This is a genomic window from Nocardia pseudovaccinii NBRC 100343 (genome assembly GCF_001613225.1).
Classification (GTDB): Bacteria; Actinomycetota; Actinomycetes; order Mycobacteriales; family Mycobacteriaceae; genus Nocardia; species Nocardia pseudovaccinii.
On sequence record NZ_BDBY01000338.1, the window covers coordinates 1 to 50,311 of the forward strand.

Genomic DNA, 50,311 nt, shown 5'->3' on the forward strand with positions numbered 1-50,311 from the left:
GGCCGCCGCTCGGCTAGCACCACCGCCACCCCCACGCAGGAGGCAAAGCCCGAGCCTGCCCGCGCGGCCGTGTGCGACCAGTGCTTCATCCAGCTGCCTGCCAGCGGGACCTGCCAGTATTGCGTATAGGCGTCATGGCGAAACGGCCTTCCGGACGCTCAGTGCGCCATCCATATTCGCGTGATATCGGCAGTAGAAGGGGTGCGAGCCGATTTCGTCGGGTGCGGTGAAGGTGATGGTCTGGCCCGGGCCGATCTCGTGATCGAAGAGGCCGGGGCGTTTGCTGGTGATGCTGTGCTTCACCGAATCGAGGTTGACCACCGTGAGCGCCGCGCCGGGCGTGATCGGGGGCGTCCCGGTGTAGTTCTGATGGTCGATGGTGATGGTGACGGCGGGTATCGGGGCCGGGCCCGATGACGTGGGCGGGGCGATTTTCTCCGACGTGCCGCACCCTCCCGCCCACGCGACGGTGAGCAAACCGATCGCGATCCGATGGCGCCATGGGGCGGTTCGAGAGCTGTTCACCTAGACCGGCTGCCCACAATTCGAGCGGTCATGCTCAAAAGCTATAACAAGTTGGTGAGTCGCTGAGGCATGCTCGACGGTGTTCAGGCCACGGCCGAAACATGGTGGGGGTGCCGCACACTGGTTCGTAGGCTGCTGAACAGTGCGGATTCAGGAGTCGGCGATGATGGACGAAGTGGTGGCGCGGCCCGTGTGGCCGGTGCTGGGACGGCTGAGCGTTGGCGCGGTGGTGGCCGGGCGGAAACGATGGTGGCCGAACGGGCTGCGCTGGACGGCGACGTCGGCGGCCGCGGATCAGTTGCTGCGCGTGGATCCGGTCCTCGCGGTGATGGTGCGAGGTCCGCGGTGATCGCGGGTAGCGTGAGGTGCCTGAGCGCGACGATGCGGGGCAGCGTATGAAGCGGATCTACTGCACATCAGACGATCTGACGCGGATCCGGATCGGGGCACCACTGGGCGCGATGGGCGAAACCGTGCTGGCCACCCGGGTGGTGCAGCGCACCGACGCGCCGTTGTACGACGGCTGGCGCGGGCAGGTGCGGCGCGCGATGCCGGACAACTTCGGCATGCTCGCGGATATCTTCCCCGGCGTGCACCACTTCGTCGACCTGATCACACCGACCCGTGGAGCGAGGTCGATGTCGGCTGGAATCGAGGCATTGCATCTGGCCTCCCGAGACGAACTCCGTCGCGAGGTGGAGCATGCCGATCGTCAGCGCGCGCTGACCGACCACCCGCTCCCCGCGTGGGCGCGGAATCTGTACGACCGCGACAACGCTGCTCGCCGCGATGTCGGGCTCGCCGTCGAGGCATTCCATGCGGTGGCATTCGCCGGTCGGTGGGCGCACATGCAGTCGTATCTCGAGGTGGCGGCCGAGCGGATGGCTCGCACCATTGCCACCGAGGGCGTCGAACGGCTCTTCGCCGGGCTGGCGCCCTTCGCGCGGTGGCGGGCGCCCGCGCTGGAGGTGCTCACCCCGATCGAATGCCATGACGAACATCTCGACGGACGCGGCCTCATTATCATTCCCTCGCTGTTCGTCTGGCCCGGACCGAAGTTGCTGAAATCAACTATCGACAAGGACGCGCCGATGACGCTGGTGGTCCCGGTGCTGCGCGATTTCGCCGATTTCGCCACGGCATGGGGTCCGCGTGCGACCAACGAAGCGTTGACCGCACTGCTCGGCCGGACGCGCGCGGCCGCACTGCAGGAGATCGCCGAAGGCTGCACGACGACCGAACTCGCACGCCGACTGGGTGTTTCACTCGCGACGGCCAGTGAACACGCGTCGATACTGCGTGCGGCCGGGCTCATCGAAAGCTGGCGGCATCGCAATTCGATGCGGCATCAGGCGACGACATTGGGTATCGCATTGCTCGACGGTGATCTCGACGGTGGTGTGCGCATCGCTTAGTCCCGCGCCAGTATCGTCAGGCGGATGCAGCTCATAACCGACCGCAAGACCGTGCGCCGGGTGGGTGCCGGTCTGGTCGCCGGATCGGCGCTGGTCGTCGCGGGTGCCAATATCCGATTGTGGCTGGTATCGGCCGGATATCGGTCCGGACCCGCGGCCGCGCCGACGGTTCCGGTGGTGATCGTGCCGGGCGCGAAGGTCGGGCCCGATGGTGCGCCGATGGCCTATATGCGCGGACGGCTCGATGTCGCGATCGAACTGCTGCGGGCCGGAAAGGTACGTGAGATTCTCGTATCCGGTGCTGCGGCTGGTAGTTCCGGCGACGAAATCGCTTCGATGACAAAGTATCTCGCGGACCACGGCATCGATCCGGCGGTGGTGCGCTGCGATGGCGAAGGCCTGTCGACCCGGGCGACGTGCGAACGAGCCAAGGATTTGTTCGGCATCGACCGCGCCATCATCGTCACGCAATACCAGCATCTGCCGCGGGCGGTCGCATTGTGCCGCGGCGCGGGCATCGATGGCTACGGTGTTGTCGCATACTGTGAGTGCAGGCGAAAAACCCTTGTGCGCAACACTATTCGTGAGTGGTTGGCCGCGCCCAAGGCGGTCGCCGCACTGATCTGACGCTGATCCGAGCCCTACCGGGGGTCTGGAAGCCCGGGATCCATCGGATCGACCGGACCGCCGGGATTCGGGATCGGTGGCGGTCGCATCGGATCCGGCTGTGGCCGAGGATCGGGGATCGGTGGCTCCGGTGTCGGACCGGGCTGCGGTGGTATCGGGTCCGGCGAGGGCCCGGGTACCGGCTCGGGACCGGGCTCCGGCGGTCTCGGATCCGGCGAAGGCCCAGGAACCGGCTCGGGACCGGGCACCGGCGGTCTCGGATCCGGCGAGGGGCCAGGCACCGGCTCAGGGCCGGGCACCGGCTCGGGACCGGGCCTCGGCGGAATCGGCTGCGGCGCCGGGCCAGGGACCGGCTCCGGTTCCGGATATGGTTCGGGCCCCGGCACCGGTTCGGGCATGGGTTTCGGCGGCACCGGATCCGGGATCGGTGTCGGTGGTACCGGGTCCGGAATCGGCGTCGGCGGGATCGGGCTCGGATTCGGTGGCACGGGACGAGTCATGCGCAAACCTCCTCAGCACAGCGGTACCCATCCGATTGCGGGTGAATCAGCCCACGGATCCCAGGCGCGGTGCCAACCCGTGTACCGAAGTGTTCCGGCGGACGACTCCGCTCGTTCGGAAGATCGAAACCGCTTGATGGGCTGCGGGTTCGAGGCACCAGCCCAACGGGCTGGAGGGGTATCTCGTGCAGCGGGTTCGTCCGCGCAGCGCGCAGCCGATCGTTATCGACCCGATGGTCGGTGATCGCGCGGGCGAGACCGGTCGGCGGCGCGCGGCCGGTCCGCTCGCGCGAATCGATCTACTGGGCGTGCCTGCCCGGACCGTCACCGAGTACGCCACCGCCAGGCAGTTGCTCAACGACTCCCGGCTGGTCGAGGACATCAATTCGTGGGCGCTGTCGACCTCGGGGACGGTGACGCGGAAATGGCCGCTCATCGGCATGATCGATACCGGACGGTCAATGTTCACCGTGGACGGTGCCGAGCATCGGCGGCTGGGCAAGTAGACGGTCAAGCCGACCGACGACCTCACCACCGCGCTTATCTTCGCCGCCGACGGCGGTGCGCCGCTGACCGAGAAGGAGATGGTCGGCAATCTTCTGCTCAACACCGTCCGCGCCCTGCCCGCGCTGTTCGAGCGTTTTCCCGAGCTGCGATTCGCGGTGCCGGTCGAGGAGATCCGCAATCTGCCGGTGCTCACCCAGAACGAGCTCGCCGTCTTCCCGGTGTACCTCGCCCGACGCGCTCAGTTGGTTCGTGCGGCGTATCCGAGCGGCAGCTTGTGCGGCGGACAGTTGATCACCGTATCGTCGTCGAGATCCCGGGTTTCCAGGAAGGTGATGCGACCCGACGAGGCGACCAGGGTCAGCGGATAGGTCGGTCCCTTCTCACGGTCGGCGATGATCGCGTCGAGATTGTCCTCGCATCGGGTGAGGGTGCTTTCGGGATAGTCGAGCATCCATTGCGGGTAGGAGATCGTGGTGTGCACCCGACGATCACCGAGCCAGATGATGAGCACGGTGGTGGTTCCGGTCGGCTCCACCCAGGCGATCTTGTACAGATCGTCGTTGAGCTGGACCAGCTTCGCCGCCTGATTCTTGGACCAGCGCCCGAACATCGGTCCCATCAGACATCGCGATTCGATCGTCTGCGGACCCCGCACGTACAACTCGAATTTCCAGCCGTTCTCATAGGCGTAGATGAGATGTTTGCCGACAATTCCGGAGAGATCGCCGGTTAGTGCCGAGACCGTGATCGCTGACTGCTGCGCGCTCATCGGTTACTCCTCTCGGTCGACCAACGCGGTCGGGACCTGCGTCTATGTCGTCAGCCTAATCACCAGCGCGAGCATTGCGAACGGTTTGCCGGGAACGGCGCAGTCAGGTCCGCGCGGCCGCGTAGAGAATTTCGCGCATTCCGGGCAATGATTCTTGATCCGCGCGCCACACCAACCGCAGACTCAGATCGGGCACCGGGAAGTCCAAGCGGACAAGTGTGCCGTGCGCGAGGCCGTCGGCGACCGCGAACTCCGGCAGCAGGGATATGCCGAGTCCGTGTTCGGCCCAGGCCCGCATGACCGGAACCGCACCGGCCTTCACTCGCCGCGGACCCGAGCCGAGCACCTTTTCACCCGCCATCCAGAACGAGCATTCGGGCACATTGACCAGCAGCCGTTCATCGATGAGGTCGGCGGGCGTCAAGCTGGACCGTGCCGTCAGCGGGTGCGTCGGCGCGGCGACCAGGGCAAGCGGCACCGGATCCAGGTCGAGGAAGGCCAGCGGTTCGGCGGGGGCCGGGAAACCCAGATCACCAACGGCGCCACCGGAATCCAGTAGCAGTGCCGCATCGAGATCGCCGCATGCCACATCGGCGAGCAGGCCGTCGCGGGCGCGATCCGAGCGCACCTCGACCTCGATATCGGGCCGTCGCTCGGCCAGTCGGGCCAGTACCTGCGGGACATACGCGCCCGCGAGGGTTTCCAGCGCCCCGAGTCGCAGGACCGGTCGTTCGTCCCGCACGTCGCGCACCGCCTGTTCGGCCTGTTCGAGCAGCCGCCGCGCCCAGCCGGTGAGCCGCTGACCGGCCGGTGTGAGCCGCATGCCCTTGGGGTCGCGCACGAAAAGTGCCACCCCGAGCGCGGTTTCGAGGGTGCGGATCTGCTGGGACACCGATGACGGCGCGAGCTCGAGCGCGATCGCGGCCTCGGTGACCGTGCGGTGGCGGACCACGGCCTCGAAGGTCCGCAGCTGACGTAACTCCATGGCCTGGCCAACAGCGACGCCACATTCGGATATTCCGAATGCGGGATGCGCCGCAGCCGGTGGAGCCGCCGTGCCCGTCCGGCGAGAGTCGATCGGGTCATCGAATGAGCCGAGGAGCTGTTGGATCGGATGAGCATTCTGCAATCGCGGGCGAATAGGTCCGCCGCGTCGACCAGGGCACTGCTGGGGATATCCCTCGGGTACTTCATGGTGCTGTTGGACATGACCGTGCTTTCGGTCGCCGAGCCGGATCTGGCGGCGTCCCTGCACACCTCGGTCGCCGGACTGCAATGGGCGACCACCGGCTATACCGTCGCCTTCGCCGCGCTGCTGCTCTCGGCGGGCGCGGTCGCCGATCGCCATGGCGCGCATCGGGTATTCCGTTTCGGCACAGCGGCTTTCGGCTCGGTCTCGCTGCTGAGCGCCTGCGCGCCGAACCTGTGGGCGCTGGTCGCGCTGCGGGTGCTGTTGGGTGTCGCGGCAGCGGCGTGTGTGCCCGCATCGATGGCGATGATCACCCAGCTCTATCCGGATCCGGGCCGCCGCGCCCGTGCGATTTCGACGTGGGCGGCGATCAGTGGCGCGGCGGTCGCGGCGGGGCCGATCGTGGGCGGCGCGCTGGTCGGGCTGGCCGGGTGGCGGTCGATATTCGTCGTCAATGTTCCCGTCGCGGTGGTCGTATTGGCGCTGAGCATGGGATCCGCGGTGACCTGCGCGCGCGGTGATCGCCGCATCGACTGGGCGGCGCAATCGACCGCGGCCGTCGCCCTGGCGCTGTGCACCGATGCGCTGATCGCGGCGGGTGCGCAGTCGTTCGGGCACGCGGCATGGTCGCTGGGCGGTGCGGTGCTGGCGGCGATCGTCTTCGTCTATCTCGAACGACGCAGTGCCACACCGGTATTGAATCGGGAACTGTTGCGCGCGGGCCGAGTGCGGGCCGGGCTGCTGGTGGGTGCGGCGGTGAATTTCGCGCTCACCGGGGCACTGTTCGTCCTGCCGTTGCTGCTGCAGCGACACCTGAATCCGCTGCAGACCGGGCTCGCCTTCCTGCCGCTCACCGTGCCGTTCGCCGTCATCCCGCCGTTCGCGGGCAAACTCGTGGCCCGCGTCGGACCGCGGCGACCGATCCTGACCGGCCTCGCCCTGCTCGCGGCGGGCGGTGTGGTGCTGGCCGCGGCGGTGTTCGCGAACCTCGGTTATCCGGTGCTGGCGGTCGGGCTGCTGTTGTCGGGATTCGGCGTCGCCTTCGCCCTTCCTTCGCTCGTCGCCGCCATTGTCAACGCGGCGCCCCCGGGAACCGCGGGCGCGGTGGGCGGTCTGCTCAACGCCGTCCGACAAGTCGGCGCGACCTTCGGTGTCGCGATCATGGGTGCGCTCGTCACCACTGGCATCGGCTGGTCCTTGTTGACCTCCGCAGCGGTCTGTGCACTCGCCTGCATCGTCTTCGGTTACCACCGCGCCGCCGAATCCTGACGTCGGCGAACCGGTAACGTGTCGAATGGACGCTGAGGTCCGAACGTGTTCAAGGGGGGTGCATGGGAAGCAAGGGCCTATGGCGGGCTGGCGTACTGGCGCTGACAGCAGTGCTGGTCACAGCCTGTGGGGGTGCATCGACACCGACCGATCCGTACCTCTGGTTGGAGGAACTCGACAGTCCGCGCGTGCAACAGTGGGTCGCCACCGAAAATGCCCGCACACTAGGGATATTGGAGCAGGACCCGCGTTTCGCGGGAAATCTGGCCGCGGCGACCGAACTCGGTAAATCACCCGACCGCCTGCCCACTCCGACACTGCGCGATGGCGGCGTCGACAACTTCTGGCAGGACGGCGACCACACTCGCGGCATCTGGCGCACCACATCCGTCGCGGATTATGAATCGCCGCAACCGAATTGGAGCACAATTCTGGATCTCGACGCCCTCGCGGCGGCAGAATCCAAGAACTGGGTGTGGAAAGGCATCGACTGCGATCCGGTCACCCATAAGCGCTGCCTCGTCAGCCTGTCCGAGGGCGGCGAGGATGCGGTGACCGTACGCGAATTCGACCGTACTACAAACCGATTCGTGCCGGACGGTTTCGTGCTGCCGCGCAGTAAACAGTATGCATCCTGGGTCGACGAGAACACGCTGCTGGTCTCGCGGGAATGGCAGCCGGGTGAGACCACCACCTCCGGCTATCCGTACATCGTCAAACAGTGGCACCGTAGTCAATCTCTCACCGACGCAGCAGAACTCACGCGCGGCGATAAGGCCGATGGTCTGGCTACTGCACCGCTGTTGCTGGACAATGGCGTCGGTCGGAGGTTGAGTTTGGTGCTCCGCCGCGTGTCGTTCTGGGAGAACGAGGTAAGCCTGGTCGGCGCAACCGGGCTGGTGCGCGCGGCATTGCCGCCTAAATCGGATCTGCAGGGCTTCGTCGGCAATCGAATTCTGGTGTCGCTGCGACAGGATTGGACGACGGATGGTGCGACATTCACCGCCGGATCACTGATCTCGCTCGATGCGGATGAGCTCATCGCGGACCCCACGCGGCTGCGCGCGAGGCCCGTCTATGTTCCGAATGCGTCGCAAACACTGGAAGCCGTGCTGACAACACGTGATCGGATCGTCGTGACCTCGCTCGACGATGTGAAAGGGCGTGCCACCGTCTAGACGCCGCAACCGGACGGTTCCTGGTCGGCAGCGCCGGTTTCCTTGCCGGACAACGCAACCGTCCATGCGGTCGATGCCGATTCGGCCGGTTCGCTCGCCTATCTGACGGTCACCTCCTTTCTCGACCCCGCAACGCTGTGGCGGCTCGACACTGCTACCGGAGCCGTCGCACCGGTGAAAACCAGTCCGCGGCAATTCGATTCGTCCCGCTACGTGGTCGAACAGCAGAAGGCCACCTCGCCCGACGGCACCAAGGTGCCCTATTTCGTCGTCCACAGCGCCGATATGAAGTTCGACGGCACCAATCCCACGATCATGTACGCCTACGGCGGTTTCGGCTCGTCCATGACGCCGAACTACAACGGCCTGATGGGCAGGCTGTGGCTGGATCGCGGGGGTGCGTTCGTGCTGGCGAACATTCGCGGCGGCGGTGAATTCGGACCGGCTTGGCACGAGGCCGCACTGACCATCAATCGCCAGCGCGCCTTCGACGATTTCGCCGCCGTCGGCCGTGATGTGATCGACCGGAAGATCACCGCCCCGAGCCGTCTCGGCATCCAGGGCGGTTCGAACGGCGGGCTGCTGATGGGGGTCGAGCTGGTCCAGCATCCGGAGCTGTGGCAAGCGGTGGACATCGAGATACCGCTGCTCGATATGGTCCGCTACGAGCAGATCGCCGCGGGTGCATCGTGGGTGGGCGAATACGGCAGTGTCGCCGATCCGGAGCAACGCGCCTTCCTCGAATCCATATCGCCCTACCAGAATTTGCGCCCTGGCGTGCGGTATCCGGAGCCCTTCGTCTGGACCACCACCAAGGACGATCGGGTCGGCCCGCAGCACGCCCGCAAATTCGCCGCCCGGCTCGCCGAATTCGGCGACCCGTACCTGTTCTACGAGGCCACCGAGGGCGGGCACGGCGGCGGCACCAATATCGACGAGACGGCCCGCACCAGCGCACTCGAATTCACCTACTTCATGCGCAAGCTCATGTAGGGATGGTTGACCGTGCGCGGTTCGGCGGTGCATGGTTGGCCGATGACCGGCGAAGAGGTCCGTGCGGGTGTGAAGCTGACCAATCTCGACGCACCACTGTTCGACGGTGCCGACGCGACCAAGCGCGATCTGATCGACTATCTCGAGTTCGTCGGTGATCGGCTGGTCGGACAACTGCGCGACCGTCCGCTCTCGGTGGTGCGCATCCGGCCTGGCCAGGAACCGTTCATGCAGAAGAACCTGCCGAAGTACACCCCGGACTGGGTGCGTCGGGTGACGGTGTGGGCCGAGACCTCCAAACGCGAAGTGACCTACGCCCTCTGCGATGACGTGCCCACATTGCTGTGGTTCGGCAATCAGCGCGCGGTCGAATATCACCCGACCCTGCTGCTGGCCGATCACACCGCGGGCCCGACCCACCTGATCCTGGATCTCGATCCCCCCGAGGGCGGCCCCTTCCGGCAGGTCGTACTCGCCGCCGAACTGATCAGGCAGGCGCTCGCCGATGACGGACTCGCGGGAGCGGTGAAAACCAGCGGTGCAAAGGGTGTGCACGTCTTCGTGCCGATCCAGCCGCGCATCCCGATCGAGGATGTCGCCGCCGCCACCCGGGCGGTCGCGGCCAGGGCCGAACGCATCGATCCGGATCTGGCCACCACCGCATTCATCCGCGAGGACCGCGCGGGCAAGGTCTTTCTGGATTCGACGCGCGCGGGCGGCGCGACCGTCGTCGCGGCCTACAGCCCGCGCGTGCGTCCGGGTGTGCCGGTGTCCTTCCCGATCGAATGGGCTCAGCTCGCAGATATCAGCCCGGGCGACTTCACCGTGCGCACCGCGCCGAAGCAACTGGGCGATCGGGATCCGTGGGCGCGGGAAATGCCCGCGCCGCAGGCCTTGCCCGCCGATCTCGTCGAGGAGGGGCACACCATCCCGGTGGCCCGGGTCCAAGCGATGCACGAGGGCAAGCGCCGAGCCCGGGCCCGCAGGCAGAGTTAGCCTGTCAGTGCTCGATGACGGTGCGGAAGTGCGCCGCCCCGTCGGTGATCGCGTCGACGGTGACCAGAGCCCGGAATTCGACGCCGTCATCGGTGACCGTGCAGACCTCCGTCGCGCCGATATCGGCGTCGAGGAAGTTGGGGCAATGCACGTCCTGCGGGGTGTGCCCGGTCTGGTCGGTGAAGTCGATGGCGACCCGCCGGGCGAGCTGTGAACCGGAGATCGCATCCATGTCGTCGTCGTCATTGCCCCAGCCGACGGAGGTTTGGGCGAAGCTGCCGAGAATGCCGACGATGAGCATGACGATCAGCAGCGTCCGGCCGCCGCTGGAGAGCACCAGCGGGCGGGTCGGCGACTGAGCAGGTTCGGGCCCACCCGTCACCCGAGCACCACCCGCCATCGAATCGCCGGTATATATCGGACCGGTAGGGGCTGCCTGCTTGTCGCCGAAAACACCCGTCAGGTACGTCGGGGTCAGCAGGTACGCATAGGCGGACACCCGCATTTCGATGCGCAGCACCGCCGAGGTGGCCTCGAAGATCGCGCGCGGCATCCGCCCGGTGATCAGCACGATCAGCCACAGAATGAACGAGATGATCCCCCATCCGGTGGTGAACCAGCCTGACAGCACCAGGATCGGGAAGGCCAGGATGAGCCGGAACAGCACGGCCAGCCGGTTCAACGGCGTGGGCGCGGGGAACAGCAGACGGACCGGATAGTCCGGCGCGGTCCAGGCGAACGGTGGGTAGTCGTCGACCAGCAACATGGCGTAGCCGTGCACCCGCACGGTGTATCCGTAATACCCGCGCAGGAACTCACCGCACCAGTCGGGCAAGCGGCCGAGCACCAGCGCACCGAACCAGCCGCAGACGATCACCACGAAAGCGGCGATGCTCAGGAACCAGAGCACGATCAGCTGGGGTATGGCCAGCAACAGTCGCAGCAGAACGGTCCAGCGGCGGTGCTGCTCCGGCGGAAAGACATCCAGTTCGACCAATGCTTCGTCACCGGTCGGTGATCCTTCTCTCATTACCACGGCGACCCACTCACTTCCTTCGTCCAGCGGAATTGTCCAGAACTCGGATGAGTGAGATCGAATGTAGCCCGTGGATTGCCGATCGATCGGTAACCGCGCCGACCGAGCCGGACCGGGGTGCGGCGAGCTCTCTGTTAAGGGATCTTAAATAGCCGTCTCCGGACAGGCGCCGCCGATGGGCGCGGCGCACAATTCCGTTGTCGGAGAGAACGATCCACTCCCGACGGTACGGGTCCTCAGTGGATCTAGTCGGACAGTTGTCAGCGGAGGAACCAGTGCCCCCACATGTGACCGTGATTCATAGAGTGCGCGGTGTCGACGTCCCCTACCTAGAGCGTATCGACCACAATGCCGATGTCGTCACCTACATTTGCGCGAAGGATCTGATCGACGGAATTCCGCGGCATGCGGCCGCCGCCGTCGAATTACTCGAAGATATGGCGAACGCGCCGGATGCCGTGCGCGCGCTCGCGGCTCGATTCGGAACGCCGGACCGCATTGTCGCGCTGCACGAATTCGATTTGCTGACCGCGGCGCAGTTGCGGAGAGAATTCGGTATCGCGGGTGATAGTCCGGACTATGTGCTCCCGTTTCGCGACAAACTGGTGATGGGTGCGACGGTCGCCACCGCGGGTGTGCCGACTCCCGCCTTCACCCACGTCGGCGATGTCGAATCGATCATGGACTTCGCCGCGGTGCACGGCTTTCCGCTCATCGTCAAACCCCGTCTCGGTGCCGGGAGCAAGGACGTCATCCGGCTGAATTCCATCGATGATTGCGCGGCATTGCCCGATCTGAGCGCGGAACCTTTTCTCGTACAACGTTTCTGCCCGGACGAGGTCGGTGCGGTCGACGGCGTGTGGACCGGCAGCGAGCTCGGTCCGTGGCGGGCTTCCCAGTATCTCGGCAACTGTCTCGAATTCGCCAATGGTGGTACAACTCTCGGTTACGTCGAGCTCGACGATCCGGAATTGCTCGAGCCGCTGGCGGGGTTCGCCGCAGCTGTGCTCACCGCGCTCAGCGCCGACGTGCCGACGGTTTTCCACCTCGAATTCTTCCTCGGTCGCGACGGTGCCGCGCCGCGCATTCAGTTCCTCGAAGTGGCCGCGCGGGCCACGGGCGGCGAAACCACACATATGTGGCGGGAGGTGCACGACTACGACCTGCTCGGTGCGGCGGTCGATATCCAACTGGGCCGGATTCCCGACGCCGATCCGCTCAGTGATGAATCGGTTGTCGGTGAGTTGCTGATCCACCCGCTGGTGACCCCACCATGCACCGTGGTGGACGTCCAGCTCCACGTACCGCAGCAGCATGCGCCGTACCATGTCTCGGTCCCACAGCCGGGGACGACCATCACCCAGACATTCGGCTATGCCGATATCGGCGCCGCATTCCGTTTCCGGGGCAATTCGACGGTGGAGGTCATCGACTCACTGCGACGCACCGCGGCGGGATTCCGGATGGATTGCGTGGCATACGATCCGGCCGCCGACCCGGCCATCGCCTGAGTCGCGGGAACGGATCGTGTCACGGTTCTCTGTCGCCCTGCCGCCGGTCGGCCCGCAGCGTGTGCTGACGCTTATCGCGGGCGCATCCGCCGTCTTCAGTGGAATCTATCTGTCCACTGTCGTCCTCTACTTCACCCGGATCGTGCACATCTCGCCGATGCGGGTCGGCATCGGCCTGAGCGTCGCCGGGGCCGTATCCATCGCCGTCTCGATAGTGGCGGGAAAGCTGTCGGATCGACGCGGACCGCTTGGTGTGCTGCGGGTCAGTCTGATCCTTGCGGCCTGCGGCACCCTCGGCTTTCTCACGGTCGGTGAATTCGCGTGGTATCTGGTCGTCATTCCGGCCACGGCGGCCGCGCAGACCTGTGTGCAGCTGATGATCTCGACGATCATCACCCGCGTAGTCACCGATCGAGCCAATGAATTCCGCGCCTACATCCGTTCGATTCTGAATGTGGGCATCGCTATCGGCATCGGCCTATCTGCCGTTGCCGTGCAATGGGATTCGGCGAACTTCTATCACGCGGCCATCGTCATCGGCGCTGGTTGTGCTGCCGGGGCCGCACTCATGGTCGAGCGGCTGCCCGCCTTGGGGCCGGTGGCGGTGGAGTCCGGCGCGCCGGGACAGCGCTGGGCGGTGCTGCGTGATCGGCCGTATCTGGCGCTCACCGTTTTGGATGGGGTGCTGTCGCTGCAGTACCGGATTCAGTCGGTCGCGATTCCACTGTGGATCATCGGTGCGACGACGGCGCCGCGGTGGTCGATCGCCGCGATCGACATGCTCAATATCTTCGTCGTGGTGTTCTTCCAGGTCCGCGCGAGCCGTAGCATCGATACCGCCCGCGCGGGCGGTGCCGCGCTGCGGCGCGCCGGGTGGGCATTCCTGCTGGCCTGCATCGTGCTGGCGGCGGCCGAAGGCCAGTCCGGCTGGCTCGCGGTGCTTACCCTCGCCAGCGGTGCGGCGGTCTTGAGCGTCGGTGAATTGTGGCAGACGGCAGGCGGTTTCGAGGTCTCGAATGCCTTGGCGCCGCCGGAGGCGATCGGTGAGTATCTGGGCGTATTCGGCACCGGACTCCGATTGGCCGATGCGCTCGGTCCGGCCTTGCTGACCTGGTTGTGCATCGGGATCGGCGTCGCGGGCTGGTATGTCGCGGGACTGATCCTGCTGGTTGCCGGTCTGCTCGCACCGGTGATCGTCGCGAAGGCGGAGTCCAGGCGGGACCGGTATGCCCTCGTGGCGGCATCGTAGGCCGCTATCCAGTGGCCGAGACCGCGGTATCAGCCGGACCGATCGGCAGGACGAAGTACAGTTCGCTGCGCCGGGCCACCCCGAGTTTGCGATAGACGCGGGTGAGATGTTGTTCGACGGTGCTGGTGGTAATGGCGAGTTTGTCGGCGATCTCGCGATTGGCCTTGCCGCGGGCCGCCAGTTCAGCCACCCGGCGTTCGGCGGGGCTCAGCGTCGCGAGCCCACCCGGAATCCGGCGAAGTGCGGGCATGGGTTGGGTCGGTTGCGTCGCGGTTTGGGGTTTGCCGTCGAGTAGATCGCGCAGCAGCACCTCGGCGCCGCAGGTTTCGGCGATACGTGCCGCGTCGCGGATCAGTGTGCGAGATCTTTCCTGATCGCCGACGCTGCGGTGTGCCTTGCCGAGTTCGCCGAGGGCCGTGGCCAATTCGACATCGTCACCGCCGGTGCGGGCGATCGCGGCCGACTCACGCAGCAAGCGGAAGGCTTGATATCGGTCGCCGGTGGTTGCGAGCAACCGGAGTGCGACGCCGCCGGAGCGGTGCCGGTCGGCGGTACCGAGCAGCTCGAGATGTCTGGTCGCGAATTCCTGTGCCTGCCGGTGCTCGCCGAGTGCGAGGTGGGCGGCGGCGATGTCATTGCGCCACGGCACCAGCCAGGGGAAGTCCATATTCCACCGGTCCATGAGATAACCGCAGCGGCGGAAACTGCGCAATGCCTCGTCGGCGCGGCCCACCGCGAGGTGATGGTGGCCCTGCGCCTGCAGATACGGCAGGCCGAAGCGCGATTCGAAAATTGTTCGTGGCACCGCCCTTTCGAGCTGGGTCGCGGCCTCGGCATGTCGACCGGTGATGGTCAGCGCGTGCACCATTGTGGCGATCGGCGTGCCGATCCAGAGGCCGAGGTGTTCGGCGGGTACGTAATTCAGTGCCAGCGCCGCATCGCTGATCGCATCGCGAATGTTGCCCTTGCGCAGCATGGTTTCCGCACGCAGCCCGGCGAAGATCGACTGCCAGGTCGGGGCGCGGCGGGCATCGGCCTCGGCGAGCAGCGATTCGCACCAGGCCGCCGCGGTATCGAGCCGGTTGCTGTAGATGAGGCAATGCACCGCCGCGACCAGGGTTTCGATCGTGGTCGAGGTGAGGCGATGGCTGGTGAGCAAACGCTGCGCGAGCGTGGCGATCTCGTCGAGCGGATGGGTGAACAGCCCGGTGAGCAGATCTGCGCCGTGGCGATGCGGTGAATGCTGGTCGGTGCGCAGCTTGGGCGGCCGGGCCGGTGCCGCGAAGAGTCGCGGATGACGTTGGACGTGCGGGGGATAGGAGTACCGCAGCCAGGCGCGCAGGAAGTCGGTCTCCGGCGCCGCCTCGTCCGGTTCGCCGCTGTTCAATTGGCCGAGTGCGTGATCGGCCTGCTGCACCTGCCCGTGCCACAGCAAGTACATGATGGCGGCGGGCAATTCGTGGTAGGGCACCCGGCCAGCGCGTAGCGCTGCCTTCAACCGGGTGAACTGGCGCGAGCGGGTCGACGGATTGATCCGCCATTCCAGGCAGACCAGCCGGATCGCGATAGTGGCCCGCTCGCCCGCGTCCCGGGTGGCGCGGTAGGCCAACTCCAGCCGATCGACCGCCGGTTCGATCTGGTCGTTGGTTATCGCATCCTCGGCCGCGGTGCGCAGTACGTCGACGGCCCACGGGTAGCCGACGGCACCGGCGTCGACCAGGTGGTCGGCGACGGTGCTCGCCGGAAAACCCCGATGGTGCAGCAGTTCCGCGGCCCGCCCGTGCAACTTCTGCCGGACCTGGTCGGGGGTGTTGCGCAGGATCCGCTCACCGATCTCCGGATGTTCGAAACGCGCGGTTTCGGCGAGTTGCCGGACGACGGCCCGCACCGCGGCCTCGTCCACCTCCAGCAACTCGGCGACCAGGCCGACCGTGCTCGCGGTGCCGAGCACGGCCATGGCCTGACCAACCCGGGATTTGGCGAAGTCGGCCCACTGGTCGCGATGCGCTGGGTTGTCGCTGTGTGGCGGAACAGGCTGACACATACTCGGAGCCCTTCGTCGAGGTGGTGAGCCCGACTGAGGGAGAGCACCATCGAAAACGAGCAGCTCGGGTGCACTGAGGATGCGGCATCGTCGCAGCGGGAAGGACGCGTCCACGCGCCCGATGATCCAGCCGGTGAACACAGGTTAATTCGCCCGCCCGATCCTGTCACGACAACTGATCACACCTACGTAATATGAGGTGTTTCAATGCTTTTCGTGTCATTGACTCCCGGCGTGCGCGAATGCGTGCTGGTGGTAGGCCAGGCAGGCGGCCGAGGTGTCGTCGGCGGCCAGGAAAAGCACAGTGCGTGCCGCGCCGAGAGCGCCGCTGTCGCGCGCGCTCACATACGCTTGCACCGGGGCCGCGGAGTACGGATTGTCCACCGAGGGATCGACGCCGACGACCGATTCCGGTGTGAATCCGAGCGCCGCCGCCAGGCGGGCACGGAAGGCGAGGGTCCAGGTAGGTGCGAGCAGCACCGCGCGGCCCTCGGCGAAATCGGCGACGTCCAGGCCTTCGGCGGTCAGGCAATCGCGCACGGCCACCGCGGCCAATTCGACCAGATCCTCGGCACCGGCCCGGATGCTCATGGCCGAGCGGCCGTTCGCGCCAGCCTCGCCCATCGCGACCCACGCCGTCGGATCGGCGGGCCCGGCGATGTCGGTGGTGTGCAGTCCACCGAATCCGCCTGCGGTGCCCGATGTTCCGAGCAGGATCGCCGCCGCGCTGGTGCTGTAGGGAAAGCCGTCGACATGACGCTCGGTCGACGGGTGCGCATCACCGGCGACCAGCAGCGCATACGACACATCGCCGCTGACCAGGAAGCATTCGGCGGTCGCGATCGCGTGTAGTAGTCCGGTCCCTCCGTTCATCAGATCGAAGGAGAAGGCAGGCACCCGGCCGGGGGCGTATTCCAGGCCGATGCCGACCCGCTTCTGGATCAGCGCCGATACCGCGGGTTCGGAGATGTTCTGATCGCGGAAGACCCCGGCATTGATCAGCATTCCGACCTGCTGCGGGGCAATGCCCGCCTGTTCGAGGCAGGAGGTGGCCGCGCGCGTCGCCAGTTCGAAATAGCTGCCGGTATCGAGATCGGCATTGATGGCGGCGGCGAGGATGGTGGTCGGCATGGCTCAGGCCTCCAGACGGGAGATGGTGGCGGCGAGGTGTCCGGAGACGATGCCGGATGCCTCCGGAATCATCAGCACCTTGGACCCCTTGGGGATCTTCTGCTGCGCGAGGTGTTCGTGCAGGACCACGAAATGCGAGGTCGACGCGGTATTGCCGAAGTCGTGCAGCACATTCAGGGCTTGGGGCATCGGGGTGCCGAAGTGCTGCTCGGTGAGGTGCGAGATGTACTCGATGGCGGGCGCGCTGAACTGGTGGTGGATCCAGTAGTCGTACTTCTCGCTCTCCCAGGTGCGCCCGGTCTCCTCGAGGAAGCTGGACATGCGGTTGATGGCCTGCAGGTAGCGGCCCTCGTTCTGCATCGCGCGGTTGTCGGTGTACAGCGCGATTCCGGGGGCCTGGTCGCTCGGCATGCCGATGCAGTGTTCGGCGCCGTCGGCGGAGGTCATCAGTTCGACGTAGTGGATTTCGTCGTCATCGTCACCGCGATCGTCGAGCATTACCGCGACCGCCGCATCGCCGACGGTCAGCGCGGCGAACTGCGGGTCGTAGGGCTTGTTGATCTCGCGCGCCGCGGTCTCGGCGATAGGCGTGATCTGTTCGCCGCTGACCACCAGCCCATTGCGGACCACACCCGCCTTGATCATGCGATCCAGCACCAGCACCCCGGTCATCATGCCCGCACAGGCATTCGAGACATCGAAATGCCTGGCCTTCGTCGTGCCGATCTCCTTGCCGAGCATGACCGCGAAAGACGGTGCGTAGCAGAAGATTTCCTTCCCGCGAGTGCGGGTGATGGAGGCGGAGACGACCACATCGATCTCGTCTGGGGCGTAATCGGAGTGCGCCAGGCAGTCCTCGATGGCGCGAAGGGCCAGATCGAAGGAGGATTCGTAGCCCTCGTCGCTGGAGTCGTAGACGCGCCGATTCTTGATACCGGTAATCCGTTCCAGGTCAAGGGATCTCGGCACCGCCAGTCCGGCAATGATCTCCTCGGTGGAACGGACGGTGGATGGTGTGTACGAGCCGATGGACTCGAAACGTGTGCGCAGCATTACCCCTGCTTTCTGTGTCGCATTTGTTCCCTGTGTTGACAGGAGTTTCGACGGCGCTGTCGTCGTGGTCGCCCTATTCGGGGAGCCCGACCAAACTCGCGCTTACCTTGCACAATTGGCGGGCCCGCGCATCGTCGCGGGCCAGCCGCGACGGCTCCCGCTCGCGGGTCTTGCGGAAATAGGCACCGGTCACCTCGGCGACGCTCGGATCCGTCGCGAGGAAGGTGAGCGCCGCGGCGCCCTCGGCCGCGGTGATGAAGAACAGGCGTTTGCTCAGCGCGACGATCGGTTGCCCGAACCAAGGCAGCGAATTCCAGATGCCGGTCGAGACCGCACCGGGATGGAAGGCATTGACCGTCACACCGGTGCCCGCCAGCCGATCGGCCAGTGCGCGGGCGTAGAGCACGTTGGCCAATTTGGACCGGCTGTACGCCTTTTCGCCCGAATAGCCGTCACGGAACCCGAGATCGTCGAAATCGAGAGTCGCGCCGTAATGCATCACCGAGGAGGTGAACAGAATGCGCGCGGGGGCGCTCTGCGCCAGCAGATCGATGAGCAGTTCGGTGAGCAGAAATCCGCCGAGATGGTTGGTCGCGAAGGTCGCCTCGATACCGTCCTCGGTTTCAGTGCGCGTCTGGTGATAGCCGCCCGCGTTATTGGCGAGCACATCGATGCGGTCATAACCGGCTTCGACAGCCTTGGCGAGCTGGCGCACCGACGACTGCGATGCGATATCGCATTCCAGCGTATCGACCGCGCCCGCCCCCGCGGCCAGCACCAATTGCGCACTGTCGGCGAGCTTCTGCGGATTCCGGCCGACCAACACCAGCCGATCGCCCCCTGCGGCGAGCTGTTGCGCGGCTTCGAGACCGATGCCCGAGGTGGCCCCCGTGATCAGGATCGTCTTCATGTTCGATCACCTTGCCATCTTTCGCATGTCCGAAATCCGCTCTGCGGGTTGCTTCGGCGAGTTGCCCGGTGTGTGCGGAACACCTGGTGGCAGCGCATGATCGATTGATCATGCAGATCAGCACGCGCGTGCCCAATTCGGTCCAATGATGCTGCGCCGTAGTTGTAGCCGTTGCGCATGACTGTCGATAGGGGTGGATAGGGGTTCGAAACTGTTGGTGTTTGAGAGTTCATTACGGTCTTTGCTGTCGATGAGTGGCGTAAAGTACCTCCTCATGACGGTCGCGGAGGCGGATTCGGCACGGGCGCAACGGGTTGCGCCCGGTATGGTCTTCCGTGGGCCTCGGATAGCCAGTCTGTGACCGCTACTGCCAGGCAGTTGCGCATGATCGCGGACCCGGTGGTCGTGTCCGGGCCGTCGGGTGTGGCGGTACGCGATCGACTCAAACACCTCACCGAGCAGGACAGTGAGGTCCTGCGGCTGGTCGGACAACACTTGGGGCATTTGGCCTCCGGCGACTTGAAGGCCCGTTGCGCCGATGGGTTCGCCCACGACAACCAGCGGTGGGCGGCCCGCAAACGCGAGATCACCGCCGAGTCGTCGTCGCGGTGGGCAGGTTCCATCACCAAGGCCACCCACGATCAGTGGGCACTGGCGCGCCGCGCCCACTTGGCGCACCTGCAGAACCTGGAACGCGGTGTTGAGACACTGCGGGCACGGCTGGCCTTGCCAGTGGGCGAGCCCGGGCGCGGTGGCGTGCCGGGCGGATACCGGTCGCAGCGGGAATGGTTCGCAAAGTCGCGGCGGCTCGCGCTGCTGGACGCTCGGCTCGCGGTGGTGCGCGCCGACTACGCCGCGGGCCGCGTGCGCGTGGTGCGCGGCGGACGGAAGCTGTTGAACACCCGCCATCACCTGGCCGAGGCCGGGCTGACCGAGCAACAGTGGCGGACGCGATGGGAAGCGGCGCGCTGGTTCCTGACCGCGGATGGCGAATCAGGCAAGAAATACGGCAACGAAACCATCCGCATCACCCCTGACGGGCAGATCAGCCTGAAGCTGCCTGCGCCGCTGGCGGATCTGGCCAACGCCGCCCATGGTCGCTACGTTTTCTCGGCGCGAGTCGGGTTCGCCCATCGGGACGGGGAATGGCGGGAGCGGGTGGCCGCGCATCAGGCGGTGGCCTACCGCATCCACTACGACACCGGCCGTGACCGTTGGTATGTCACCGCGTCCTGGCAACACCCCACCGCACGGGAGGTCGGTCTCGATACGGTGCGCGCCGACGGCGTGGTCGCAGTCGACTTCAACGCCGACCACTTCGCCGGGTACCAGTTGGATCGGCACGGCAACCCGGTCGGTGATCCGCGCCGGTTCGACTTCGACTTGGCCGGTCCTGCCTCCCGCCGTGACGCGCAGTTGCGGCATGCGCTCAATGGGGTCCTGTTGTGGGCGAAACAGGTGGGAGTGTCCGCGGTCGCGGTCGAGGACCTCAACTTCGACGCGGAGAAGACCCGGGAGAAACACGGTCGCCGCAAGGGCTTTCGTCGCCTGTTGTCGGGGCTGCCGACCGGGGTGGTGCGGGCGCGGCTGGTGTCGATGGCCGCCCGTGCCGGGCTCGTGGTGGTCGCGGTCGATCCGGCTTACACCTCCCGGTGGGGCCACCAGCATTGGCGCACACCACTATCCAGTACTAAACGTGTATTGACCCGGCATGATGCGGCCGCAGTCGCGATCGGCCGACGCGCGCTCGGGCATCGGATCCGGCGACGGACGACACCGCCCCGTACCCACCAGAGTGATGGGTACGGGCATCGGACCGTCCAGGCCGGATCCGAGGTCCCCGAGCGTGAGGAAACCCGCCGTCCCGCCACGGATCGTGCACCCGATGCACGCCGCCGGGCAGGAACCGGTACGCGGGGGACCAGTGTGTCCAACACCGTTCGGGACACGCGCAGGAACAGGACGAGAGCCTCTATGCTCACACCTGCACACTGAACAGGGACGGTTATCGATGCATTCCGGGATGCTGGAGTTGGTGCAGTTGCAGGCGCTCGTCGAGGCGGGCGAGATCGACACGGTGCTGGTGGCAATGACCGATATGCAGGGCCGTTTGCAGGGAAAGCGTTGCGCGGCAAGGTTTTTCCTGGACGAGGTGATCGGGCACGCGACCGAGGCGTGCAATTATCTGCTCGCGGTGGACGTCGATATGGCGACGGTCGACGGATACGCGATCTCGTCCTGGGAAACCGGCTACGGCGACTTCGTCCTGCGGCCGGATCTGAGCACCCTGCGGCTGGTGCCGTGGCAGCCGGGTACCGCGCTTGTGCTGTGTGATGTCGAGCATGTGGAACCGGCGCGTCAGCCGGTCACGGTTTCGCCGCGCCAGGTATTGCGCGCGCAATTGGCCCGGCTCGCCGAACGTGGGCTGCACGCCTATGTCGGGACCGAACTCGAGTTCCTGGTCTTCGACGACAGCTACGAGGACGCGTGGAATTCCGGCTATCGCGATCTGCGGCCCGCCAATCAGTACAACGTCGACTATTCGATGCTCGGGACCGCACGCATCGAACCACTGCTGCGTCGCATTCGCAATGAAATGGCCGGTGCGGGTCTGTATGTCGAATCGGCAAAGGGTGAATGCAATCCGGGTCAGCACGAAATCGCGTTCCGCTATGACGAGGCGCTGGTCACCTGCGACAACCACAGCATCTACAAGAACGGCGCCAAGGAGATCGCCGCCCAGGAGGGGCGCAGTCTCAGTTTCATGGCGAAATACAATGAGCGCGAGGGCAATTCGTGCCATATTCACCTAAGCCTGCGTGCCGAATCGGGTGCGGCGGTATTCGCGGGTGACGGCCCGCACGGCACCTCCGCACTCATGCGGCATTTCCTCGCCGGACAACTGGATTGCCTGCGTGAGTTCACCTATCTGCTCGCACCGAATATCAACTCCTACAAGCGATTCGTGTCAGGGAGTTTCGCCCCGACCGCATTGGCCTGGGGACGCGACAACCGGACATGTTCGCTGCGCGTGGTGGGCCAGGATCTGTCCCTGCGGGTGGAGAACCGGATCCCGGGCGGCGATGTGAATCCGTATTTGGCCGTCGCCGCGACCATAGCCGCCGGGTTGCACGGTATCGAGCACGCGCTCCCGCTCGAGCCGGAGTTCCACGGCAATGCCTACCGGTCCCAGCGCCCGCGGGTGCCGCGTACGCTGCGGGAAGCGGCGCAATTGTTCGGCGAGAGCAAGGTGGCACGGACAGCGTTCGGCGACGACGTGGTGGACCATTATCGGAATGCGGCACAGGTCGAGCTGGACGCCTTCGACGCCGCCGTCACCGATTGGGAGCGAATCCGTGGTTTCGAGCGGCTCTGAGCAGATCCGTCCGGTCATCGGCCTGCCGACCTACCTGGAACAGGCCCGATTCGGCGCCTGGGAGGTGCCGAGTGCGGTGCTGCCGCACAACTACCTGCAGTTGGTGGAGCGCGCGGGCGGCATACCGGTGCTGCTGCCGCCCACCGGTGTGGCGCGCGGGGAGCTGGTGGATCGGCTCGACGGGCTGGTGCTGACCGGCGGCGCCGACATCGATCCGGCGCGCTATGGCGCGCCGCCGGATGCGGCCCTCGGCCCACTTCGCGCCGACCGCGACGATTCCGAGTTCGAGCTGTTGGCCCTGGCGCGCGCTGCCGGTTTGCCGATCCTCGCGATCTGTCGTGGCCTGCAACTGGTCAATGTCGCGTTCGGTGGCACCCTGATCCAGCATCTGCCGGATCTGCTCGGCCACGACGACCACTCCGGCACGCCGGGCGGCTTCCACCCCAACCGGGTCACGACCGTGCCGGACAGCCTGGTCGCCACGATCGCCGGACCGGAGGTGAAGGTGAATTGCCACCATCACCAGGCCGTCGCCATCCTGGCCGAGGGCCTGGTCGCGACCGCGCACGCGTCGGACGGCACGATCGAGGCGGCGGAGGCGCCGGACGGTCCGTTCCTGGTGGGTGTGCAGTGGCATCCGGAGGCGGACGCGACCGATACGCGATTGATGCGAGCACTGGTCCAGGCGGCGGTCACCTATCGAAAGGAACGAAATTCGTGACGACAACGCAGGTGGTCAACCCGGCGACGGAGCAGGTCGTCACGACACTCGAACTGGTGAGCGCGGCCGAGACCGATGCGGCCATCGAACGGGCGCAGCGGGCCGGGGCCGATTGGCGCGCGGTCGCGCCGGGGGATCGGGCTCGGTTGTTGCGTCGATTCGCCGAGGCCGTCGACGCGAATCTCGAGCAGCTGGCCCAGCTCGAGGTCGCCAATGCCGGGCACACCATCGGCAATGCGCGCTGGGAGGCGGGCAATGTCCGCGATGTGCTGCATTTCGCCGCCGGGATTCCGGAACGTCTGCTTGGCAACCAGATTCCGGTCGCTGGTGGGGTCGACATCACCTTCCATGAACCGCTCGGCGTGGTCGCAGTGATCGTGCCGTGGAACTTCCCGATGCCGATCGCGGCATGGGGATTCGGGCCCGCGCTGGCCGCCGGGAATACCGTGGTGCTCAAGCCTGCCGAGCTCACGCCGCTCACCGCGATCCGATTGGGTGAGCTCGCGCTCGAAGCCGGTGTGCCGGAAGGGGTTTTCCAGGTTCTGCCCGGCAAGGGTTCGGTGGTGGGGCAGCGGTTCGTGACCCATCCCGCCGTGCGCAAGGTGGTCTTCACCGGGTCCACCGAGGTGGGCAAGGAGATCATGGCTGGATGTGCGCGCCAGGTGAAGCGGGTGACGCTCGAATTGGGCGGTAAGAGCGCGAATATCATTTTCGCCGACGCCGATCTCGAGCGTGCGGCGGCGACGGCGCCCTACGGTGTTTTCGACAACGCCGGACAGGATTGCTGTGCGCGATCGCGAATTCTGGTGCAGCGCAGTGTATTCGACCGGTTCCTGGAATTGCTGGAACCGGCGGTCCGCGGGGTTCGGGTGGGAGATCCCGCGGCGGAGTCCACCGAAATGGGGCCGCTGATTTCGGCCGCGCATCGTGCTCGGGTGGCCTCGTTCGTCGAGCCGTCGACCAAGGTGGCATTCACCGGTACCCAGCCCGACGGACCCGGATTCTGGTATCCGCCAACGGTTGTGCTGCCCGACGCGCCATCGGATCGGGTGCTCACCGAGGAGGTGTTCGGGCCGGTGGTCGCGGTGGTTCCGTTCGAGGACGAGGCCGATGCCGTTCGCATCGCCAATGACACCGAATACGGTCTGTCCGGCTCCATCTGGACCAATGATGTGGGCCGTGCGCTGCGGGTGTCCCGAGGTGTGGAAGCCGGGAATCTGTCGGTGAATTCGCATTCCTCGGTGCGGTATTGGACGCCGTTCGGCGGATTCAAACAATCCGGGCTCGGGCGTGAACTCGGACCCGATGCGGCACTTGCCTTTACCGAGACCAAGAACGTCTTCATCGCTACTTAACCAAGGAGATGTGTTGCAGCGCTTACAGGATCGAGTCGCCGTCGTCACCGGCGGCGGGAGCGGCATCGGCCTGGCCACCGTTCGCCGGTTCGCGGCGGAGGGCGCCAAGGTCGTCGTCGCCGATATCGATGCCGCCGCGGGAGAGGCCGCGGCGGGCGAAGTGGGTGGGGTGTTCGTGAAGGTGGACGTCACCGACGAGGCCCAGGTCGAGGCCATGTTCCAGTCCGCCGTCGACACCTACGGCGGACTCGATATCGCCTTCAACAATGCCGGAATCTCACCGCCGGAAGACGATTCGATTCTGACCACCGGCATCGACGCCTGGCGTCGGGTGCAGGAGGTCAATCTGACCTCGGTGTATCTGTGCAGCAAATACGCCATCAACCACATGCTGGAGCGGGGTAGGGGCTCGGTGATCAATACCGCGTCGTTCGTCGCGGTCATGGGTGCGGCGACCTCGCAGATTTCCTACACCGCATCCAAGGGCGGTGTGCTCGCGATGAGCCGTGAACTCGGAGTGCAGTTCGCGCGCAACGGCATTCGGGTCAACGCGCTGTGTCCCGGACCAGTGAACACGCCGCTGCTGCGGGAACTGTTCGCGAAGGACCCCGAACGCGCCGCGCGCCGCCTGGTGCACATCCCCGTCGGACGCTTCGCCGAGCCGGAGGAAATCGCCGCGGCCGTCGCATTTCTGGCCAGTGACGACTCCTCGTTCATCACCGCATCGCAGTTCCTGGTGGACGGTGGCATCTCCGGCGCATACGTCACACCGTTGTAAAGGTACGGTTGATTCGGGCGGACCGCTGAGCGGCAAGCCAGGATTCGCCATACGTCGCCGATCAGAGGAGGCTCGTGAGATGAGTACGGAAGATGGGCGATCGCCCGGGCTGTTCAGTCACGACGCCCTGACAACCGAGCCGTCCGTCCAAACCGACACCGGCGGTGCCGATTTCCGCCCGGTATTCAGCCGCAGTGACGGCAGCGCACCCGGTTCGTATCCCCAGCCGGATCAAGGAAACTGAGCACGCGTAGCGCCGCATCAGTGCGGCGCTACGCATTGATACCCATGCGATGCGTTTTGTGGCGCGTGTAACACCGAGATGGTGCGGGCCGACTACCACTGCGTCGCCGCTCGGAAAGCGGTGTCGATGCGCCGGGGGTCAGCATTCGGGCTGGGCCCGGATTTGCGACTGTGCGTGCCGAACCATTGCAAGGGGTGTGTGTTGTGACGTCTCCGATATTGGCCAAAGGCCAGAATGTGCCGCTGCCGGATGATGTGATCCACATTGATGTGGTGATCGGGTGGACCGAGTCGGAGATCGAGGTCGACGCTTCCGCACTGCTATTGGGGGCCGACGGAAAGGTCCGCTCCGACGCCGATTTCGTCTTCTACAACCAGCCGGAATCGCCGGACGGTTCGGTGCGGTTCCTGGGGACCAGCGCGACCGCGGAAGGTACGCAGGCCAGGATCGCGATCGACCTGTCGGCGGTACCCGAGCCGGTGCACACGGTCGCACTCGTGGGCAGCGTCGGGGTCGGGACCTTCGGGGATCTCGGCAAATTGGCGCTGCGCGTTGTCGATGCGGCGGGGCATTCGCTGGCGGAGTACACCACCGCCGATGCCACCACGGAATCGGCGTTCGTCTTCGGTGAGGTGTACCGCCGCGGCGGCGCATGGAAGGTGCGGGCTGTCGGTCAGGGCTGGGAGTCCGGACTGGCCGGTCTCGCAACCGATTTCGGTGTGGACGTGGACGACGATGCCGAATCGAGCGACACCCCACCGTCGAGTGGTGAACCGGTAGCACCTGCTGCGGTCGCCACGCCCAATGGGCAGAAGCCTGCGCGGACCCGCGGCGTGCGCACTGCCAAGCGAACCTTGAAGAAGGCCAAGCCGATCGAGTTCGAACTCGCCGAACTCGATAGCTGGCAACCGGCCAGGCTGTTTTCGGTGGTGGTCGGTGGCGGAGACGAACAGGAGCGGCGCGCGACCTCGGCCCTCGTCGCCACGATGCAGGCGGTCCGGCCGTTCGCGCGGGCAGTTTGTGCGCGGATGGGTGCTCCGGCAGGCACTTTCGAGGGGTACGTCGAGGTGCAGTACGAACTCGGCGAATCGAAGGTCATCCCGGACGCGGTTCTGAAGATGTCGCGCGGCAGCCGGGTGTGGACCGCGATGCTCGAGGTGAAGACCGGCAATGGCAAGCTCCGGCGTGATCAGCTCGAGAACTATCTCGATGTGGCGCGCAAGAAGAAGTACGACGCGGTGGTCAGTCTGTCGAACGACGTCCCCGCCGGTCCGGGCGAACTTCCCGTCGAGGTCGATCGTCGCAAGCTCGCAAAGGTCGCACTGCGTCACCTGTCCTGGGCGGAGGTGGCGCACGAGGCGCGAATGTTGCTCTCGCACGGCGGTATCGACGACGGTCTGCAGGCCTGGATCCTCAGCGAGTTCGTGCGCTATCTCGAGCATCCGCGGTCCGGCGTCACCGAGTTCGTGGATATGGGGCGGCACTGGGTTGCCGTTCGCGATGCGGTGACCGCCGGTATCCTGCGCGCGGGCGACCAGAAGGCCGTGACCGTCGCCGATAAGTGGGCGTCGCTGTCGCGCCACCTCGCACTGCGCCTGACCGCCGCGCTCGGCGTGACCGTCAAACACATCCTGCCCCGACGGCACAATTCCGACCCGGCCGCACGCAGCGCCGCCTTCGTCGAGCGACTGGCCGCCGATGGAACATTCGAGGCCGTGCTGCGGATTCCCGATACTGCGGGCGACCTGGTCGTGGTTGCGGACCTGCGCACCAACCGGATCCGCTGCCGCACCACCCTCGATGCGCCGAACGAGGGGACCGCGGGCCGCCGGTTGTCCTGGCTGCTCAGACAACTCGCCGACGCGCCCGGCGACGTCCAAGTCGAAGCGGTGTTCTCGGAGCGGGGCAATGAAGCATGCGAACACCTCGCCCGCGTCCGGGCGGATCCGAAGGTACTAACGGTCGGCCGTACCGGCGCGATCGTATCCTTCTCCCTGGAGCAAGCATTCCCCATGGGCAACCGCCGATCCGGCACCGCGGCGAGCTTCATCGCCAGCGTCACCTCGGCAACCGACACCTTCTACGGATCGGTAGTGCAGCCCCTACGCGGCTGGGTCCCCGCCGCCCCGAAACAATCGGAAACACCGACCGACCCCGCAGACGCATGACAGGTCTCCGATCCGACGATGCCTGATCGGGTGCGGGTGTGGTGTTTGCGGCATGGTGAGTCGGAGAATGTCGCTGCGGGGGTTGCGGGTGCTGTGCCGTGGTCGGCATTGACCGTGGCTGTGGTCGGGCACGTCGCCAGCCTGACCGTGACATTGGCAAGATTGTGCGATCTCGGTGCTCGGGTGTGGGGAACTCCGTTACCGCACGCCGAGCCGTTTCTCGTGGAATGGAATGGCACGACTTGGCGGTGCCAGTGGCCGGTGCCGCTGCGGCCGCAGTGCCTCGATGGCACGTCGATGTCCCTCGCGGCGCGCGGAAAGTGGGCGGCGCGTCCCGACGTCGAAGTGTCCAGGACGGTCTTCAGGGAGTGTGCATCAGCTGACCGGCGAGCGTGAACAGGCGGCGGCCGAGCCGCATGACAGGGAGCCCCAGCGGAATGAGGATCAGCGTCACGCATAGCACCGCGCCGACGAGCCAGACCACGGCCGCGAGGATCCCGACTACCGTGCCGAGCACGGCTGTCACGAGCCCCAACACCACGCCGAGCAGGCCCTTTAGCAATTGCATCATGACCTCCTGCTCCCATTCTGCGCTCTTTCGAGCGCGGTGCCGAGTGCGGGCTGCCGGATCATGTCCGGGCCGTGCTGGGTCTGTTTCGTCCGATATTTGCCGCCGCCGATCGACACGGGAGCGACGGACGAATCAGGGGCGTCCGTCTCGGCCGAATGACACGACGTGGCTTGCAGCTACTGGCTGGCGTTGTGCTGCGTGTGCCTTGGTGTTGACGCGCGGAGCGGACCCGGTTGCCGCAGGCCGGTGAGGGCCCACGTCCGCCTAGGTGGTCGTTGACGGCGTACAGCAGCAGCCAGGCCCACAGCAGGCGCATGGATCGATATGCGTTGGGCCGGTGATTATTCGATGCCGTCGACGGCGATGGCCTGCGCGGTGGTCCTGCCGCGCGTGTTATCCGCCCGAAATCCCGGCGCTGCCGTCGTGTCGAATGCGATGGTAGAACCTGGCGTGGCCCGGATGGGGGTACGCACACGGCCCGTGCGTAGGACGCGTGCCTAGACTGACGGGGGAGAAGGAAGGACCGCTGATGAAGCGAAATCTGAACTGCCCCTGCGGCGAACAGATCGTCGGGACGGATGAGGACGACCTGGTCGAGAAGACCAAGGCGCACCTGGCCGAGAACCACCCGGGGCACGACTATTCCCGGGACGAAATTCTGTTCATAGCGTACTGATCCACCACACCCGGCTTTTCGTCACCGCTTGTGACAAAAAGCCGGGCGAGGTGGGCTATTTGGGGGAGCCGAGGCGCGCGCCGCCGTCCACGCGTACCACCACGCCGGTGGTGAAGGTGTTGTCGGTGAGGAATTCGATGGCCTTGGCGATATCGTCGGCGGTGCCGATCCGGCCGACCGGCGTCTGGGCCGCGATTCCGGTGAACACTTCGTCGCGGGCGTTCTCGGGGAGGAAGCTCCACCATTCGGTGTCGATCACACCGGGGGATACGGCGTTCACACGCACGGGTGCGAGTTCGACCGCGAGCACGGGAACGATGGCTTCGACACCGGCATTGACCGCGGCCAACGCGGCGGTTGTCGGCATGGCGCCGCCCGCGGATGCGGCCGACACCAGCGTGATCGACCCGTCCGGTGCGAGATGCGGCAGCGCCGCCTGGATGGTGGCGACGTGCGGCAGCAGTTTGCCGGAGACATGGGCCTGCAGATGGTCGAGGCCGAGTTCACGGAACGGGGTGGTGCCGGACGGTCCGGTCACGGTGACCACCACATGGTCGACCGGCCCGACCTCCGAAAATAGTTGTGCCAGTTCGTTTTCGGCGCGCGCATCCACGACCTTGCCGGTGACCTGCGGGCCGAGCTCGGCCAGTGCGGCGGCGAGTCGTTCTTCGTTGCGTCCGGCGATGACGACCTCTGCGCCGTTCCCGGCGAGTCGGCGAGCGGTCGCCAGGCCGATTCCAGAGGTTCCGCCAACGATGACGACTTTGTTGTTCACAAGATCCTCCTGAAGTTCGAACCACGATGATTTTCGAACCACCGTGCCTCGTTAATATATTCGAGGCACGGTGTCTTGTAAAGTGACCCGCATGACAGGAACCCGCGGTCGACCCCGCAGCGAGGACGCCAGGCGCGCGATCCTGCACACGGCGCTGGAACTCTGCGAGCGTGACGGCTACCAAGACCTGACCATCAAGGCCATCGCGGACGGGGCGGGCGTCGGGCGGCAGACGGTCTACCGCTGGTGGCCGGACAAGGCCGCGATTCTGATCGAGGCGCTGATCGGTTTGGCCGAAGAGAATGCGGCACTGCGGGTTTCGGACGAATCGGTGGATGTGCTCGTCGCCGTCGAGCGCCTGCTGGCGGCCACTTTCGACCTCGCGCAGAAAGTGACGGGCCAGGCGCTGGTCGGTCTGATGGCGGACGCGCAGCGCGATCCAGCCCTGTCCGAACGATTGCAGGACACCGTGATCGGCCCGCGACGAGCGACACTGCGCGCACTGCTCCAGCGCGGTGTCGACGCCGGAAAACTGACTCCGGCCGTCCCGCTGGATCTCATCGTCGATTTCGTCTTCGGTGCCATGTGGTACCGGCTGCTCAGCCACCACGCGCCGGTGAATGCCGCGCTGGCGAAGGATGTCACGAGCAGCGTCGCGACCATGCTCGCGCCGTGAGATCGCAAACCCGGGCAGTGAATGCCTCGCTCGCGAGGATGAGTGGCGGGTCATTCGTGCGGGGGAGGCGGGTTGATGCGGGTGCGGGAGAAACTGGATTCGCTATGAGTTCTCCCGGTGTGCTTGCTCGGATCGTGTCCTGGTCGTCGAAGCGGGTGCGCGAGTTGCCGTCAGGTGCGGTCGATATCGTGCTCGCCGTCGCGGTCACGGTGGCCAGCGTCGGGCCCGCGATCGTGACGCGCGCGCCGTGGTGGGTGGTCGCCTGCTGCGTGCTCGCGTCCGCGCCGGTGCTGTGGCGGCGGCGCGCGCCGATTCTGGTATTGCTCGTGGTCGGACCCGCGATCACCGTGCTGGCCTGTTTGCATGCCATGCCCGCACTGCCCTACGGGACCATCATCTGCGTGTACACGATCGCGGCCTACAGTCCGACTCGACCGCGGCGGTTCGCGCTGATCAGCGTGAGTATCGGAATCCTGATCTCGCTGGTCGTCCCGAACGAGAGTCCGGATTCCTATGGTTATGCGGCCATGTCGTTCGTCACGGCGTGGGCGCTCGGTACCGGTGTGCGGGCGCGGCGGCTGCAGATCGAGATGTTGGAGGAGCGGGCGCGGCGGCTCGAGGAGGAGCGTGGTGCGGCGATTGATCGGGAACGGCTGCGCATCGCTCGGGATATGCACGATATCGTCGGCCATTCGGTCGGGCTGATGATCGTCCAGGCCGAGACCGGGCCGCTGCTGACCCACACGGATCCGGATCGCGCCGATGCCACCTTCGCGGGCATCGCCGATACGGGTCGTGCAGCGGTGCAACAGCTTCGGCGCAGTCTCGGTGCTCTGCGCGCCCCCGATGACCCACCGCACCAACCCGGGATCGAGGCGATTCCCGATCTGGTGGCGATGTCGCGGCGCAGCGGCCTGGTCGTGTCGTTCGACGAATTCGGTACGCGCCGTGTGGTTTCCGGTGATATCGGAGTCACGGCGTATCGGGTGGTACAGGAAGCGTTGACGAATACGATGAAGCATGCGGGCGCCGCCGATGTGCGAGTGTCGCTGCGGTGGTTCGAGGATCGGCTGATGGTGCGGGTGTCCGATGATGGTCGGGCAGGTTCCGTCGGCCGTGGTGGCATCGGTTCCCTGGGGCATGGCTTGATCGGGATGCGAGAGCGCGTCACCAGCGCAGGCGGGCGGCTGGAGTACGGGTGTTCGGCAAGTCTTACCGGGGGCTTCGAAGTCACCGCCGAACTACCTATCGCACAGGGGAATTGAGCATGCGCGTGCTCGTCGTCGACGACCAGGACCTGTTCCGTGCCGGGTTCCGGCTGATCCTGGACACTCAGCCCGACATCACCGTGATCGGTGAGGCCGCCGATGGACTCGAGGCCGTCGAGCGGGCGCTCGAACTACAGCCGGACGTCGTGGTCATGGACGTGCGAATGCCGCGCATGGACGGCGTCGCCGCAAGCGCCAGAATCTGCGCCGAGACCAGCGCAAAAGTATTGGTACTGACCATGTTCCAGCTGGACGAATACGTCTACGCCGCCCTGCGCGCGGGCGCCAGCGGATTCCTGCTGAAAGACCTACGCCGCGAACAACTGGTCGAAGCCGTACGCGTAATCGCAGCAGGCGACGCACTCCTCGCCCCGACCGTCACCCGCCGACTGATCGCCGACCTGGCCCACCGCGGCCACCCCCGACCCGACCTCACCCGCCGACTCGAAACCCTCACCGACCGCGAACGCGAAATCCTCCGCCACCTGGCCCGCGGCCTCTCCAACGCCGAACTAGCCGCCACCCTCGTCCTCAGCGAACACACCGTGAAATCACACATCAGCTCCGTCCTCACCAAACTGACCCTCCGCGACCGCGCCCAAGCCGTCGTCTTCGCCTACGAATCCGGCCTGATCGTCCCCGGCCGCGACTGAACCGCCGCTGTCGTCAGTACTCCCGCGACGCGTCCGGCTTCATAGGCCCGCGTCGATCAACGTCTGCCGAGCGGCTGCCTCACGCGGACACTCGTCGACGCGACATCCCTTGTGCCGCCCGATCGTCTTATGGAAACCGCTTCGCGATCGCCGCCGCGATCGCGTCCGGTGCGTGTTCCTGAATGAAGTGCCGCGCGCGCGGCAGCTCGACTACCTCGAGATCGGTGAAGGCGGCACGTATTCGCGGGATACCGGTGTTCGGACGGAACACCATGTCCCGCATTCCCCACACCGACAGGGCTGGCTTGTCGCCGAGCAGGATGGGCACGTCACGGGCGATTTGGTCCAGCAGCGGGCGTGCGGCACGAATTTCCTTGGGCGTTATGGCGAGTCCGCTGCCCATGATCACGCTGAAAGCCCGATTCGCTTCTCCGGAGCGGGTTCTCGGCCCCTCCGCAAGAGCGAGGCCGGGTTCGCTCGTTTGGGCGATGTGGGGGAGAGGGTGGGCCGGAAATATGAGAGAGCATCCGATCGAATGTGGAGCTCTCGATGAAGCGTTACTCGGTCCTGGCGGCCATCGTGGTGTCGGCACTTCTGTGGTACCTCGGCACCGGCCTACATCCATTGCCCGGCTCGGTTTTTCTCGCACCACTGCCGGTGCTGCTGGTAGCTCCGCGGGTCGGTGCGGCCGCGGCCTTCTTTGCGGGATTCCTGGCCTGGGGTGGGAGCGGATTGCGGTATTGGCCGTACTTCATCGACACGATCGAGCAACCTGTACTCGTCACGCTGCTGCTGCTAGGCGGAACCGCCGCGGTATTCGGCGGGTTGGTGGTGATGACGCGTGCATTAGTGCTGCGTGGCCGTACGGGTTCGGCGGTGCTCGCGCTGCCCACCGGTTGGGTCACATTCGAATTCCTGGTATCGCTCGCCGGACAGTTCGGTGCCTGGTGGAGCATCGCTTACACCCAGTTCGAACTGCTACCACTGATTCAGACAGCGGCACTGACCGGTCCGTGGGGAATCACGTTCCTCATCATGCTGGTGCCCGCGACGGTTGCGGCACTTGCTGCACCCGAAGTCACCGGCGCGCAACGACTTCGGTTCGCAAGCGCGACCGTCCTGCTACTTGTTGCGGTCGGTGCATTCGGCTGGTGGCGCTTGGCCGTCGCGCCGGAGCGGGATACCGTGCGCGTCGGTCTCCTCGCGGTGTCCCAACCACCGGAATACGTTCCGGCGAACTCTGCGGACGGTCGCGATATGGTCGCGCGTGTGGTGAGCGAGATCGATCGGCTCGCAGATCAGGGCGCGCAAGTTGTGGTGCTTCCCGAAAAGGCTTGGACCGCAGATGAATCGACCTTGGCGGCCCTATCCGGTCCGCTCACCGAGGTCGCTACCCGGCGCGGTATCCAAGTCGTCGCGGGACTCGTGAAAACCACCGGCGGAATCAGTGTCAACGCCGCCATCGCCTACCCGTCGGGCGTCGAATACGCCAAGCACCGCTTGATCCCGGGTCTGGAGGACGACCTCGAGCCGGGTACCGGCTGGCAGCGCATTCCGGGCGAGCCTTGGGCACTGGCAGTGTGTTTCGACCTCGACGGTCCGGATCTGGTGCGCGAGAACCGGAATCGCGGGGCGACATTGCTGCTGGTCCCCGCCCTCGACTTCACCAACGATCGCTGGTTGCACAGCCGTATGGCCGTCATGCGCGGCGTCGAATCCGGTGTCGGCATCGCGCGCGCACCGCAACTCGGCGAACTCGTGGCCAGTGATTCCCGCGGCCATATCCTGGCGTCGGCGCGGACCGATGTCACGGTGACCCGATCGGTGCTCGCCACCATCCCGCTGGACTCGCACAAAACGGTCTACGCCCGATTCGGCGACTGGTTCGCATGGCTGTCCGTGGCGGTGTTCGCGGCATCAGCCATGGGCTCGTTCCGGCGGCGATCACGCCTCCAACGACGTCCGACAACGAACAGCATTCGTCGCCCAAGAACGCAAGTGTGACCATACTCACATTTGCTCGAGATCGCGCAGGTGGCGTCGGGCCCGTCACCGGCTCGGCGGACCCGCCGCTTGTTTGCCCAGTTTGGAACCTGGGTACCGGTTAATTCCGTGCCTGCACTCGGAAAAACCGGATCGGGCCGGTCGAACGAATCGGGGCCCGTGACCTGGGCTGGTGAGGAGGCGCAGGTGACGGATCGCGAATCGGAGAAGAAAACGCTACGCCGATCGGTCGCCGCCTCGGCGATGGGCAATGCCACCGAATGGTTCGACTATGGTGTCTACGCCGCGACCGCCACCTACCTCACCGACGCATTCTTCCCGGGCGAACTCGGCACCCTCGGCACCATGCTCGGCTTCGCCATCTCATTTCTGCTGCGCCCGCTCGGCGGCATGGTCTGGGGACCGCTCGGCGATCGACTCGGCCGAAAAGTGGTGCTGGCCACCACAATTCTGTTGATGGCCGGTGCTACCGGATGCATCGGCCTGATCCCGACACATGCCCAGATCGGTTGGTTCGCACCGGTTCTGCTCATCGCGCTACGCGTCGTGCAAGGCTTCTCGACCGGCGGCGAATATGGCGGTGCCGCAACGTATCTGGCCGAATGCGCCAGCGACCGCAAGCGCGGATTCCTCGGCAGCTTCCTGGAATTCGGCACCCTCGGCGGGTTCGTCGGCGGATCGGCGGTCGTGCTGCTGTGTCAGCTCGTCTTCGGTTCGGATGCGATGCACGACTGGGGGTGGCGCGTGCCGTTCCTGTTCGCGGTGCCGCTCGGCCTGATCGGCTGGTACCTGCGCTCGCATCTGAACGAGTCGCCCGTGTTCACCGAGGTGGCCGATAAACCGCACCCGCCGGGCGGCGTGTGGGAGGTGCTGACCACGTACCACCGCGAAACCCTGACGCTGATCGGCCTGGTGGTCGCCCTGAACGTGGTGAACTACACCCTGCTCACCTATCAGCCGACCTACCTGCAGAACACCATCGGCGTCGGCGAATCGACCACCACCGCGATGATGCTGATCGGGCAGTTGGTGATGATGCTCGTGCTGCCGTTCTTCGGCAGGTTGTCCGACCGGGTGGGCCGCCGCCCGCTCTGGCTGGTCTCGCTGGTCGGACTCGCGATACTCGCGCTGCCCATGTACTGGCTGATGGGGCAGGGAACCGGTTGGGCCATAGCCGGATTCATCGTGCTCGGCCTGCTGTATGTCCCCCAGTTGGCGACGATCAGCTCGACCTTCCCGGCGATCTTCCCGACGCATGTGCGCTATGCGGGGTTCGCCCTCGGCTACAACATCTCCACCGCCGCATTCGGCGGCACCGCACCGCTGGTCAACGAGGCCGTGATCGAATCGACCGGCTGGTCGCTGTTCCCGGCCGCGTATATGGTGGGCGCCAGCCTGATCGGACTCGTCGCTTGGTCGTTCCTGCGCGAGACCGCGGGAACCTCGTTGCGCGGCACCGTCGTTCCCGACGCGCAGCAAGTGACGCCACCGATCGCGGCACAGACGCTCTGAACCTGGGAATCTGCTGAGCGCACACCCGTGCGAGTAGTGTCGGCATTGCCGACGGATTGCTGAATTCGCGCTCCGCGAGTCGGTAGCCGTGGGCAGACACCTATCGGATTGGAGACGCTCGTGCAGATTCAGGTCAACACCGGAAGCAATATCCACGGCGGCGCATCGCTGGCCGAGCGCGTGGAATCGACGCTCTCCTCGATACTCGACCGCTTCGGTGAGCAGCTCACCCGACTGGAAGTTCATCTGACCGATCTGAACGCCGACAAAGGCGGTCCGGACGATAAGCAGTGCGTACTGGAGGCCCGGATATCCGGTCAGCCTCCGGTCGCCGTAACCCACCGCGCGGCCACGGTCGAAGAGGCTTATACCGGCGCCGCCGACGCCATGGCGAACCTCCTCGACAGTCGCTTCGGCCGCCTGCATCAGACAAAAGGTGGCGAATCCATCAGGCACATGCACGTCGAATAATAGACAACTTCGACCATATTCCCACCACTGGGAATCAGCATGCGATATCGGCGCAGCAGGTTACCCAGCCGCCCGCGGTCGTAACCATTCTCATAGGTAAGTCCGCTGCGCCCCGAATTTGTTGATACCGAACAGATTAAAAAGCCCACACCGGCACGGAACTCGTGTGTAATACCGATCGGTAACTGGTGTGTGGGGGCTGATGAGGGTCCGGTGATGCATGTGAATGCCGTCGATATCGCGCCTCGATCGGAGGGTCCGGTCAACCGTCGTCGTACGGGAGCTTTCTGGTTCGGTCTGGTGTTGACGGTGCTCGGCACCGGCCTGCACCTTCCGATGTATCTCATGGCGCGCGACATGGGCTATCGAATGGCGGGCATGCCGATGGACGGCGCCATGATCACCGGGATGATCCTGATCGTCATCGGCTTGGCCGTCACCACTTACGGCCTGTTCCCGCAGCGCGCGGTGCACGACACGGTGGCCGGGCTGCGGGTGCGCGCACTCGACGACGCCCCGATCAATCGCGTGCACGTGGTGCTGCTGCTGATCATGGCCGCCGCGATCACCATCGACGTGATGAAGCCGACGACCCTGGCCTTCGTCGTTCCGGGTGTCGGCGCCGAATACCACTTGCGCACCCCGGCGAGCCCGCATCTGGACGCGCTACCGGTGGCGCTGCTGCCGCTGTCCGGTATCACCGGAACGGTGCTGGGGTCGTTCCTGTGGGGTTGGCTCGGTGACCGCATCGGCCGCAAGGCGGCGATCCTGCTGGCCGGAATCTTCTTTGTCGGAACCGCGATCTGCGGCGCCATGCCGAGCTTCGAGCTGAATGTCGCGATGTGCTTCATCATGGGCCTGAGCGCGGGCGGGATGCTGCCGATTGCCTTCACGCTGCTCTCGGAGACCATCCCGGCGCGCCACCGCGGGTGGCTGCTGGTGCTGATCGGCGGCGATATCGCGGGGGCCTACGTCATCACCAGCTGGCTGTCCTCGACGATCGGCGAGACCTACGGCTGGCGCAGCATGTGGCTGATCGGCTTGCCCACCGGACTGTTGCTGGTGCTGCTGGTCCGCTGGATTCCGGAGTCGCCGCGGTTCCTGATGGCCATCGGCAGGCACCGCGAGGCCGAGGAGGTGCTGCGCACATACAACGCCGAGGTCATCGCGGTCGAGCAGCCGCAAGCCGCTGTCGAGGATGATCTGCGGGGCGGGTTCGGTCAGCTGCTGCGCCGTCCCTTCGCCGGAATGACCATCGTGCTGGCGCTTTTGGGACTCGGGGTCGGACTGGTCACCTACGGCTTCCAGCTGTGGTTGCCGACGAATCTGCGCAGCCTCGGATTCACCGGCGTCACCGCCGACAAGATCCTGCGTGACTCCGCGCTGATCGGTTTCCCGCTGAACTTCCTGGTCGCCTACTGCTACCACCGCTCGACCAAATGGACGCTGATCACGCTCAGCGCGCTGCTCGCCGTCGCGCTCGGCGGTTTCGTAGTCCTCGGTGACCACGTCGCCGACAACACCACGCTGCTGTATGCCCTTCTCGTGGTGCCGATCTGGGGTTCCAGCTCGGTGGTCGCGGTCATCGTCGCCTATGGCGCGGAGGTCTACCCGACCCGGATCAGGTCCCGCGGCAGCGGGGTCGCGGCGGCCATGACCAAGGCGGGCGGTGTGCTGGTCATCGCGCTGGTGGTGCTCGCCGTGGCCACGCCATCGATCACCGTGACCGCGCTGATCAGCGCGGCGCCGATCGCGATCGCGGCGGTGGTGGCCGTCGGGTTCATCGTCGAAACCCGGCGCAAGCCATTGGAGGAGATCACCGCCGAGGAGTTGGGCGTCGCGGCGGCATAGCAAGGACGAGCACTGCTAGGTGAGGTAATGATCGACACTGCAACTGCGCTGGAGCCCGCACTAACCGGCTCGATGCGCGATCGCCTGATAGCGGCCACAGTTCAACTCATCTCGACGGAAGGACTCGCCTCGTTGACCGTGCGTCGCGTGGCGCGGATATGCGGGGTCTCGACCATGGCGATCTACTCCAACTTCAGCGGTATGCCGGGCTTGATCCAGGCGGTCGGCTCGGAAGGTTTCGCGCAATTGGTCGCGCGGCTGGCCGAATGCGAGGTCAGCGACGATCCGATCGCCGAAATCCTGGTGCTCGGCTTCATCTTTCGGGATGAGGCGGTGCGCAAACCCGAACTGTTCCGGCTGATGTTCGCCACCGAGTCGCCGAAGGCCGAGGTGAAGGTGCACCGCGGCAATGTGCTGGCCGATGGCAGCGATTCCGACTTCGAGAACTTCGCGGAGAGCTTCGATTTCGTGGTGCGCGCGACCCGGCGGGCGCTGGAGGCGGATCTGTTGCACAGCGCGAACGAGCGCTCGGCCGCTGCGCAGTTCTGGACCGGGCTGTACGGGTTCGTCCAGTTGGATATGGCCGGGCTGTATGGCGATCAAGGCGTGGCGGAGGTGCTCTTGCCCTCGATCGTCAACATCCTGATCGGCATGGGTGCCGAACGCGCGACGATCGAGCGGTCGGTGGCGCGTGCCCTCGAGCAGGTCACCGCGCTGACCGGCTCGCACACGTGATCAGCCACGGAGTTTGACCGCGAGGCGCTGGGCGCGGGCCATGGCTCGCTCGGCGAAACCGTTGCGCTTGGGCAGCAATTCGAGTTGTAGCAGCAGCTCGTTCAGATCCCAGGTGGCTTTGCTGCGCCAGATGAGTCCGGAGCGGAACTGCCAGATGTCGACCACGAACAGGTCGAATTTCTTGTTGGTGCCTGCGAATCCGGGCGGATCGATCATGCCGAGGTGGGTGCCCGTCATTCGCCACGGCACGATCGCCGCCATTGTGTCCGCGGTGACGACCGGCTCGAAGACGGTGGTGTAGTTGACATCTGGGAATGCCCGCTTGGTGTCGTGGACGAACTTCGCGACCCCGGCCCGGCCGATGATCAGCTCTCCCTCGGACGGGTCCAGCCAGCGGGTGTCCTCGGTGACGCAGGCCGCCACCGCGTCGCCGTCGCCGGTGTTCCACCCGGCGATGTAGCGCTCGACGAACTCGCGCAGCCAGCCGGTGTCCTCGATGGGCTCGGCGGCCGGGTCGAGTGCGAATTCACCAGAGTTCATGGCCGACACCGTACTTGGATAACAATGTCATGGAATCGAATTACATTGTTATTCGAACCCATGACATTGTTATTCTTCGAGTCCGCTGTGAAGTGCGCCGACGTATAACAGCGTCAGCCTCGGCAATAACAATGTCATGACCTGTCCGATAACACTGTAATTTCACCATATGGACCTCAATCGGCCCTCGTTGCAACAGGTTTCAGTCATTTTGCGCTGCCGATCGAATATCGAAAGTAAGCTGCCTACCGTTCAATGCTCAGGGTAGAAATCGAGGACTGCGCAATGTCCGATGCAGCAATCGTCGGTATCGGCTGTCGATTTCCGGGTGGAATCGACGGACCGGGCGCCTTTTGGGATTTCCTGATCCGCAAGGGCGACGGCATCGTCGAGGTACCGCCGGATCGCTGGAGCCTCGACAAGTTCTACGATCCGGATCCGGACGCGCCCGGCCGGATGTACACCCGCAGTGGCGGATTCCTGACCCAGTCGCTGTGGGAGTTCGACGCCGACTTCTTCGGCATCTCCCAGCGCGAGGCCTCGATCATGGACCCGCAGCAGCGGTTGCTGCTCGAGGTCGCCTGGGAGGCGCTCGACGATAGCGGAATGGCCGGACGGATCGCGGGTCGCGATATCGGCGTCTTCGTCGGCGGTTTCATGAACGACAATGCGGTGGGCCGCAACGTGGTCCGCTCCGCGATCAACAGCCACACCCCGACGAGCTCGTCGCACACCCTGCTCTCGGCGCGCATCGCCTTCCTGCTCGACCTGCACGGCCCGACCATGACCATCGATACCGCCTGCTCGTCGTCGCTGGTGGCACTGCATCAGGCCGTCCGATCACTGGCGCTCGGCGAATGCAGCTCCGCCATCGTCGGCGGCGCCAATGCCATGCTGCAGCCGGAAACCTTCATCTCCATGTGCAAGGGCCGATTCCTGTCCGTGGACGGTCGCTGCAAATCGTTCGACGCCTCCGCCGACGGCTACGGCCGCGGCGAGGGTGCGGGCGTGGTGATCCTCAAGCCGCTCGAGGCCGCGCTACGCGACGGTGACCGCATCTATGCGGTGGTCCGCGGTAGCGGCGTGAACCAGGACGGCCGAACCTTGGCCATTCCGGTCCCGAATCCCGTTGCCCAGGAAGAACTTGCCCGGCGCGTGCACACCAGCGCGGGCATCGCACCGCACGAGATCGGCTACGTCGAGGCGCACGGCACCGGGACACCGGTCGGCGATCCGGCGGAGATTACGGCCCTCGGCAGGGTCTACGGCGCGGTCCACGGCCGGACCGAGCCGCTACCGGTCGGGTCGGTCAAGAACAATATCGGCCACACCGAGGCGGCGGCGGGCGTCGCCGGAGTCATCAAGGCCGCGTTGACCGTTCACCATCGGACGATCGCGCCGCAGGCCCGGCTGGACCAGCTCAATCCCGAGATCCCGTTCGACGAGCTGCGGCTGCGGGTGCCGATGGCGGCCGAACCGCTGGTCCGGCCACTGGTGGCGGTCAACAGCTTCGGCTACGGCGGCACCAACGCGCATGCGCTCATCGGCCCTGCGCCGACCACAGTCGAAACCCGTTCCGACACAGAGGCAATGCCGCTGCCGATCCTGCCGCTATCAGCGCGCAGCGAACCGGCGCTGCGCACACTCGCCGCAGGACTATTGGCGGCGGCCGACACCGAACCGCTCGACACCCTGACCGAGGCAGCCTGGGTGCGCCGCGCGCATCACCCGTTGCGAACCGCTTTCCGCTACCGCGATTCCGGCGAATTGCGTTCCCAGCTGGCGGAATTCGCCGCTGGCGGTGGTCAACCGCCCGCTCGTGCCATCGCCGAAGGCCACAGCGACCCGGTTTTCGTCTTCAGTGGCATGGGACCGCAGTGGTGGGCCATGGGCCGCGGCCTGCTCGCGGGCGCAGGCCCGGCAGCCGAACTGGCGCGCGAAATCGATAGGGAGTTCACCGAACTCGCTGGCTGGTCGATCCTCGAGGAGATGGGCCGCGACGAGGCGGACTCCCGGATCTCGCGCACCGAGATCGCGCAACCGGCGAACTTCCTGCTCCAGGCCGCGCTGACGGCGGAACTCGCCGGGCTCGGCATTAGACCGGCTGTCACGGTGGGACACAGCGTCGGCGAGGTGACGGCGGCCTATGTGTCCGGTGCGCTGTCGTTGACCGAGGCGGTCACGGTCAGTTACCACCGGTCCCGCCTGCAGGCCACCACGGCGGGGACCGGGGGCATGCTGGCGGTCGGGCTGACCGAGGCCGAGGCGCGGGAACTGCTGACGGACCTCGACGGCGTGTGCATCGCCGCCGTGAACAGCCCGTCGGCGGTCACCTTGGCCGGGGACAGCCGGGTACTGGCGGCTCTCGGCGAACGTCTCATCGCCGATGGCATTTTCGCCAAGGCGCTCCGTGTCGAAGTCCCCTACCACAGCCATCTGATGGACCCGATCCTCGATGATCTGCGCACCGCACTGGCGACGCTCGCACCGGGGGATACCACCGTTCCCGCCTACTCGACGGTTACCGGTATGCAAGCGACGCAACAGAATTGGGGTCCCGAATACTGGGCCCGCAATGTTCGCGACCAGGTTCGGTTCGGGGATGCGATCGGCGGGCTGCTCGATGCCGGACACCGGGTCTTCCTGGAAGTCGGCCCGCACCCTGTGCTGAGCGGCAGTATTCGGGAAATCCTTGTGCAGCAAGGTATCACCGGTGCCGCCATCAGCACGCTGACGCGTGGCGGCGATGACAGCGAGAACGTACTGACCGCGATAGGCGAGTTGTACCGGGCGGGTTCATTGGACGGTGACCGCCTGCCCGGCGCGATCGATCCGGGTGTCGGGCACGTCGACCTGCCGCACTATCCGTGGCAGCGCCGCTTCGTGTGGACCCAGGAGCCGGAAACGGAGCTGGATCGGATCGGCACCCCGAACGGATTCGCCATGCTCGGCGATCGCACCGGCTCGGCGGCCACGGAATGGGAAGTCCAACTGTCGGTTTCGAATCTGCCGTGGCTGCGCGATCACGTTGTGGCCGGTGCCGTGGTGCTGCCGGGAGCGGCCTACCTGGACGCCGCCATGAGCGCCGTCGCGCTACGCACCGGCCGGGATTCGTTCGGGCTCGAATCCGTCGAATTCATCAGCCCGCTGGTCGTGGACGAGCACGATGTGCCCGTCGTGCGGATCGGTGTTGAGGAGACCACCCGCCGGTTCACCATCCAGTCCCGGCCCGCAGGTGGCGGGGGATGGACGCTCAACGCGCACGGCCGTCTCATCGAGGCGGACGCCGATGCCACCACCGTCGCTATCGCGCCGCCCCGGGATTCGGTGGAGGCCGCGGTCGAGGAGCTCTACGAGAGCATGGCCGAGCACGGACTCCGCTACGGCCCGGCCTTCCGGCTGCTGACCCAGGTCTGGATCGGACCGGATAGCGTTGTCGCACAACTCGATTCGTCTGCAACGATCGGTCAGCGGCATCTCGCGCACCCGGCGATAGTGGATTCAGCCCTGCAGTGCTTCGCCGCGCTGTACGCGAGAACGGCTGCGACACAGCCGAATTCCGGTACTGATGCCGAGGTGGTCGTGCCTGCCGCGATTGCCGGGATCCGTTGGACCGGACCGATTCCGGTCGATCCGGTCGTGGTCCTCACCCGCGTACCCGGTAGTTCGATGCGCGCCGATATCCGCATCGCGTCTGCGAGCGGCGACGTCGCACTAACGATGTCAGGAGTGCGGTTCCGCGCTCTCACACCGCAGTCGGCGCTCTCCGAACAGCTCGACGGGCTGTTCTACGAGCCGGTCTGGGAGATCGTGACCGACTCGGCGGAACCGGCCATGCAAGACCTGCCCGGTGACGAGGAGTTCCTGCTCGTCGTCAACCTCGGCGCGGAAATCTCCCAGCGCGCCAAGGAAGTCGCCAATGTGCGGATCCGGGCCGAAGTGGTGACGGTCGGCGAGCATGCCTCTGCGGCCGACCACGAACAGTTGCTGGACCTGCTGCGTACCGCGCGTTCCCGGCCCGAGGTCGAGCGCCTGCGGCTCGTTGTCGTCGCCGGGTCCGAACTCGACGGCATGGGCAATGTGTACGGGCTCGCGCAGGTCGCCCAGGCGATCAAGGCGCTGCTGTCCGATGAGGTGCCCATGGTGTTCCACGCCGTCGTGGTGACCGAACATGCGTTGTGCCTGCCGATCGATCGGTTCGCCCGGCTCGAGCATTCGGTACTGACCGGAGCGCGTCGCGAACTGCTCAACGAACTTCCGGCCGGACAGTGGCGACTGGTGGATACCGAACCCGCCTCCGCGGCGGCCGACATCCTCGAGCAGATCTACACCGACACCACCGTCGACGAGGTGGCGCTGCGTGCGGGCGCGCGCTGGACGATCCGCTGGCGGCAGACCCTCACCGACCGGCTGGCCGGATGGGATGTGCCGCGGCCGATCACCGATCCCGAACAGTCCTTCCGGCTCGATATCCCACGCTCGCGACTGCTGCCGGAACTCGCACTGCGCACCTGCGATCGGGTCGCGCCGGGACCGGACGAGGTCGAGATCCGGATGCAGGCGGTCGGCCTGAACTACAAGGACACCCTCAAGGTGCTGGGTGTGCTGACCGAAAAAGAGCTGGACGGAACATTTTTCGGCACCGAGATCGGCATGGACGGCTATGGCGTCGTGACACGGGTCGGCAGCGATATCACCGATATCGCACCGGGAGACGAGATTTCGGTCGTGGCACCGGGAATCGTGCAGCGCTACGTGACGATCCGGCCGGACACCGGCGCGACCACCCGGATGGATATCTTCCCGCCCGGCACCTTCGATCCACTGCACTGCACCTCGGTAATGCCGCTGTTCACCGCCGAAATCGGGCTCGGCGAGCTGGCGCGGGTGCAGCTGGGCGAAACGGTGCTGATCCACGGCGCGGCGGGCGGCATGGGCATGGCCGCCGTCCAGGTCGCGCTGCGGATGGGGGCGCGGGTGATCGCCACGGCCGGTACCGAGGAGCGGCGCGCCCGGGTGCGGGCGCTCGGCGCGCACGAGGTGCTCGGTTCCCGGTCGATCGGTTTCGTCGACGAGGTGCTGCGCTTGACCGATGGTGCGGGCGTCGATGTCGTCTACAGTTCCGCGCCCGGCGAGATCCTGCAGCAGAACTTCCGGGTCGCGGGCGAATTCGGCCGCATCGTGGATATCGGCAAGGCCGACATCTACGGCTCGGGCACCATCGATCTGCGCCCCTTCGACCGGAATCTGGCATTCTTCGCCGTCGACATCGACCGCATCCTGGCCCGGCGACCCGCGCAGGTCCGCCGGGCGGCCCGGCGCGTGGTGGACGCGATGTTCCACGGCGAGTACACCGCATTGCCGAATACGCCGTTCGCGCTCGACCAGCTGACCGCGGCATTCGAAACGGTGGCGCGCTCCGCCCAGATCGGCCGGGTCGTGCTCGATCTGCGCGAAAAATATCCGGCGGTACGCCACATTCCCGGCGAATTCGAATTCGACCCTACCGCAAGCTATCTGGTGACCGGCGGCTTCGGGGCCTTCGGTCTGGCCACCGCACGTCAGCTGGTGCGTGCCGGAGTGCGTCACCTTGTGCTCGTCGGTCGCAGTGGCGCGTCCACCGATGCCGCGCGAGAACAGTTGGCGCGGTTCGCGAACGAGGGTGTCGACGTGCGCGAGGAACGCGTCGATGTCGCCGACTATGACGCGGTCGCCGATCTGGTCGCGCGCATTCAGGTCGGCGGTGCGCCGCTGCGGGGTGTCATCCATGCCGCGGGCGTGGTCAACAACACCGAGGTTCCCGAGGTCACTGCCGAATCGCTGCGCGAGATCTTCGATCCGAAGGTGATCGGCGCGACCAATCTCGATCGGGCCACCACCGCCGCGGGCGTGGAGCTCGACCTGTTCGTGCTCTACGCCTCGGCCAGCGGCATCGCCGGTCTCTCGCCCCAATTGGGTTATGCGTCAGCCAATTCCGCGCTCGACGCACTCGCCTGGGCGCGGCGCGCACAGGGCAGGCCCGCACTGTCGGTGGACTGGGGTTTCATGCGCGGCGACGGCGGTATGGCCGACTCGCGGGCGGTATCCCGCTATGCCGAGATGACCGGATACGGCTCGCTGGATATGGATTTCGCGACCCTGCTACTGCGGGAATGTCTGCGTTTCGACATCACCCAGCTCGCCCTGCTCGACATCGACTGGGCGCAGTGGGCACTCGCGCACCGCTCGTCGGCGCGCGCACCGCGGTTCGTCGAACTGGTCACCGCCGCGGGCGGCGGCGCGGCGGGCACGAGCGCACTGCGCGCCGAAATCCTGGCGCTGGACCCGGAATTCCGCGGCGACGTGGTCGCCTGCCTGCTCGCCGAACAACTCGCGGTCGTCCTCGGCGTCGACGCGGACACCGTGGATCTGGCGACTCCGACCATGGAGCTGGGGCTGGATTCGCTGATGGCCATGGAATTCGGTGCACGCGTCGTGAAAAGCCTCGGCGTCAAGATGTCGGTCCTCTCGATCGGGGCCGGACTCTCGCTCGCGGGCCTCGGCGTCAAGATCGCCGCTCAGATCGCGCACGAAGAAGCAAGTACCGAAACGACAGCAGCGTGAGGACTACTGCATGACAACTGAGAGCATCGATCCCCGTGCGCTCGCCCGTGCCCTGATGGCCAAGCACGATGCGGGCAACGGTTCGAGCACCGCGACGGCGCCGGGACCCGAACGCGGTGCGGCCGAAGTACGGACCGCTCGCGGCCCGAGCCTGCAGACCTCCTTCCGTGATCATCCGGGCGTGCTCGAGGCCAACGAGAAATTCGCCGCCTTCGACACCTGGACGCGCGAAGCCGGTGTGCTCAATCCCTACTACCTGCCGCACGACGGCATCAGCGGGGCGGTGACCAGCTTCGCGGACCGGGACATGCTGAACTTCAGCAGTTTCGGCTATCTGGACCTGGCCGCCGAGCCGCGCGTGCATGCCGCGGCCATTGCCGCGATCGGCCGCTTCGGGACATCCGCGGCCGCGGTCCGGATGGTCGCGGGGGAGCTACCGCTCTACGGTGAGCTGGAACGCGAGCTAGCGCGGATCTACGACACCGAGGCCGCCATTGTGACGGCCAGTGGCTTCCTCACCAATGCGGCGGCCGTCGCCTTCCTGCTCGGAAAGCGCGATATCGCGGTCTGCGACTCACTGATCCACAACAGCATCGTCTCCGGTACCGAATGGGCGGGCTGCAAACGCGTCACCTTCCGGCACAACGATCCCGAATCGCTGGACGCGATCCTGGCGATGTCGCGGCGCAGCTTCGATCGGGCCCTGGTGCTGATCGAGGGCGTGTACAGCATGGACGGCGATGTGGTCCGGCTGCCCGAAATCATCGAGGTGGCAAGGAAATACGACTGCTCGATCATGATCGACGAGGCGCATTCGTTCGGTGTCCTCGGCGAGCGCGGGCTCGGCGCGCGTGAGCTGTTCGATCTGCCCGGCGATGCGGTCGATGTCTGGATGGGCACGCTGTCGAAAGCGCTCGGCAGCGTCGGCGGCTACCTGGCGGCCAATCGCGAACTCGTCGAAGGGTTCAAATACTCCGCCGCTGGTCTGAGCATGTACACGGCCTCACCCGCGCCGTCCGCGGCGGCGGCGGCACTGGAGGGCCTTGCCGTGCTGCACGACGAGCCGCAACGCGTCGCGGCACTGCGGCACAACGCCGAGTACTTCCATTGCCGGGCCCGCGAACTCGGCTTCGACACCGGCAACGGCCAGGCCACACCGATCACCCCGATCATCACCGGCGCGAACGAACCCGCGGTGCGCGCCTCGATGGAACTGCTGGAGCGCGATGTGATGGCCAATGCCATCGGGCATCCGGTGGTCCCCGAGGGCGAGGCGCGATTGCGGTTCTTCATCAACTGCCGTCATACCGAGGCGCAGCTCGATCACGCATTGGACACCCTGCGGTCGGTGTTCGACGGTCTCACCACGGAAGAGAGTCCCCACTCGTGAAATTGCCGGTCAGTTCTTCTCTGTTGCGAAAAGCGTTGGTGCCATTGGCATCGGTGACGCTGATGGCGGTGCTGTTCGTACCGGCCCACTCGGCCATGATCGCCCCGGTCGAGACCGATCCGAACAGTCCGCTGGCGAGCCGGTTCCATTTCACCGAGATGCCGATCGCGCTGCCACCGGGGCTGCCCGAGCGCAAGATCCGGCATATCGAGCCACGGTACGAGCACGTCGTCGCGTGGATGTCCTCGGTCAACTCCGCGGCCGCGATCAACGATATCGACGGCAACGGCCGTGCCGATGATCTCTGTCTGGTCGATTCCCGATCCGACACGGTGATCGTGACGCCGACGCCGGACAGCGACACCAGCCGCTACGCACCGTTCGTACTCGATCCGGCGCCGCTGCCGACCGACGACCGGATGGCCCCGACCGGCTGTGTCCCAGGCGATTTCGACCACTCCGGGCGCATCGGTCTGATGGTGTACTACGGCGGCCGCACCCCGATCCTGTACCTGCCGCGCGCGGGAGCCAAGCATCTTGACAACAAGGCATTCCGGCCGGTGGAAATGGTGGAGCCGCCTGCCACCAAGGACGGCAGCTATCAGGGTGCGCGCTGGTTCACCCTGGCCGCCTCCGTCGCCGACTTCGACGGTGACGGCAACCCGGACGTCTACCTCGGAAACTATTTCCCGGACAGCGATTTCATCGGGCCCGACGGTCAGCACAGCCTGACCCTGAACGAATCGTTCTCCAAAGCGACCAATGCCGGGACCGACCGCGTCCTTACCTTCCAGCAGGGCACCGGCGGTGCCGAACCGACCGCAATGTACCGCGAGGTGGTCGACGCGCTCCCGGAAGGGAAGGCGAACGGCTGGACGTTGGCATCGGCCACCCAGGACCTCACCGGCGACCAACTACCCGAGCTGTATGTCGCCAACGATATGGGCCCGGATCGCCTGTTCGTGAACAAGTCGACACCGGGACACATCAGCTTCGGCCTGGCCGAAGGCGAGCGCGGTCCGACGGATCCGAAGTCCTTTGTGCTCGGCCATGATTCTTTCAAGGGCATGGGCGCGGACTTCGCCGATCTCGATGGCGACGGTATGCCCGATCTGTTCGTCAGCAATATCGCGCAGCGCTGGGGCATCGTCGAAGCGAACCTCGCCTTCTACAACACCGCGGCCGATCCGAAACAAGCCGCGGCGCGATTGGAGTCGGGTATCGCCCCGTTCGAGAACCGGGCCGTGGAGAAGGGCATCGCCTGGGACGGCTGGTGCTGGGATACCAAGGTCGCCGACTTCGACAACAGCGGCCGACCGCAGATCGTGCAGAGCAACGGCATGTTCAAGGGTTCGAGCACGCGTTGGCCGCAGGTGCAGGAAATGGCCACGATGAACGACGACTTCAGCAAGTACCCGTGGGCCTGGCCGAAGTTCACCGAGGAATCGGACCTGGCGGGCAATAACCGGATCGGCTTCTTCGCCCAGGACGACAGCGGCAAGTTCACCAATATTTCGCCCGCCCTGGACACCTTCGCGGCGACACCCACCCGCGGCATCGCGGTCGGTGACTCGACCGGAACCGGCAACCTAAGCTTCGCGGTCGCCAGACAGTGGGAAGCACCGGTCTTCTACCACAACGACGCACCGCGTCCCGGGCAGTACCTCGGCCTGCGACTGTTGACCCCACCGACCACCGCTGCCGCGGGCGAGGCAACGGTCGCAGGCAAGCCGGTGCTCGGGTCTCCGGCCCTCGGCGCCGAAGTCACCGTGACGATGCCGGACGGCAAAACCCATGTGGCACAGGTCGACGGCGGCAGTGGGCACGCGGGTAAACGGTCCACCGATATCCACCTCGGACTCGGCGATATCGATCCCACTACCGCGCTGCCGGTGCAACTCGCGTGGCGCGATAACCATGGCGGCGTGCACACCCAGCAGCTGCAGCTGCAACCGGGGCAACACACCCTCGTTCTCGACTCCGATGCCCGGGAGGTGCACCAGTGAGTGTTCAAGCACATTCGAACGGAACAGCCGTCATCGAAACCACCAACGGCTCCGAGCCCACGCTCACGCCAGTGCAGACTTGGCGGCGAAAGTGGTTGGGCGTCAATATCGAAGGACGTGATCCGCGCTATCTCGCGCTGCGCAACTTCGCGGCCTCGCTGACGATCTTCAATATCCTGGGCTTCCTGTGGCTCGGGTTCGAGCAGCCGTGGCTGTGGCCGTTCCTCAGTGCGGGCACCGCGTACGTGGTGGAGATGATCCTGGAAACGCTGGCGGCGTGGGCCTATCGCCGCCCGGCGGGATACCGGGGCAACGGACTTCGCGGGCTGATCGTGTTCCTGCTGCCCGCCCACATCACCGGTGTGGCCTTCAACTTCCTGATGTACGCGGCAGACCAGTTCCTGCCGATCATGTTCGGCATCACGGTCGCGGTCGGCACGAAGTGGGTACTGCGGGCCAAGGTCAACGGCAAGGTCAAGCACTTCATGAACCCGTCGAATTTCGGGATCGTGGTAGCGCTGCTGGTCTTCCCGACGATCGCCGTGGTCGGTCCGTATCACTTCGTCGAGAACATCTCGGGTCCGGCCGACGCGCTGATCGTGCTCGGCCTGCTCGGCGCGGGCACCATGCTCAACGCCAAGCTGACCAAGAAGACACCGCTGATCATGGCCTGGCTCGGTGCGTATGTGCTGCAGGCGGTGGTGCGCGGCCTGCTGGACAGCAATATCTCGATCATCGCGGCGCTGCTGCCGATGACCGGTATCGCCTTCGTGCTCTACACCAACTACATGATCACCGACCCGGCGACGACACCGTTCGCCAAGCGCGATCAGATCATCTTCGGCGCCTCGGTCGGCCTGATGTACGGCGTGCTGATGGCCATGCACGTCTCGTTCGGCTTGTTCTTCGCGCTGGTGATCGTTTGCGCGAGTCGCGGAATGTTCTGGTGGAGCCGGAATATTCGGGAGTGGCTGGCCAATCGCGCGACCGTCGTGGTGGTGGACGTACAGGAGGCGGCACCTGAGCCGGATGAGCT

41 protein-coding genes and 1 pseudogene are annotated in these 50,311 nt (G+C 65.9%); 30 read left to right on the forward strand and 12 right to left on the reverse strand.

All coding sequences use genetic code 11. From position 1 onward, the window contains the following. Positions 1 to 132 precede the first annotated feature (132 nt). Entirely contained in the window at positions 133 to 525 is a 393-nt protein-coding gene (locus tag NP3_RS37480) for a cupredoxin domain-containing protein (RefSeq protein ID WP_063046461.1), read from the reverse strand. 163 nt (positions 526 to 688) lie between these two features. Between NP3_RS37480 and NP3_RS37485 the strand changes: the two genes are divergently transcribed. The 4 genes from NP3_RS37485 (at position 689) to NP3_RS50905 (ending at position 3,573) form a co-directional block, all read left to right on the forward strand. Further along, entirely contained in the window at positions 689 to 874 is a 186-nt protein-coding gene (locus NP3_RS37485) for a hypothetical protein (RefSeq protein ID WP_157124812.1), read from the forward strand. Positions 875 to 890: 16 nt separating this feature from the next. Further along, positions 891 to 1,940 (forward strand): ArsR/SmtB family transcription factor, encoded by a 1,050-nt coding sequence (locus tag NP3_RS37490; RefSeq protein ID WP_063046463.1) that lies wholly within the window; start codon positions 891 to 893, stop codon positions 1,938 to 1,940. A gap of 24 nt (positions 1,941 to 1,964) precedes the next feature. Next, complete coding sequence (locus NP3_RS48495) at positions 1,965 to 2,567, forward strand: SanA/YdcF family protein (RefSeq protein WP_063046464.1); 603 nt, start codon at positions 1,965 to 1,967, stop codon at positions 2,565 to 2,567. Positions 2,568 to 3,252: 685 nt separating this feature from the next. Further along, positions 3,253 to 3,573, forward strand: coding sequence for a cytochrome P450 family protein (locus tag NP3_RS50905; RefSeq protein WP_063046466.1), 321 nt, complete (start codon positions 3,253 to 3,255; stop codon positions 3,571 to 3,573). A gap of 239 nt (positions 3,574 to 3,812) precedes the next feature. On the opposite strand, the gene NP3_RS37510 is transcribed toward NP3_RS50905, so the two are convergent. Then, positions 3,813 to 4,343, reverse strand: a complete 531-nt coding sequence (locus NP3_RS37510) for a phenolic acid decarboxylase (protein ID WP_063046467.1) — start codon at positions 4,341 to 4,343, stop codon at positions 3,813 to 3,815. Between the two features lie 103 nt (positions 4,344 to 4,446). Next, complete coding sequence (locus NP3_RS37515) at positions 4,447 to 5,328, reverse strand: LysR family transcriptional regulator (protein ID WP_063046468.1); 882 nt, start codon at positions 5,326 to 5,328, stop codon at positions 4,447 to 4,449. A gap of 129 nt (positions 5,329 to 5,457) precedes the next feature. Between NP3_RS37515 and NP3_RS37520 the strand changes: the two genes are divergently transcribed. The 4 genes from NP3_RS37520 to NP3_RS37530 all read left to right on the forward strand — a co-directional run bounded on the left by NP3_RS37520 (position 5,458) and on the right by NP3_RS37530 (position 9,968). Then, complete coding sequence (locus tag NP3_RS37520; protein ID WP_063046469.1) at positions 5,458 to 6,801, forward strand: MFS transporter; 1,344 nt, start codon at positions 5,458 to 5,460, stop codon at positions 6,799 to 6,801. A 62-nt stretch (positions 6,802 to 6,863) separates the two neighbouring features. Continuing rightward, positions 6,864 to 7,979, forward strand: coding sequence for a prolyl oligopeptidase family protein (locus NP3_RS50910; RefSeq protein ID WP_245721271.1), 1,116 nt, complete (start codon positions 6,864 to 6,866; stop codon positions 7,977 to 7,979). A gap of 42 nt (positions 7,980 to 8,021) precedes the next feature. After that, the gene (locus NP3_RS50915) at positions 8,022 to 8,972 is read left to right on the forward strand and encodes a prolyl oligopeptidase family serine peptidase (protein WP_245721272.1); all 951 of its coding nucleotides are present in this window, start codon (positions 8,022 to 8,024) and stop codon (positions 8,970 to 8,972) included. A 42-nt stretch (positions 8,973 to 9,014) separates the two neighbouring features. Further along, the gene (locus tag NP3_RS37530; protein ID WP_063046470.1) at positions 9,015 to 9,968 is read left to right on the forward strand and encodes a DNA polymerase domain-containing protein; all 954 of its coding nucleotides are present in this window, start codon (positions 9,015 to 9,017) and stop codon (positions 9,966 to 9,968) included. Positions 9,969 to 9,972: 4 nt separating this feature from the next. Here NP3_RS37530 and NP3_RS37535 read toward each other — a convergent pair whose 3' ends face one another. Then, entirely contained in the window at positions 9,973 to 10,998 is a 1,026-nt protein-coding gene (locus NP3_RS37535; protein WP_063046471.1) for a DUF4389 domain-containing protein, read from the reverse strand. Between the two features lie 281 nt (positions 10,999 to 11,279). Here NP3_RS37535 and NP3_RS50920 point away from each other — a divergent pair, with 281 nt between their 5' ends. Together NP3_RS50920 and NP3_RS37545 are read left to right on the forward strand one after the other, a co-directional pair. Further along, a complete protein-coding gene (locus tag NP3_RS50920; protein WP_063046472.1) occupies positions 11,280 to 12,515 on the forward strand; it encodes an ATP-grasp domain-containing protein in 1,236 nt (411 codons plus the stop codon). A gap of 16 nt (positions 12,516 to 12,531) precedes the next feature. After that, the gene (locus tag NP3_RS37545; protein WP_063046473.1) at positions 12,532 to 13,764 is read left to right on the forward strand and encodes an MFS transporter; all 1,233 of its coding nucleotides are present in this window, start codon (positions 12,532 to 12,534) and stop codon (positions 13,762 to 13,764) included. 4 nt (positions 13,765 to 13,768) lie between these two features. Here NP3_RS37545 and NP3_RS37550 read toward each other — a convergent pair whose 3' ends face one another. The 4 genes from NP3_RS37550 to NP3_RS37565 form a co-directional block, all read right to left on the reverse strand. After that, positions 13,769 to 15,808 carry a LuxR C-terminal-related transcriptional regulator gene (locus NP3_RS37550; protein ID WP_157124814.1) on the reverse strand — a complete coding sequence of 680 codons (2,040 nt, stop codon included), beginning with the start codon at positions 15,806 to 15,808 and terminating at the stop codon, positions 13,769 to 13,771. Between the two features lie 219 nt (positions 15,809 to 16,027). Further along, entirely contained in the window at positions 16,028 to 16,939 is a 912-nt protein-coding gene (locus NP3_RS37555; RefSeq protein WP_063046475.1) for a beta-ketoacyl-[acyl-carrier-protein] synthase family protein, read from the reverse strand. A gap of 3 nt (positions 16,940 to 16,942) precedes the next feature. Beyond that, positions 16,943 to 17,992 carry a 3-oxoacyl-ACP synthase III family protein gene (locus NP3_RS37560; RefSeq protein WP_063046476.1) on the reverse strand — a complete coding sequence of 350 codons (1,050 nt, stop codon included), beginning with the start codon at positions 17,990 to 17,992 and terminating at the stop codon, positions 16,943 to 16,945. 73 nt (positions 17,993 to 18,065) lie between these two features. Then, the gene (locus tag NP3_RS37565; RefSeq protein ID WP_063046477.1) at positions 18,066 to 18,902 is read right to left on the reverse strand and encodes an SDR family oxidoreductase; all 837 of its coding nucleotides are present in this window, start codon (positions 18,900 to 18,902) and stop codon (positions 18,066 to 18,068) included. 357 nt (positions 18,903 to 19,259) lie between these two features. Between NP3_RS37565 and NP3_RS37570 the strand changes: the two genes are divergently transcribed. From NP3_RS37570 to NP3_RS37595, 7 genes are all read left to right on the forward strand, one after another. Further along, positions 19,260 to 20,897: a hypothetical protein gene (locus NP3_RS37570; RefSeq protein ID WP_218025007.1), complete on the forward strand. Its 1,638-nt coding sequence runs from the start codon at positions 19,260 to 19,262 to the stop codon at positions 20,895 to 20,897. A gap of 16 nt (positions 20,898 to 20,913) precedes the next feature. Further along, positions 20,914 to 22,278 carry a glutamine synthetase family protein gene (locus tag NP3_RS37575; protein WP_084509522.1) on the forward strand — a complete coding sequence of 455 codons (1,365 nt, stop codon included), beginning with the start codon at positions 20,914 to 20,916 and terminating at the stop codon, positions 22,276 to 22,278. Further along, positions 22,259 to 22,999, forward strand: a complete 741-nt coding sequence (locus NP3_RS37580; RefSeq protein ID WP_063046480.1) for a gamma-glutamyl-gamma-aminobutyrate hydrolase family protein — start codon at positions 22,259 to 22,261, stop codon at positions 22,997 to 22,999. The genes NP3_RS37575 and NP3_RS37580 overlap by 20 nt, the downstream gene beginning before the upstream one ends. Continuing rightward, entirely contained in the window at positions 22,996 to 24,354 is a 1,359-nt protein-coding gene (locus NP3_RS37585; RefSeq protein ID WP_063046481.1) for an aldehyde dehydrogenase family protein, read from the forward strand. Before NP3_RS37580 ends, NP3_RS37585 begins: the two co-directional genes overlap by 4 nt. Then, positions 24,305 to 25,132 carry a 3-oxoacyl-ACP reductase gene (locus tag NP3_RS37590; RefSeq protein WP_218025008.1) on the forward strand — a complete coding sequence of 276 codons (828 nt, stop codon included), beginning with the start codon at positions 24,305 to 24,307 and terminating at the stop codon, positions 25,130 to 25,132. The genes NP3_RS37585 and NP3_RS37590 overlap by 50 nt, the downstream gene beginning before the upstream one ends. 79 nt (positions 25,133 to 25,211) lie before the next feature. Next, entirely contained in the window at positions 25,212 to 25,376 is a 165-nt protein-coding gene (locus tag NP3_RS48505; protein WP_157124815.1) for a hypothetical protein, read from the forward strand. Between the two features lie 203 nt (positions 25,377 to 25,579). Beyond that, entirely contained in the window at positions 25,580 to 27,544 is a 1,965-nt protein-coding gene (locus tag NP3_RS37595) for a TerD family protein (protein ID WP_063046483.1), read from the forward strand. Between the two features lie 361 nt (positions 27,545 to 27,905). Here the strand turns inward: NP3_RS37595 and NP3_RS37600 are convergent, their stop codons facing one another. After that, positions 27,906 to 28,112: a hypothetical protein gene (locus NP3_RS37600; protein WP_063046497.1), complete on the reverse strand. Its 207-nt coding sequence runs from the start codon at positions 28,110 to 28,112 to the stop codon at positions 27,906 to 27,908. Positions 28,113 to 28,644: 532 nt separating this feature from the next. Here NP3_RS37600 and NP3_RS46300 point away from each other — a divergent pair. Beyond that, a complete protein-coding gene (locus NP3_RS46300; protein ID WP_063721623.1) occupies positions 28,645 to 28,791 on the forward strand; it encodes a DUF1059 domain-containing protein in 147 nt (48 codons plus the stop codon). A 55-nt stretch (positions 28,792 to 28,846) separates the two neighbouring features. Here NP3_RS46300 and NP3_RS37605 read toward each other — a convergent pair whose 3' ends face one another. Then, a complete protein-coding gene (locus tag NP3_RS37605; protein ID WP_063046484.1) occupies positions 28,847 to 29,566 on the reverse strand; it encodes an SDR family oxidoreductase in 720 nt (239 codons plus the stop codon). 91 nt (positions 29,567 to 29,657) lie between these two features. Between NP3_RS37605 and NP3_RS37610 the strand changes: the two genes are divergently transcribed. The 3 genes from NP3_RS37610 (at position 29,658) to NP3_RS37620 (ending at position 32,163) form a co-directional block, all read left to right on the forward strand. Beyond that, positions 29,658 to 30,242: a TetR/AcrR family transcriptional regulator gene (locus tag NP3_RS37610; RefSeq protein ID WP_063046485.1), complete on the forward strand. Its 585-nt coding sequence runs from the start codon at positions 29,658 to 29,660 to the stop codon at positions 30,240 to 30,242. A 104-nt stretch (positions 30,243 to 30,346) separates the two neighbouring features. Continuing rightward, positions 30,347 to 31,507, forward strand: coding sequence for a sensor histidine kinase (locus tag NP3_RS37615; RefSeq protein WP_063046486.1), 1,161 nt, complete (start codon positions 30,347 to 30,349; stop codon positions 31,505 to 31,507). Then, complete coding sequence (locus NP3_RS37620; protein ID WP_218025009.1) at positions 31,504 to 32,163, forward strand: response regulator; 660 nt, start codon at positions 31,504 to 31,506, stop codon at positions 32,161 to 32,163. The genes NP3_RS37615 and NP3_RS37620 overlap by 4 nt, the downstream gene beginning before the upstream one ends. A 127-nt stretch (positions 32,164 to 32,290) precedes the next feature. Here NP3_RS37620 and NP3_RS37625 read toward each other — a convergent pair. Continuing rightward, positions 32,291 to 32,557 (reverse strand): annotated as a pseudogene (locus NP3_RS37625) (haloalkane dehalogenase); the annotation flags it as partial. Between the two features lie 155 nt (positions 32,558 to 32,712). On the opposite strand from NP3_RS37625, the gene NP3_RS37630 reads away from it, so the two are divergent. The 5 genes from NP3_RS37630 (at position 32,713) to NP3_RS37650 (ending at position 38,736) form a co-directional block, all read left to right on the forward strand. Continuing rightward, positions 32,713 to 34,167, forward strand: a complete 1,455-nt coding sequence (locus NP3_RS37630) for a nitrilase-related carbon-nitrogen hydrolase (RefSeq protein ID WP_157124816.1) — start codon at positions 32,713 to 32,715, stop codon at positions 34,165 to 34,167. Between the two features lie 243 nt (positions 34,168 to 34,410). Beyond that, positions 34,411 to 35,679 (forward strand): MFS transporter, encoded by a 1,269-nt coding sequence (locus NP3_RS37635; RefSeq protein ID WP_084509525.1) that lies wholly within the window; start codon positions 34,411 to 34,413, stop codon positions 35,677 to 35,679. 120 nt (positions 35,680 to 35,799) lie between these two features. After that, the gene (locus NP3_RS37640) at positions 35,800 to 36,150 is read left to right on the forward strand and encodes an HPF/RaiA family ribosome-associated protein (RefSeq protein ID WP_063046499.1); all 351 of its coding nucleotides are present in this window, start codon (positions 35,800 to 35,802) and stop codon (positions 36,148 to 36,150) included. A gap of 216 nt (positions 36,151 to 36,366) precedes the next feature. Next, positions 36,367 to 38,001, forward strand: a complete 1,635-nt coding sequence (locus tag NP3_RS37645) for an MFS transporter (RefSeq protein WP_063046490.1) — start codon at positions 36,367 to 36,369, stop codon at positions 37,999 to 38,001. 27 nt (positions 38,002 to 38,028) lie between these two features. Further along, entirely contained in the window at positions 38,029 to 38,736 is a 708-nt protein-coding gene (locus NP3_RS37650) for a TetR/AcrR family transcriptional regulator (RefSeq protein WP_063046491.1), read from the forward strand. Here the strand turns inward: NP3_RS37650 and NP3_RS37655 are convergent, their stop codons facing one another. Further along, on the reverse strand, positions 38,737 to 39,276 hold the full coding sequence (locus NP3_RS37655; protein ID WP_157124817.1) for an ester cyclase: 540 nt from the start codon (positions 39,274 to 39,276) through the stop codon (positions 38,737 to 38,739). 285 nt (positions 39,277 to 39,561) lie between these two features. Between NP3_RS37655 and NP3_RS37660 the strand changes: the two genes are divergently transcribed. The 4 genes from NP3_RS37660 to NP3_RS37675 all read left to right on the forward strand — a co-directional run. Then, positions 39,562 to 45,879, forward strand: coding sequence for a type I polyketide synthase (locus tag NP3_RS37660; RefSeq protein WP_063046493.1), 6,318 nt, complete (start codon positions 39,562 to 39,564; stop codon positions 45,877 to 45,879). 10 nt (positions 45,880 to 45,889) lie between these two features. After that, positions 45,890 to 47,269: an aminotransferase class I/II-fold pyridoxal phosphate-dependent enzyme gene (locus NP3_RS37665; protein WP_063046494.1), complete on the forward strand. Its 1,380-nt coding sequence runs from the start codon at positions 45,890 to 45,892 to the stop codon at positions 47,267 to 47,269. Further along, positions 47,266 to 49,275: a CRTAC1 family protein gene (locus NP3_RS37670; RefSeq protein ID WP_063046495.1), complete on the forward strand. Its 2,010-nt coding sequence runs from the start codon at positions 47,266 to 47,268 to the stop codon at positions 49,273 to 49,275. Before NP3_RS37665 ends, NP3_RS37670 begins: the two co-directional genes overlap by 4 nt. After that, a partial coding sequence (locus tag NP3_RS37675) for a hypothetical protein (protein WP_063046496.1) occupies positions 49,272 to 50,311 on the forward strand: 1,040 nt, incomplete at its 3' end. The genes NP3_RS37670 and NP3_RS37675, both read left to right, overlap by 4 nt.

Excerpts from the sequence above, each read along its gene's own strand:
- NP3_RS37485 (WP_157124812.1), top strand. The coding sequence starts at position 689 with ATGATGGACGAAGTGGTGGCGCGGCCCGTGTGGCCGGTGCTGGGACGG.
- NP3_RS37600 (WP_063046497.1), bottom strand. The coding sequence starts at position 28,112 with ATGCAATTGCTAAAGGGCCTGCTCGGCGTGGTGTTGGGGCTCGTGACA.
- NP3_RS37655 (WP_157124817.1), bottom strand. The coding sequence starts at position 39,276 with ATGAACTCTGGTGAATTCGCACTCGACCCGGCCGCCGAGCCCATCGAG.
- NP3_RS37665 (WP_063046494.1), top strand. The coding sequence starts at position 45,890 with ATGACAACTGAGAGCATCGATCCCCGTGCGCTCGCCCGTGCCCTGATG.
- NP3_RS37520 (WP_063046469.1), top strand. The coding sequence starts at position 5,458 with ATGAGCATTCTGCAATCGCGGGCGAATAGGTCCGCCGCGTCGACCAGG.
- NP3_RS37530 (WP_063046470.1), top strand. The coding sequence starts at position 9,015 with ATGACCGGCGAAGAGGTCCGTGCGGGTGTGAAGCTGACCAATCTCGAC.
- NP3_RS37510 (WP_063046467.1), bottom strand. The coding sequence starts at position 4,343 with ATGAGCGCGCAGCAGTCAGCGATCACGGTCTCGGCACTAACCGGCGAT.
- NP3_RS48505 (WP_157124815.1), top strand. The coding sequence starts at position 25,212 with ATGAGTACGGAAGATGGGCGATCGCCCGGGCTGTTCAGTCACGACGCC.
- NP3_RS37550 (WP_157124814.1), bottom strand. The coding sequence starts at position 15,808 with ATGTGTCAGCCTGTTCCGCCACACAGCGACAACCCAGCGCATCGCGAC.
- NP3_RS37555 (WP_063046475.1), bottom strand. The coding sequence starts at position 16,939 with ATGCCGACCACCATCCTCGCCGCCGCCATCAATGCCGATCTCGATACC.
- NP3_RS37660 (WP_063046493.1), top strand. The coding sequence starts at position 39,562 with ATGTCCGATGCAGCAATCGTCGGTATCGGCTGTCGATTTCCGGGTGGA.
- NP3_RS37645 (WP_063046490.1), top strand. The coding sequence starts at position 36,367 with ATGCATGTGAATGCCGTCGATATCGCGCCTCGATCGGAGGGTCCGGTC.
- NP3_RS37590 (WP_218025008.1), top strand. The coding sequence starts at position 24,305 with ATGCGGCACTTGCCTTTACCGAGACCAAGAACGTCTTCATCGCTACTT.
- NP3_RS50910 (WP_245721271.1), top strand. The coding sequence starts at position 6,864 with ATGGGAAGCAAGGGCCTATGGCGGGCTGGCGTACTGGCGCTGACAGCA.
- NP3_RS37560 (WP_063046476.1), bottom strand. The coding sequence starts at position 17,992 with ATGCTGCGCACACGTTTCGAGTCCATCGGCTCGTACACACCATCCACC.
- NP3_RS37630 (WP_157124816.1), top strand. The coding sequence starts at position 32,713 with ATGAAGCGTTACTCGGTCCTGGCGGCCATCGTGGTGTCGGCACTTCTG.
- NP3_RS37650 (WP_063046491.1), top strand. The coding sequence starts at position 38,029 with ATGATCGACACTGCAACTGCGCTGGAGCCCGCACTAACCGGCTCGATG.
- NP3_RS37535 (WP_063046471.1), bottom strand. The coding sequence starts at position 10,998 with ATGAGAGAAGGATCACCGACCGGTGACGAAGCATTGGTCGAACTGGAT.
- NP3_RS37565 (WP_063046477.1), bottom strand. The coding sequence starts at position 18,902 with ATGAAGACGATCCTGATCACGGGGGCCACCTCGGGCATCGGTCTCGAA.
- NP3_RS48495 (WP_063046464.1), top strand. The coding sequence starts at position 1,965 with ATGCAGCTCATAACCGACCGCAAGACCGTGCGCCGGGTGGGTGCCGGT.
- NP3_RS37610 (WP_063046485.1), top strand. The coding sequence starts at position 29,658 with ATGACAGGAACCCGCGGTCGACCCCGCAGCGAGGACGCCAGGCGCGCG.
- NP3_RS37615 (WP_063046486.1), top strand. The coding sequence starts at position 30,347 with ATGAGTTCTCCCGGTGTGCTTGCTCGGATCGTGTCCTGGTCGTCGAAG.
- NP3_RS37575 (WP_084509522.1), top strand. The coding sequence starts at position 20,914 with ATGCATTCCGGGATGCTGGAGTTGGTGCAGTTGCAGGCGCTCGTCGAG.
- NP3_RS37635 (WP_084509525.1), top strand. The coding sequence starts at position 34,411 with ATGGGCAATGCCACCGAATGGTTCGACTATGGTGTCTACGCCGCGACC.
- NP3_RS46300 (WP_063721623.1), top strand. The coding sequence starts at position 28,645 with ATGAAGCGAAATCTGAACTGCCCCTGCGGCGAACAGATCGTCGGGACG.
- NP3_RS37515 (WP_063046468.1), bottom strand. The coding sequence starts at position 5,328 with ATGGAGTTACGTCAGCTGCGGACCTTCGAGGCCGTGGTCCGCCACCGC.